Annotated in this window: 55 protein-coding genes and 1 pseudogene (2 of these 56 cut by a window edge); 36 read left to right on the forward strand and 20 right to left on the reverse strand. The window is 60.4% G+C overall.

Annotation, left to right across the window (positions count from 1 at the left end; translation table 11 throughout):
- A protein-coding gene (gene coxB, locus AWB77_RS21740; RefSeq protein ID WP_061136588.1) for a cytochrome c oxidase subunit II crosses the window boundary here: on the reverse strand, nt 1-456 show its 5' portion. Its footprint begins 600 nt before the window's first position; 456 of the gene's 1,056 nt are visible here — the first part of the coding sequence; it begins with the start codon at nt 454-456; its stop codon lies off the left edge, out of view.
- A 301-nt stretch (nt 457-757) separates the two neighbouring features.
- On the opposite strand from coxB, the gene AWB77_RS21745 reads away from it, so the two are divergent.
- The 8 genes from AWB77_RS21745 (at nt 758) to AWB77_RS21780 (ending at nt 10,254) form a co-directional block, all read left to right on the forward strand.
- Nucleotides 758-1,174 (forward strand): MarR family winged helix-turn-helix transcriptional regulator, encoded by a 417-nt coding sequence (locus AWB77_RS21745; RefSeq protein WP_061136494.1) that lies wholly within the window; start codon nt 758-760, stop codon nt 1,172-1,174.
- Between the two features lie 127 nt (nt 1,175-1,301).
- Nucleotides 1,302-3,098: a thiamine pyrophosphate-requiring protein gene (locus AWB77_RS21750; protein ID WP_061136495.1), complete on the forward strand. Its 1,797-nt coding sequence runs from the start codon at nt 1,302-1,304 to the stop codon at nt 3,096-3,098.
- 15 nt (nt 3,099-3,113) lie between these two features.
- Entirely contained in the window at nt 3,114-4,220 is a 1,107-nt protein-coding gene (locus AWB77_RS21755; protein ID WP_061136496.1) for an enolase C-terminal domain-like protein, read from the forward strand.
- Between the two features lie 36 nt (nt 4,221-4,256).
- Entirely contained in the window at nt 4,257-5,174 is a 918-nt protein-coding gene (locus AWB77_RS21760) for a hypothetical protein (protein WP_061136497.1), read from the forward strand.
- Nucleotides 5,171-5,818 carry a gluconate 2-dehydrogenase subunit 3 family protein gene (locus AWB77_RS21765; RefSeq protein ID WP_061136498.1) on the forward strand — a complete coding sequence of 216 codons (648 nt, stop codon included), beginning with the start codon at nt 5,171-5,173 and terminating at the stop codon, nt 5,816-5,818. The genes AWB77_RS21760 and AWB77_RS21765 overlap by 4 nt, the downstream gene beginning before the upstream one ends.
- Nucleotides 5,808-7,463 carry a GMC family oxidoreductase gene (locus AWB77_RS21770; protein ID WP_061136499.1) on the forward strand — a complete coding sequence of 552 codons (1,656 nt, stop codon included), beginning with the start codon at nt 5,808-5,810 and terminating at the stop codon, nt 7,461-7,463. Before AWB77_RS21765 ends, AWB77_RS21770 begins: the two co-directional genes overlap by 11 nt.
- A gap of 18 nt (nt 7,464-7,481) precedes the next feature.
- Nucleotides 7,482-8,477 carry an SDR family oxidoreductase gene (locus tag AWB77_RS21775; protein ID WP_061136500.1) on the forward strand — a complete coding sequence of 332 codons (996 nt, stop codon included), beginning with the start codon at nt 7,482-7,484 and terminating at the stop codon, nt 8,475-8,477.
- 1 nt (nt 8,478) lies between these two features.
- On the forward strand, nt 8,479-10,254 hold the full coding sequence (locus AWB77_RS21780) for a glycoside hydrolase family 15 protein (protein ID WP_061136501.1): 1,776 nt from the start codon (nt 8,479-8,481) through the stop codon (nt 10,252-10,254).
- 224 nt (nt 10,255-10,478) lie between these two features.
- On the opposite strand, the gene AWB77_RS21785 is transcribed toward AWB77_RS21780, so the two are convergent.
- Both AWB77_RS21785 and AWB77_RS21790 read right to left on the reverse strand, forming a co-directional pair.
- Nucleotides 10,479-10,853, reverse strand: a complete 375-nt coding sequence (locus AWB77_RS21785) for a sensory rhodopsin transducer (protein ID WP_061136502.1) — start codon at nt 10,851-10,853, stop codon at nt 10,479-10,481.
- 347 nt (nt 10,854-11,200) lie between these two features.
- Complete coding sequence (locus tag AWB77_RS21790; RefSeq protein WP_061136503.1) at nt 11,201-11,395, reverse strand: CsbD family protein; 195 nt, start codon at nt 11,393-11,395, stop codon at nt 11,201-11,203.
- Between the two features lie 467 nt (nt 11,396-11,862).
- Here AWB77_RS21790 and AWB77_RS34605 point away from each other — a divergent pair, with 467 nt between their 5' ends.
- From AWB77_RS34605 to ligD, 3 genes are all read left to right on the forward strand, one after another.
- Complete coding sequence (locus tag AWB77_RS34605; protein ID WP_074168927.1) at nt 11,863-12,060, forward strand: hypothetical protein; 198 nt, start codon at nt 11,863-11,865, stop codon at nt 12,058-12,060.
- 352 nt (nt 12,061-12,412) lie between these two features.
- Nucleotides 12,413-12,691, forward strand: a complete 279-nt coding sequence (locus AWB77_RS21795) for a hypothetical protein (RefSeq protein ID WP_167354164.1) — start codon at nt 12,413-12,415, stop codon at nt 12,689-12,691.
- Nucleotide 12,692: 1 nt separating this feature from the next.
- Nucleotides 12,693-14,648 carry a DNA ligase D gene (ligD, locus tag AWB77_RS21800; protein WP_074168928.1) on the forward strand — a complete coding sequence of 652 codons (1,956 nt, stop codon included), beginning with the start codon at nt 12,693-12,695 and terminating at the stop codon, nt 14,646-14,648.
- Nucleotides 14,649-14,682: 34 nt separating this feature from the next.
- Here ligD and AWB77_RS21805 read toward each other — a convergent pair whose 3' ends face one another.
- The 4 genes from AWB77_RS21805 to AWB77_RS21825 all read right to left on the reverse strand — a co-directional run bounded on the left by AWB77_RS21805 (nt 14,683) and on the right by AWB77_RS21825 (nt 17,715).
- Complete coding sequence (locus tag AWB77_RS21805) at nt 14,683-14,919, reverse strand: hypothetical protein (RefSeq protein WP_061136506.1); 237 nt, start codon at nt 14,917-14,919, stop codon at nt 14,683-14,685.
- A gap of 115 nt (nt 14,920-15,034) precedes the next feature.
- Nucleotides 15,035-16,006, reverse strand: a complete 972-nt coding sequence (locus tag AWB77_RS21810; protein WP_061136507.1) for an SOS response-associated peptidase family protein — start codon at nt 16,004-16,006, stop codon at nt 15,035-15,037.
- Nucleotides 16,007-16,063: 57 nt separating this feature from the next.
- Nucleotides 16,064-16,417, reverse strand: coding sequence for a hypothetical protein (locus tag AWB77_RS21815; RefSeq protein WP_061136508.1), 354 nt, complete (start codon nt 16,415-16,417; stop codon nt 16,064-16,066).
- Between the two features lie 1,085 nt (nt 16,418-17,502).
- Nucleotides 17,503-17,715 (reverse strand): hypothetical protein, encoded by a 213-nt coding sequence (locus AWB77_RS21825; RefSeq protein WP_061136510.1) that lies wholly within the window; start codon nt 17,713-17,715, stop codon nt 17,503-17,505.
- Between the two features lie 299 nt (nt 17,716-18,014).
- Here AWB77_RS21825 and imuA point away from each other — a divergent pair, with 299 nt between their 5' ends.
- The 5 genes from imuA (at nt 18,015) to ocd (ending at nt 24,729) form a co-directional block, all read left to right on the forward strand.
- The gene (gene imuA / locus AWB77_RS21830; protein ID WP_061136511.1) at nt 18,015-18,737 is read left to right on the forward strand and encodes a translesion DNA synthesis-associated protein ImuA; all 723 of its coding nucleotides are present in this window, start codon (nt 18,015-18,017) and stop codon (nt 18,735-18,737) included.
- Complete coding sequence (locus AWB77_RS21835) at nt 18,661-20,124, forward strand: Y-family DNA polymerase (RefSeq protein WP_074168929.1); 1,464 nt, start codon at nt 18,661-18,663, stop codon at nt 20,122-20,124. The genes imuA and AWB77_RS21835 overlap by 77 nt, the downstream gene beginning before the upstream one ends.
- Before the next feature lie 33 nt (nt 20,125-20,157).
- Nucleotides 20,158-20,637 (forward strand): PHP domain-containing protein, encoded by a 480-nt coding sequence (locus AWB77_RS37490; RefSeq protein ID WP_374728711.1) that lies wholly within the window; start codon nt 20,158-20,160, stop codon nt 20,635-20,637.
- A 12-nt stretch (nt 20,638-20,649) separates the two neighbouring features.
- Nucleotides 20,650-23,376: an error-prone DNA polymerase gene (locus tag AWB77_RS21840; RefSeq protein ID WP_374728707.1), complete on the forward strand. Its 2,727-nt coding sequence runs from the start codon at nt 20,650-20,652 to the stop codon at nt 23,374-23,376.
- A 285-nt stretch (nt 23,377-23,661) separates the two neighbouring features.
- Nucleotides 23,662-24,729 (forward strand): ornithine cyclodeaminase, encoded by a 1,068-nt coding sequence (gene ocd, locus AWB77_RS21845; RefSeq protein WP_061136512.1) that lies wholly within the window; start codon nt 23,662-23,664, stop codon nt 24,727-24,729.
- A gap of 2 nt (nt 24,730-24,731) precedes the next feature.
- Here ocd and AWB77_RS21850 read toward each other — a convergent pair whose 3' ends face one another.
- The 7 genes from AWB77_RS21850 to AWB77_RS35955 form a co-directional block, all read right to left on the reverse strand.
- The gene (locus tag AWB77_RS21850; protein ID WP_061136513.1) at nt 24,732-25,151 is read right to left on the reverse strand and encodes an Lrp/AsnC family transcriptional regulator; all 420 of its coding nucleotides are present in this window, start codon (nt 25,149-25,151) and stop codon (nt 24,732-24,734) included.
- A gap of 47 nt (nt 25,152-25,198) precedes the next feature.
- On the reverse strand, nt 25,199-26,371 hold the full coding sequence (locus AWB77_RS21855; RefSeq protein WP_061136514.1) for a M20 aminoacylase family protein: 1,173 nt from the start codon (nt 26,369-26,371) through the stop codon (nt 25,199-25,201).
- A 9-nt stretch (nt 26,372-26,380) separates the two neighbouring features.
- Nucleotides 26,381-27,808 (reverse strand): amidase family protein, encoded by a 1,428-nt coding sequence (locus AWB77_RS21860; protein ID WP_061136590.1) that lies wholly within the window; start codon nt 27,806-27,808, stop codon nt 26,381-26,383.
- Nucleotides 27,809-27,860: 52 nt separating this feature from the next.
- Nucleotides 27,861-28,940, reverse strand: coding sequence for a porin (locus AWB77_RS21865; RefSeq protein ID WP_063936535.1), 1,080 nt, complete (start codon nt 28,938-28,940; stop codon nt 27,861-27,863).
- A 125-nt stretch (nt 28,941-29,065) separates the two neighbouring features.
- The gene (locus AWB77_RS21870) at nt 29,066-30,445 is read right to left on the reverse strand and encodes an MFS transporter (RefSeq protein ID WP_082852710.1); all 1,380 of its coding nucleotides are present in this window, start codon (nt 30,443-30,445) and stop codon (nt 29,066-29,068) included.
- A gap of 103 nt (nt 30,446-30,548) precedes the next feature.
- The gene (locus AWB77_RS21875; protein WP_061136517.1) at nt 30,549-31,505 is read right to left on the reverse strand and encodes a LysR family transcriptional regulator; all 957 of its coding nucleotides are present in this window, start codon (nt 31,503-31,505) and stop codon (nt 30,549-30,551) included.
- 249 nt (nt 31,506-31,754) lie between these two features.
- Nucleotides 31,755-32,066: a hypothetical protein gene (locus AWB77_RS35955; protein WP_157694867.1), complete on the reverse strand. Its 312-nt coding sequence runs from the start codon at nt 32,064-32,066 to the stop codon at nt 31,755-31,757.
- A gap of 310 nt (nt 32,067-32,376) precedes the next feature.
- Here AWB77_RS35955 and AWB77_RS35160 point away from each other — a divergent pair.
- The 5 genes and pseudogenes from AWB77_RS35160 to AWB77_RS21900 form a co-directional block, all read left to right on the forward strand.
- Nucleotides 32,377-32,655, forward strand: a pseudogene (locus AWB77_RS35160) (cytochrome b); the annotation flags it as partial.
- A 47-nt stretch (nt 32,656-32,702) separates the two neighbouring features.
- A complete protein-coding gene (locus AWB77_RS21885; RefSeq protein ID WP_061136519.1) occupies nt 32,703-33,395 on the forward strand; it encodes a VIT1/CCC1 transporter family protein in 693 nt (230 codons plus the stop codon).
- A gap of 314 nt (nt 33,396-33,709) precedes the next feature.
- The gene (locus AWB77_RS21890; protein WP_061136591.1) at nt 33,710-35,221 is read left to right on the forward strand and encodes a sensor domain-containing diguanylate cyclase; all 1,512 of its coding nucleotides are present in this window, start codon (nt 33,710-33,712) and stop codon (nt 35,219-35,221) included.
- A 162-nt stretch (nt 35,222-35,383) separates the two neighbouring features.
- Nucleotides 35,384-35,641, forward strand: coding sequence for a hypothetical protein (locus tag AWB77_RS21895; protein ID WP_061136520.1), 258 nt, complete (start codon nt 35,384-35,386; stop codon nt 35,639-35,641).
- Nucleotides 35,642-35,855: 214 nt separating this feature from the next.
- Entirely contained in the window at nt 35,856-36,104 is a 249-nt protein-coding gene (locus tag AWB77_RS21900; protein ID WP_061136521.1) for a hypothetical protein, read from the forward strand.
- 361 nt (nt 36,105-36,465) lie between these two features.
- Here the strand turns inward: AWB77_RS21900 and AWB77_RS21905 are convergent, their stop codons facing one another.
- Complete coding sequence (locus tag AWB77_RS21905) at nt 36,466-38,349, reverse strand: MHYT domain-containing protein (RefSeq protein WP_167354165.1); 1,884 nt, start codon at nt 38,347-38,349, stop codon at nt 36,466-36,468.
- A gap of 82 nt (nt 38,350-38,431) precedes the next feature.
- Here AWB77_RS21905 and AWB77_RS35165 point away from each other — a divergent pair, with 82 nt between their 5' ends.
- Nucleotides 38,432-38,872 carry an ABC transporter permease subunit gene (locus tag AWB77_RS35165; protein ID WP_244158603.1) on the forward strand — a complete coding sequence of 147 codons (441 nt, stop codon included), beginning with the start codon at nt 38,432-38,434 and terminating at the stop codon, nt 38,870-38,872.
- Between the two features lie 551 nt (nt 38,873-39,423).
- The gene (locus AWB77_RS21915; protein ID WP_082852711.1) at nt 39,424-41,364 is read left to right on the forward strand and encodes a sensor histidine kinase; all 1,941 of its coding nucleotides are present in this window, start codon (nt 39,424-39,426) and stop codon (nt 41,362-41,364) included.
- Nucleotides 41,365-41,394: 30 nt separating this feature from the next.
- Here AWB77_RS21915 and AWB77_RS21920 read toward each other — a convergent pair whose 3' ends face one another.
- Nucleotides 41,395-43,356, reverse strand: a complete 1,962-nt coding sequence (locus tag AWB77_RS21920; RefSeq protein ID WP_061136525.1) for an alkyl/aryl-sulfatase — start codon at nt 43,354-43,356, stop codon at nt 41,395-41,397.
- 223 nt (nt 43,357-43,579) lie between these two features.
- Here AWB77_RS21920 and AWB77_RS21925 point away from each other — a divergent pair, with 223 nt between their 5' ends.
- The 4 genes from AWB77_RS21925 to AWB77_RS21940 all read left to right on the forward strand — a co-directional run bounded on the left by AWB77_RS21925 (nt 43,580) and on the right by AWB77_RS21940 (nt 46,818).
- Entirely contained in the window at nt 43,580-44,785 is a 1,206-nt protein-coding gene (locus tag AWB77_RS21925; RefSeq protein WP_061136526.1) for a hypothetical protein, read from the forward strand.
- A 34-nt stretch (nt 44,786-44,819) separates the two neighbouring features.
- Nucleotides 44,820-45,584 (forward strand): bestrophin-like domain, encoded by a 765-nt coding sequence (locus tag AWB77_RS21930; protein ID WP_082852712.1) that lies wholly within the window; start codon nt 44,820-44,822, stop codon nt 45,582-45,584.
- Between the two features lie 149 nt (nt 45,585-45,733).
- A complete protein-coding gene (locus AWB77_RS21935; protein WP_074168932.1) occupies nt 45,734-46,351 on the forward strand; it encodes a response regulator transcription factor in 618 nt (205 codons plus the stop codon).
- A gap of 101 nt (nt 46,352-46,452) precedes the next feature.
- Complete coding sequence (locus AWB77_RS21940; RefSeq protein ID WP_061136527.1) at nt 46,453-46,818, forward strand: response regulator transcription factor; 366 nt, start codon at nt 46,453-46,455, stop codon at nt 46,816-46,818.
- Between the two features lie 386 nt (nt 46,819-47,204).
- Here AWB77_RS21940 and AWB77_RS21945 read toward each other — a convergent pair whose 3' ends face one another.
- Nucleotides 47,205-47,609 carry a type II toxin-antitoxin system VapC family toxin gene (locus AWB77_RS21945; protein WP_061136528.1) on the reverse strand — a complete coding sequence of 135 codons (405 nt, stop codon included), beginning with the start codon at nt 47,607-47,609 and terminating at the stop codon, nt 47,205-47,207.
- Entirely contained in the window at nt 47,606-47,878 is a 273-nt protein-coding gene (locus AWB77_RS21950; RefSeq protein WP_061136529.1) for an AbrB/MazE/SpoVT family DNA-binding domain-containing protein, read from the reverse strand. Before AWB77_RS21950 ends, AWB77_RS21945 begins: the two co-directional genes overlap by 4 nt.
- Nucleotides 47,879-48,188: 310 nt before the next feature.
- On the opposite strand from AWB77_RS21950, the gene AWB77_RS21955 reads away from it, so the two are divergent.
- Nucleotides 48,189-48,647 (forward strand): response regulator, encoded by a 459-nt coding sequence (locus AWB77_RS21955; protein WP_061136530.1) that lies wholly within the window; start codon nt 48,189-48,191, stop codon nt 48,645-48,647.
- Nucleotides 48,648-48,839: 192 nt separating this feature from the next.
- A complete protein-coding gene (locus tag AWB77_RS21960) occupies nt 48,840-49,178 on the forward strand; it encodes a response regulator transcription factor (protein WP_061136531.1) in 339 nt (112 codons plus the stop codon).
- A 318-nt stretch (nt 49,179-49,496) separates the two neighbouring features.
- Here the strand turns inward: AWB77_RS21960 and AWB77_RS21965 are convergent, their stop codons facing one another.
- On the reverse strand, nt 49,497-49,877 hold the full coding sequence (locus AWB77_RS21965; protein ID WP_157694868.1) for a Fis family transcriptional regulator: 381 nt from the start codon (nt 49,875-49,877) through the stop codon (nt 49,497-49,499).
- Between the two features lie 286 nt (nt 49,878-50,163).
- Between AWB77_RS21965 and AWB77_RS35960 the strand changes: the two genes are divergently transcribed.
- The gene (locus AWB77_RS35960; RefSeq protein WP_157694869.1) at nt 50,164-50,340 is read left to right on the forward strand and encodes a hypothetical protein; all 177 of its coding nucleotides are present in this window, start codon (nt 50,164-50,166) and stop codon (nt 50,338-50,340) included.
- Between the two features lie 381 nt (nt 50,341-50,721).
- Entirely contained in the window at nt 50,722-52,242 is a 1,521-nt protein-coding gene (locus AWB77_RS21970; protein WP_244158604.1) for a sensor domain-containing diguanylate cyclase, read from the forward strand.
- Nucleotides 52,243-52,474: 232 nt separating this feature from the next.
- On the opposite strand, the gene AWB77_RS21975 is transcribed toward AWB77_RS21970, so the two are convergent.
- Nucleotides 52,475-52,771, reverse strand: a complete 297-nt coding sequence (locus tag AWB77_RS21975; RefSeq protein ID WP_061136533.1) for a DUF6723 family protein — start codon at nt 52,769-52,771, stop codon at nt 52,475-52,477.
- A 243-nt stretch (nt 52,772-53,014) separates the two neighbouring features.
- On the opposite strand from AWB77_RS21975, the gene AWB77_RS21980 reads away from it, so the two are divergent.
- The 5 genes from AWB77_RS21980 to AWB77_RS35965 all read left to right on the forward strand — a co-directional run.
- Nucleotides 53,015-54,238: a DUF2252 domain-containing protein gene (locus tag AWB77_RS21980; RefSeq protein ID WP_061136595.1), complete on the forward strand. Its 1,224-nt coding sequence runs from the start codon at nt 53,015-53,017 to the stop codon at nt 54,236-54,238.
- Nucleotides 54,239-54,645: 407 nt separating this feature from the next.
- Nucleotides 54,646-55,362 (forward strand): hypothetical protein, encoded by a 717-nt coding sequence (locus AWB77_RS21985; protein ID WP_061136534.1) that lies wholly within the window; start codon nt 54,646-54,648, stop codon nt 55,360-55,362.
- 59 nt (nt 55,363-55,421) lie between these two features.
- Nucleotides 55,422-55,871: a YsnF/AvaK domain-containing protein gene (locus tag AWB77_RS21990; protein ID WP_061136535.1), complete on the forward strand. Its 450-nt coding sequence runs from the start codon at nt 55,422-55,424 to the stop codon at nt 55,869-55,871.
- 78 nt (nt 55,872-55,949) lie between these two features.
- Nucleotides 55,950-56,816, forward strand: coding sequence for a YsnF/AvaK domain-containing protein (locus AWB77_RS21995; protein ID WP_061136536.1), 867 nt, complete (start codon nt 55,950-55,952; stop codon nt 56,814-56,816).
- A gap of 388 nt (nt 56,817-57,204) precedes the next feature.
- Nucleotides 57,205-57,671: the 5' portion of a hypothetical protein gene (locus AWB77_RS35965; protein WP_157694870.1), read on the forward strand. The gene runs 7 nt beyond the window's last position; only the first 467 of its 474 coding nucleotides appear in the window; its start codon is at nt 57,205-57,207; its stop codon lies beyond the right edge, outside the window.

Raw genomic sequence — 57,671 nt, forward strand, 5'->3', positions numbered from 1 at the left:
GACTTTCCACCACCAGTCGTAGGCCGTGACCGTCACGGTCAAACCCGGCGTTTTTGAAGGGTCGGCGACCTCCGCGAGCACAGAGAGCATGTACACGGCGATGCCGAAAAGCGCGATGGTCGAGAGGACCGAGCCGACGTAGACCAAGCGCAACCCTCCTTCCGAAACGAGCGCTCGCGCGTCCTGCGGCTTCCTACGTCGAAACATGCCGATGAGAAGCAATCCGGCAATGATGACGCACACGAGCACGCATATGATCGTCAGCGTCCATCCGAGATATATGACTGGCTGTGCGGCGGGCCCCTTGCTGTGCAGAAAATACGCGAGCGGCGTCGACGCAGCCGTCAGCGATTCAGCCTCACGCGGCGACGCTCCGGCGGCCGAGGCGCCTAGCTGAAAGAGTGCCGTGGCGAGCGAGGCTCCAACGTGAACAACCAACGCGATGACACGGCGCACTGACACCACGGTATCTCCTGGGAACGCACGGACTAAAAAAGCCGAAATGCGACTTGCTGCGCCCGGTTGATGCTTGAGTGAGGTTGCTTCGGCGCGCGCTGCCTACCGCAACGCTTATTCCAACCTCGATAAATGCAACAAACCACCGCACGCCTTCCCGACTTCATCCGCACAGATGTGTATCACAATGTGATATTTTTTCAAACGCTTGAAAAGTTTTCCATAGACTGCTTGAACTGATCGCCGGACTGAAACTGGCGGCGGTCTGGACAAATCCTGAACGAGCGAGATAGGACCGGTGATGAATCGACAGCTACGCATACGCCGAGTAATGCCCGCAAAAAAAGATGTGGAGCGTCTCTCGCAGTTTCGCTATGTCTTGAGAACGTTCCTGCGCTACTCGGAAGAGATAACGCAGTTAGCCGGGATTACCCCGCTTCAATATTCCCTACTCGTTCATGTACATGGCATGCCGGGACGCTCTTGGGCGACGGTCGGGGAACTCGCCGAGCGTCTTCAGGCCGCCTCTAATGGCGCCGGTGCATTGGTCTCTCGCTGCGAGCGGGCACAGCTCGTCGTGCGCAAGAAGTTGGGAGACAAAGATCGTCGGCTTGTGCAGGTGCATCTCACCCGCAAGGGCGAGCGGTGCCTGTACAAGCTCGCTGCCCTGCACTTGGACCAAATGAAAGAGTTGAGGCGAATACTTGCAGAAACCTAACGGGGATACTCCCCACGCGTATGAGCTGTTGGCCGCCTCGCAGCGCGGCACAGTCATTGCATCACGTTGTGATATATCGACCATAACAATATTCACCACCCTCCTCGCAGCAACCTGGGAGCAAACTATGACCACTACTGTCGGCGACTTTCTGGTCGACCGCTTGCACGCATGGGGCGTGCGCCGCATCTTTGGCTATCCGGGCGATGGCATCAACGGCATCCTTGGGGCGTTGAACCGCGCAGAAGGCAAGATCGAATTCATTCAGACGCGGCATGAGGAGATGGCCGCCTTCATGGCTTCGGCGCACGCGAAGTTCACTGGCGAACTTGGCGTGTGTCTGGCGACCTCGGGGCCGGGGGCAGCCCATCTCCTTGCAGGTCTTTACGACGCGCGACTGGATCACATGCCTGTGCTCGCTATCGCCGGGCAGCAAGCCCGCGCGTCCCTCGGTGGACATTATCAACAGGAAGTCGACCTTCAGTCGATGTTCAAGGACGTCGCGGGCGCTTTCATCCAACAAGCCAGTGTGCCCTCCCAGGTTCGACATCTTGTCGACCGGGCCATCCGAACTGCGCTAGGCGAGCGAAAAGTCGCGGCACTCGTGTTCCCGAACGATTTGCAGGAACTCAAATACGAGCCGCCGCCGCGCAAGCACGGAACCTTGCACTCGGGGGTCGGTTATCGCGCGCCCAAGACGGTCCCCTATCCTGATGATCTTCAACGAGCCGCCGAAGTCCTCAACGCGGGAAAGAAGGTGGCAATCCTGGTGGGCGCGGGCGCGTTGCAAGCGACCGATGAAGTGATCGCTTTGGCGGAGAAACTTGGCGCAGGCGTCGCAAAAGCGCTCCTGGGCAAAGCCGCACTGCCCGACGATCTGCCTTACGTGACCGGCTCGATTGGTCTGCTTGGCACGGAGCCGAGCTATAAGCTGATGACCGAATGCGACACGTTACTGATGATTGGCTCGGGCTTTCCTTACTCGGAGTTCCTCCCGAAAGAAGGCGCGGCGCGCGGGGTACAGATTGATATCAAGCCCGACATGCTGTCTATTCGGTATCCGATGGAAGTCAATCTCGTCGGCGACAGCGCGGAAACATTGCGTGCGCTTTTGCCACTGCTCGAACACAAAGCGGATCGCGCATGGCGGGAGGGTATCGAAGGCTGGATGACTGACTGGTGGAAAAAACTCGAAAAGCGTGCGCTCGTGTCGGGAACGACCGGCGTTAACCCGCAACGCACGGTATGGGAGTTATCGCCGCGCGTGCCGCCCAACGCCATCGTGACCAGTGACTCTGGATCATGCGCAAACTGGTACGCGCGCGATCTCAAGGTCAAGCGCGGCATGATGTGTTCACTCTCCGGGGGGCTCGCGTCCATGGGCGCGGCCGTGCCTTATGCGATCTCGGCGAAATTCGCGCATCCTGAGCGGCCGGTTATCGCACTGGTCGGTGACGGCGCGATGCAGATGAACAACATGGCGGAACTGATCACGGTCGCGAAGTATTGGAAGCAATGGTCCGATCCGCGCTGGATATGCATGGTGCTTCACAATGACGACCTGAATCAGGTTACGTGGGAACAACGCGTGATGAACGGCGACCCGAAGTTTGAGGCGTCGCAAGACATTCCGTCGGTGCCATACCACCGCTTTGCTGAATTGATTGGGCTGCGGGGTCTCTATGTCCATCAGGCCGAGCGCATGGGCGCAGCGTGGGACGAAGCGCTGGACTCAGACCGCCCCGTTGTGATCGAGGTGAAAGCCGATCCCAACATTCCACCGCTGCCGCCGCACATTACCCTGCAGCAGGCAAAAGCGTTCGCCACGACGCTCTTCGAAGGAGATCCGGACGAAGGCAACATCATCGTGGACACCGCGAAACAGGTGCTGGGTGCGGTGCTGCCCGGGCATAAGGACACGTAACCGGGGGTCTTCGCCATGCACCTTACAAAACGGGAGGCGCCGGTCGAAGCGATTCGGGCCCGCGCCTACACCATCCCGACAGACCGGCCGGAAGCCGATGGGACTTTCGCCTGGCAATCCACGACGCTTGTCGTTGTGGAAGTCACCGCGGCGGGCAAGACCGGCATCGGCTACACGTATAACGACGCGGCCACCGCCGCCTTGATCGAATCGACGCTCGCCTCAACGCTCGTCGGGGAAGACGCATGGAACGTCGACGCCGTCTGGATACGCATGCAGCAGCGCGTGCGCAACATCGGCCGCTCAGGTATTGCGGCATGCGCGATTTCGGCGCTCGACTGCGCACTGTGGGACGTGAAGGCCCGGCTGCTCGACATGCCACTCGCGCGCCTATTAGGCGCCGTTCGCACCGCAGTTCCACTTTACGGCAGCGGCGGCTTCACGACCTATACCGACGACCAGATTCGCGATCAGCTCGCTGCCTGGGTGCATGAGGACGGATGCCGCTGGGTCAAGATCAAGGTTGGCACGCAGCCATCGCGTGATCCGCACCGCGTGTCGGTCGCGCGCGACGCCATCGGGGAGGGCGCCGGACTCTTCGTCGACGCGAACGGGGCGTTGAATCGAAAGCAGGCGCTTTTCTATGCCGAGCGGTTCGCGCAATACGGCGCCGAGTGGTTCGAAGAACCGGTGTCATCGGACGATATTGGCGGGCTTGCATCATTGCGCGACGCGCTGCCTGCGCATATGGAGCTAGCCGCAGGCGAATACAGCTACACGCTCGACGACTCTTTCAGGCTGCTCGCCAATCAAGCCGTGGACGTCCTTCAAGCCGATGTCACGCGATGCGGCGGAATCACCGGCTTCCTGCGCGCGGCGACGCTTTGCGACGCATTCCATATGCCGCTCTCAGCGCACTGCGCGCCCGCGTTGCATTTGCACGTAGCGTGCGCCGCACCGCGTCTTCGCCATCAGGAATGGTTTCACGATCACGTGCGCATCGAATCGATGCTTTTCGATGGTGCACCGCGCGCGCGCGACGGCGCCATCTCGCCTGACTGGTCAAGGCCCGGTTGCGGGCTTGACTTCAAGCATGCGGACGCGCACCGGTATGCGGACTGAGAGCTACGGCAAACATCGAACAGAACCAATCGAGACATGACGCAAACCAGAAAAATCGATATCGCCATCGGCTGCGGGATCGCTGCGGCGGGACTTGCGCTCGTGCGGCTTGGCGGTCAAAAGGCGCAGCGCTCGCCGGCGCAGACGCACATCGATACGGCACGCACGTTCCACCGCGGCTCGGCGCTGCTCGCACTTTCCGTGCTGACGGACAGTGCGATGGAGCACTATCGCGGCTCCTTCGATAATCCCGCGATGTACACACCCCTCGTCGTCTCGACTCTGTCATTATTGGCCGGCCTGCACGGCAGCTCCGATCACGAGCCGGCACGTCATCCAGTGCGCAATGCGGTCTATATCAGCGCGGCGCTCGCGGGCTTCACCGGCACAGGGTTTCATCTGTACAACATCACGAAGCGCCCCGGTGGCTGGAGCTGGCACAACCTCTTCTATGCTGCGCCGATCGGCGCGCCGATGGCCTTACTCCTCTCCGGGGCGTTGGGGGCGGTCTCCGAACGGCTGCGCGATGAACCGGCCCACGAGCCGCGTCTTTTCGGCATGCCGGCGGGACAGGCGCTCGCGCTCGTCACGAGTGCCGGACTGCTCGGCACGCTCGGCGAAGTCGCGCTGCTGCATTTTCGCGGCTCGTTCCAGAACCCGGCGATGTACGCGCCGATCGTCGTTCCGCCCGTTGCATCGGCTCTGCTCATCAACACCGCCCTCAGCCGTCCGCGCGAGCACTGGTTCACGCGGCTGTGGCTGCGCCTGACGACGGCGCTCGGGTTCATCGGCGTCGGCTTTCATGCACGCGGCGTCGCGCGCGCGCGTGGCGGCTGGCGCAACTGGAGCCAGAATCTGTTCAACGGTCCGCCATTGCCCGCACCACCGAGCTTTTCGGCGCTCGCCCTCGCGGGACTCGCGGCGCTGCGTCTTCGGGAGACAGAGAAGAAATGAAACACCTGCCCCGCTATCCCGGCTATGACGTGATGACCAAACGCGACACGCCGTCATGGGACGAGGTCACGCGAAATGTTATCGACGAACGGCTCGCGACCCCGGAGGACCCGCAGTTCTTCGATGCAGTCGAGTGGCGCGCACTCTGCGCGCTGTGCGCGTGCATCGTGCCGCAGGATCAGCAACGGCCCGCCGTGCCCGTCGCCGCGCTCGTCGACGCACGCCTCGCGAAAAATACAGGCGACGGCTATCGCGACGCTCGCTTGCCGCCGATGCGCGAGGCGTGGCGGATCGGCCTTCGCGCGCTGGATGCCGAAAGCCGTGCGCGTTACGAACTGCCGTTCGCAAGCATCGACAATGACGCGCGCCATGCACTTCTGATCAACATGCAGCAAGGCAAGCTCGACCGCGCCGAATGGAAAGGCATGCCGAGCACCGTCTTCTTCGCGGAGCGCGTGCTGCACGACATCTGCGGAATGTACTACGCGCATCCACAGGTTTGGAGCGAGATCGGCTTCGGCGGCCCCGCTAATCCGCGCGGCTACGTGCGCATGGTCGCTAACCGGCGCGACCCGTGGGAAGCCGCCGAAGCGACACCCGGTCAAGAGGACGCTGCGCAGAAGGAGAACCGCCGTGCCCGCTGACTCGCCACACGACGCGCAGCAGGTCCCGCGCGGCAAGAATGGCCGCGCGCCCGACGTGTTCCATCCCGGCGCATGGATTCAGATGCGCGAGTATCCGCAGGACGAAGCGGTGGATTTTGCTATCGTCGGCACGGGCGCGGGCGGCGGCACACTCGCCTGCCGTCTCGCCGAAAAAGGCTTCAATGTTGTCGCGTTCGATGCCGGCGCTTGGTGGCGTCCGCTCGAAGAATTCGCATCGGATGAGACGCATCAGGGCAAGCTCTTCTGGACCGATGAGCGCGTCTGCGACGGTGAGAATCCGCTCAAGCTCGGCAACAACAACAGCGGCAAATCCGTGGGCGGCAGCACCGTTCACTTCGCGATGGTCTCCCTGCGCTTTCGGCCCGAATGGTTCAAATCTCGGTCGCTTCTTGGTTACGGCGCGGACTGGCCAATCGACTGGCGTGAGATGTGGCGCTATTACGGAGAAGTCGAAGAGGCACTGAAGATATCTGGGCCGGTGAACTATCCGTGGGGACCGAAGCGTCCGCGATACCCGTATCGCGCTCATGAGTTGAACGCGGCGGCGCTGGTGCTCGCGCGCGGCTGCGAAGCGCTCGGCATCGACTGGGCGCCGACACCACTCGCGACCGTCTCCGCGCCGCGCGGCGAAGCACATCCGTGCGTCTATCGTGGATTTTGCGTGTCAGGCTGCGCCACCAACGCCAAGCAAAGCGCGCTCGTCACCTGGATACCGCGCGCCGTTCGTGCCGGCGCCGAGGTCCGAGATCTGGCGATGGTGGGCCGGATCGTCATGGGCGACGGTGGACGCGCCACCGGCGTCGAGTATTTCCGCGAGGGACGCTGGCAGTTTCAGCGCGCACGCAACGTCGTGGTCGCGGGATACGCGATCGAAACGCCGCGCTTGTTGCTCAACTCCGCGACGGACCGCTTCCCCGATGGCCTCGCCAATAGCAGCGGTCTCGTAGGCAAGAATCTCATGGTGCAGATGAACCAGGCCGCGTGGGGCACGATGGACGAAGAGATTCGCTGGTACAAGGGTCCGCCGTCGCTGGCGCTCACCGAACACTGGAATTACGAGGACAAGGGCAAGGACTTCTTCGGCGGCTATTGCTACATGAGCCAGGGGCCGCTGCCCGTCGCATGGGCGTCGACGCAAACCGGGCGCGGTCTGTGGGGACAGCAACTTGTCAACGAGATGCAGAAGTACAACCATCAGGCGGGCCTCAAGATTGTGGGGGAAGCAATGCCGCAAGAGCGCAACCGCGTGACGCTCGCCGACGAAAAAGATCAATACGGACTGCCCGTTGCTCGCGTGACGTATTCACTGTGTGAAAACGACAAACGCCTTGTCGCTCATTCGCTCAACTTCATGAGTCTCGCACTGGAGGCGGCCGGCGCACGCGACGTCTGGCGGGAGATCGATGACACCTGCCATCTCAATGGCACTGCGCGCATGGGAGACGATCCCGCCACGAGCGTTGTGAATGCAGACTGTAGAAGCTGGGACATCGACAACCTATGGATATGCGACGGCTCTGTCTTTCCAACGGTCGGCGGGGTGAATCCGTCGCTGACCATACAGGCCATCGCGCTGCGCACCGCCGACAGAATCGAGGCGCTAGCCGCTCGCGGAGACCTCTAGTGGAAAAGGACCTGGACAATGCATAAGATAGCCGTCATCACTGGTGCTGGCGCCGGCGTCGGGCGCGCGGCCGCCGAGGAATTTGCCCGTCAAGGTTATGCGGTGGCACTGATTTCGCGCGACGAAGAGCGCCTCAACAGGGCGGCTGCTCAGCTCAAGGAGCGATTCGGCGTCCCGACACTCGCCATCCCGACCGATGTCGCCGACTCAAAAGCGGTCGATGCAGCGGCATCACGTGTGGAAGACACGCTGGGTCCAATTGATGTCTGGGTCAACGTCGCGATGGCAACAGCGTTTGCGCCCGTATCCGCGCTCACGGCCGAGGAAATCGAGCGCGGTACGCGTGTCACTTATCTGGGTCAGGTTCACGGGATGATGGCCGCCCTCTCACGCATGCGGACGCGAAATCGCGGCACCATTGTGAACGTCGGCTCGGCCTTAGCTTACCGGTCAGTGCCGCTGCAGTCAGTCTACTGCGGCGCGAAGTTCGCCATTCGCGGATTCACCGATTCGCTGCGCTCGGAAATTATCCACGACGGACTGAAGGTTCATCTGACGATGGTCGAACTTCCCGCCATCAACACACCGCAGTTCGACTGGGCGATGAACAAGATGGGCAAGCAAGCGCGCCCCGTGGCGCCGATTTTTCAGCCAGGGGTCGCCGCCCGTGCAATTTTCTTTGCGGCTACGCACCGCCGGCGGGAAGTATGGCTCGGGTTCTCGACTGTGAAGGCGATCCTCGCGAACCGGATCGCTCCCGCATTGATCGACCGCTATCTGGCGAAAGCCGGCTACTCAGGGCAACTCACCGACGAACCGCTACAACGCGATGCAACTGGGAACCTGTTTGATCCGGTGCCCGGTGACTACGGCGCGCACGGTCGCTTCGATGACCAGGCGCGCGAGCATAGCTGGGAGATGTTCACCGATCGTCATCGCGCCTTCTTTTGGAGTCTGGCCGGCATCGGCGCAATGGGGTTGATTCGGGCACTCACCAATCGGAGAGCTGACTGAGATGAGCTGCCCCATTGCTGATTACGCGCTTCTTTCGGACGGCGAAACTGCTGCCCTCGTGAGCCGTGACGGCTGCATTGACTGGCTCTGCTGGCCACGTTTCGACGACGATGCATGCTTTGCGGCGCTTCTGGGGCGATCCGAGAACGGATGCTGGACGATCTCCCCCGCCGAAGCGATTAAGCGCAACGTACGGCGCTATCAGGACGACACGCTCCTGATCGAGACTGATTTTGAAGTCGCCGACGGCGCGGTCCGCATCGTCGATTTCATGCCTGTTGGGATCAGTTCGCGCTCGGTGATACGGATCGTCACCGGTCTGCACGGCACCGTGAAGATGCGTTCTGAACTGCGCCTGCGCTTCAACTATGGCCAGCTCACGCCGTTGATCGAACGAGCCGACGGCGCCCTTCTGTCGTACATTGGCCCTGATCGGGTGACGCTGCGCAGCGATATAGAAATGCATATCAAGGACGGCGCGATACACGGCACTTTCGACGTCCAGCCCGGGGAGACCGTTACTTTCGTGATGGCTTACGGGCGGACACACGAGCCCGTCCCAGAATCGGTGGACGTCCAAGCCGCGCTGCGCACCACACAACGCTATTGGCGAGACTGGATCGCGAAGTTCGACGTTTCCCGCACCGCGTGGCCGCAGGCCGTCAAGCGGTCCCTGTTGACACTTAAGGCCCTCATCTATCGTCCCACCGGCGCCATCGTCGCTGCTCCGACGACCTCGCTGCCGGAGGCGCCCGACGGTCAGCTCAATTGGGACTACCGATACGCGTGGCTGCGGGATACCAGCTTTGCGATGGTCGCGCTGCTGAACGCCGGTTATCACGACGAGGCACAGGCTTGGCGCGACTGGCTCTTGCGCACTATCGCCACGGAGTCCGAGCACAGTCGGATCATGTACCGGGTGGACGGCGGGCGGCATCTCCCGGAGTGGACGGTCGACTGGCTTCAGGGTCATCGCTATGCAAAGCCCGTCCGTATCGGCAACGCCGCGGCCCATCAACATCAGCTAGATGTTCTCGGGGAGGTTGTCGATTGCCTGCACGTCGCCCGCCGCGGCGGTCTGGCTCCTGCTGGCGAAGAATACCTTGTGGAGCGACACATCGTCGAGCATATCGAGAAGGTCTGGCACCTGCCCGGCGCTGGTATCTGGGAGTCACGCTCAAGCCCGAAGCACTACACCTATTCGCGGGTGATGGCCTGGGTGGCGCTGGACCGTTTCGTCAACGGTCATGCGTGCGATGACGGCCGTGCGCCACTCGTCGAACGGCTTGAGTCACTTCGCGAGCGACTTCGTGAAGAAATCCTTCGCGAGGCCTGGAACGAGGGGGTCGGCAGTTTCACGCAGTACTACGGCGGAGAAGAAGTAGATGCCAGTCTTCTGTTAATGCCGCTCGTCGGTTTCATTCCCGCCGACGATCCGCGCATGTCCTCGACGATGGACCGGATCGCTCGCGATCTAAGTGAAAACGGACTCATCAGGCGCCACCCGAAAGATCCACGCGGTCCCGACGAAGGAACATTTCTCGCCTGCTCGTGTTGGATGGCGGATTGCCTGAACCTTCAAGGACGCAAGGAAGAAGCTCAGAGACAGTTCGAGCGCGTGCTGGCTGCCGCCAACGACGTCGGTCTGCTCTCCGAACAATACAACACACAGCGCGGCGAACTCGCAGGGAATTTTCCTCAAGCATTGAGCCATCTCGCCGTCATCAACACAGCCTTGGGACTGAGCGGACCGACGTTACAAAGAGGCGGCGGATAGACTTCTGGCTTCGGAAGACAAGCAGACGATTGCGCGTCGGTTGACAACCCTCATCGGGTTCGCGCGTTACACGCTATGACGCTTCCTGACATCAAGCAGACCTGTTTTGCTCGCTTTTTCAAGGATGAACGACGCTGCTTCGCACCGTCGGCAACGGCAGCCCGATGCTCGGTAGCTGGCTGAAGCCGACGGTCGAGCAGGTACATGTTTCAGCAGCAACCTCCTTAATCGGCGCCGTAGGCGACTGTGGTCAGTATCGCCAGCTCCGACTGCCGCGAGTCCAGGCGCGTATGCTGGATGACGACCGGTACGTCCGATGCAAACAAACTGGCATACTCGGTGCCCGTGGGAATTTGCTCTGGATCGGTAAGGTCGTTGAAGCGCATGTGCAAAGTTCGCAACGCTGGGACCGTGATTTGATAAGGACCGGCCGGCGCACGATCCTTGAAGAAAACTGTCAATTCTATATGCGCGTCTTGCTCGCCGGCGTTGAGGATGCAAGCCGCTTCATGACTGACAAGATCCGGTGTATCGCCAGTGCTTGAAGGCGGCAGATATCCCTCAGCGATAGCCCATCGTTTCTTTCCGATCGCATCCATGAAAACCTCCCGTCTAAGGTAATGGAGACACAATGCAGCAGCAAAAAGCTTACCTTATCGGGAAGTTAGGAGTATTGCTAAATTTCTTCATGTAAACTCATTGCTTGAAGTGACTTGTTCCCGCGAGCGTCCGACCCAGCGATTGTGATACGAATAAGTCGCACAAACCGCACCATTATTGGAGTAATGGTGCGAAGTTGAGAATATTGGCTATTCGACTTTTGGGTTGCCAGGTTCGCCAGAGGCCGAATTTGAATTCGATGAAGGACAGGCGCGAAAAAGCTCGCTCAAGGCGGGCGCTGAATCCGTTGCAAGCAAGCCGCGCATGCGGCTCGGCGACGATCAGGTTACGGCTTCGCCGTATCGTCAGTCGCGTCCTTCAAGTCTTCTTTGGCGTCACCGACGTCCTTGCGCACTTCGCCTTCGGCCTGCTGCGCGTCGCCCTTCGCTTCCTGCGCGGGCTCGTTCGTCGCCTTGCCGACGCCCTCGTTGATCTTGCCTTTGACCTTTTCCCCGACGCCCTTCACCTGGTCTTCATTCATGGTCGCTCTCCGGTTTGCCTGCGGCATGCAGGTACACCTGAGTCAGCGCAAGGAGGATGCCGCGTCGTAAAGGTCACTGGGCTTCTCCCACAAAACCCGTCGCGATTTTCAGCAGTGAAAATCCCCCTAACCACCCTGTTCCAAAAACCGCACCGTTGATAACGAGAAGTAATCACGGGTATTTTTTGCGCGGGTTCGAATAAGTACCTGCCTCGCATTTTGCTGTCAGCGATTATTTAATACGAACGGCCGGATTATTCTTCTGCCGTATTGTAAACCCTGATTAACATGGCAGTTGAATGCATGTTTTAATCCCTGCCCTGTCGACAAAAAATACACCGCGACAGAATGTTTCCCCGCGGAGTCAAGCGTTTCCTCAGATCACTATGAGGTCGTTGGCCCCTGCGGCGGGGCTACCAAATCGTTTCGCAAAAATAGAAATATCAGCATCTATCTGGGAGAGAGACATGCTAAGTCCCCATGAATTTGCCACGCTAATGCTGGTGAGCGCTGCACCGGATCAGATTGACCTTGATCGCGAAGAACTCGACATCCTGATGGAACGCCAGCTGGTCGAACTCGAACAACTCGCCTCAGGCCTTCCGCGTCCTCGATTGACCGTTGATGGCCGTGCCGTCCTGCAAGCCGTAACTCGCGTGCATTGACGCCCGCAGCGGCTATAAGGCTGCGGCCTTAGCTCTTTTTGCGCGTGTCTGCCGCTCGACAGCCGCGTTCGACCCACGATCGTTGGCGAGTTCTCGCTGCCGAATTCCAGGAGCAGCTGTGTCCACCGATCATAACTTGCTGCGAAAATAAAAAACCCGCTCGATTGAGCGGGTTGAATCCATATCGGTGGACATGGAGGAGACGAACTTAGTATAAACCCTTACGGCTCAACTGCAAGTCTTTTCTTCGACCTGCAGCAGATAGTCAACGGTTCGCTTTTCCGGGTTCCCTACGGGCGCAACGCTTGCGTATTTGCGGGAGAGAGGTGCCGCCATGAAAGCGACCGCGTTCTTGAAACAAGCGAAACGAGAAGCGCAACTCGTCGATGCGCTTCTCGTTGCGCGCTATGCACTCGTCATCCATGACGGCATGATGCTCGTGGGGGATGACGAACCACCCACGCGGTGGCGCGTCAGTTTCAGGACCGAGCTCGAGCGTATCGACGCGGCGCTCCAGATGGCGGGCATCGACACGCAGCAACCGCTTCGTCCGCCGATGCTCGACCGGAGCGATGGCGACGGTGACCATCAGCACGATGGCGACGGCGTGCCGCCGGACGCGAGCGAATGACATGGGGCGCTGGAACGGTTCGCGCGCGACGCGCGTACGCGCGCCCGAGACTGCGCCCGGCGAAATGCCGGTTCTCATTGAGCCTCAATTGGCGACGCTGGTCGAGCGTCACCCAGTCGAAGGGAAATGGTCCTACGAAATCAAGTTCGACGGCTATCGAATGCTTGCTCGCATTGAGTCGGGCGACGTCAAGCTGATCACTCGAAACGGACACGATTGGACTGAGCGCATGCCGCGCCTACGAGACGCGTTGGCGGACCTGCCGGCCGATAGTGCGTGGATTGACGGGGAGGCAGTCGTACTGGACGCCAGCGGCAAGCCCGACTTCAATTCCCTACAGAATGCCTTCGACCGGCGCAGTACGGCAGACATCGTCCTGTATGTCTTCGATTTGTTGTGGCTTAACGGCACTGATCTTCGTGAGCAGCCGCTCCGGACGCGCCGCGCCCTGCTTCACGAACTAATGCAAAGCGTCGAAAGCCCCCTGCTTCGCTATTCCGACGACTTCGCCGAGGATCCGGTATTGCTCGTAGCCTCCGCCTGCAAGATGAAACTTGAAGGCATCATTGGCAAGCGCGCGGACGCGCCGTATCGGTCGGGTCGCTCAAACGACTGGCAAAAACTCAAATGCAATCTCAGGCAAGAGTTCGTGATCGGCGGCTTCTCGCGTGTGAAGGGCGCCAAGACGGGCGTGCGCTCGCTGTTGCTGGGCGTCTACGAGCAAGACGGAACGCTCAGGTACGCGGGCCACGTTGCGCCTCATCTGACGCCCTCACGCGGTGCCGCATTCAGCAAGCGCGCCCAACCCTTACTTCAGTCTCAGCCCGCCTTCTACAACGCACCTCAACCCGAGCGCGATCGCGAGTTTTACTGGCTCGTGCCCGACATCGTGGCGGAGGTGTCGTTCCTGGAGTGGACGCCCAACGGCGAAATCCGGCATCCTGTATTCCACGCCCTTCGTGAAGACAAGCCTGCACGGGCGGTCACCGAAGAAAAGGTCGTTGACGATCCACAAGCAGGACATGTCGGCTCGACGCGGGAACGATCCGGTCCCCGTGGCACGGTCATCGTGGGCGACATTAAGATCAGCAACCCACAACGCGTGATGGATCAGGCCTCAGGCCGCACCAAGCTCGACGTCGTGCGGTACTACGATGCGATTGCTGAGTGGGCGCTGCCCTACCTCCACGCCCGGCCGCTTGCGCTCGTGCGTGCGCCCGACGGTATTGCGGGCGAACTGTTCTTCCAGAAGCACTCCGAGCGCGCGCGCATTCGCGGCGTGGAAGAGCTGCCCGTAAGCGTGTATCCGGAACACAAGCCGCTGCTGGTTGCCAACACTGCAGACGCGCTGGTCGGGCTCGCTCAGATGAGCGTCGTCGAAATCCATTCATGGAACGGCGTCGCGCCCGATCTGGAACATCCCGATCGCGTCATCTTTGATCTCGATCCCGATCCCGCCTTGCCCTGGTCAGCAATGCTGGAAGCCGCCTCACTCGTCAAGGTGGTGCTGGATGAATTGGGCTTGCGCTCATTCGCGAAAACCAGCGGCGGCAAGGGATTTCACATCGTCGTGCCGCTCACGCGCCGTCAGGGGTGGGAAGAAGTCAAGCTTTTCTCACAAGCGGTCGCACAGCACATGACGCGCGTCGTGCCGCAGCGATTCTCGGCCGTGCTGGGCCCGAAAAATCGAGTCGGCAAGATCTTTATCGACTATCTGCGCAATGGTCGAAGCGCCAGTACGGTGGCCGCGTTTTCGGTGCGCGCCCGCCCAGGCATGGCGGTATCGATGCCGATCTCGTGGGATGAGTTGAAGGACGTAAAAAGCGGCGACCAGTGGACGATGGCGCAAGCCATCCACCGACAACGCACGCTTGCAGCGGACCCGTGGGAAGGCTACTGGCGCACGCGGCAAGGCATCACCGCCGCGATGCGCCGGGCGATCGGCATGAAGCGCTAGTCAGGTAGCACCTCATGCCGGTGGAACGGACAAATCAGACCTTATCATTTGACTCACGCGCCTCGGTGCCCTTCAGTTCACCGTGCTTGTGTGAGTGCGTCGCCCCATATTTGAGTTCGAAGTGGGCGCCCTTGCCGCTTCGCGTCGGAGGAAAATGTTCGCCCTCGACACACGTGACTTCGAACGTATCCTTGCCATCGTCATGAACGACGGAATAGATGCCGGACACCTTGACGATCTCACCGGGCTTATACGAGTTGTCGCCTGCCATCGTTGCACCTCATCAGTTGGAGAACAACAACAGTCCAGCAAAACGTGTTCCGAATGGTTTCCGGCGAGCGGCTTCCTACCTACGATTACCCGCGCTTATCTGCGACTAATCCCATTCACGCGGCAAGTCGATGCTCGTAGTAAGGCCGGTCTCGGTCCTCGAGAATTGCATCGAGTGCGGCGAGATCGGACGCCTGCGGATTCAGCCAGGCATCGACATTCTCTCGCTTGATCGGGACGATGCATCGGTCGTGTCCGGCTGCTTCTACCTCGGCAGGCGGCTCGTCCGTGATGGCGGCAAACGATAAGAGATCCGGCTGACCGGGCGCGGTCCACTTGGACCACAGACACGCGACCATCAACAGCTGACCATTGTTGGGGCGAAACTCCAGGACGACGTTTTCGCCAGGCGCCTGCGGTCCGTCGTGCGTTTCAAACAGCGTGTTCTCGCACTTTGCTCTCGCAACGTTCTCGTAGAAGACGTCGACCAACATCAGGCCATGCGTGTAGCCAAAACACGGTTTCCAGAATTTCTCCAGACTATCGCGCCGGGCATTATATGTTCCGGGGTACTTAACATCGTAGTTCGCAGGCTTCCCCGCAATGCGACACTGGTAGCGCATCGGCTTGACGACATACTGCCCGTCTTCGACCACCAGCACGGGCGCATAGTAGCCGGGAAAGATGCGGGAGTCCCGCGGCTCTGGTTCAATGCGACCGAAGTCGGCCAGGCGCCGTAACGCCGCCTCGATTTTGTCCGTCGCGATGCGCTTGCTTTCGGTCGCCGCCTTGGTTATCTTCGTCTGCAGCGTGCGTTCAGCATCGGCCAGTCGCGTGCGCTGCTTGAAAAGCTCCTGCTCGACCTTGGTCGCCTGCTCCGCGTTGTATCGATCAATGAGGCTTTTGATCTGACGCTCATCATCGGTCTGAGGCTCTCGAAGGGCGTCTTCCATCGCCTTCGGGATTTTGGCCTTGCTGCCCTCGGCGCGCTCCCAGAACAGTCGCGCGAACTCGCGGATGTCCATCTGTGCGCCGAACATCTTCACGTAGCGGCGATAGTCGGCCTGGATCTGCGCTGAGTAACACATGCGTTAGGTTCCCCTCGTTTCGCGATGGCGGCGCTTCCAGGCACAGGGCGCGGAACGTCAGAGCGCCTCTTTGCACAGCGACAGCATCTTCTTGATGACGGTGCATGAATAGTTCAGTTGCATATCGTCCGTGAAGAGCGCCTGGACGTTCGACTGGCGCACCGCGATGCCGGCGCCCTTCAGATCCCGTTTGGCGATCTTGAGCGCCAGTTGGCCGAGCCGCACGCGCGCGAGCCAATCCATCCAGAGGCGATTGCGCCGAAGCCAGATGCGGCAACTTTCCACGACGTGATCGACTCGCCACTCGTACGTGAGTGAATGGGAGGCCGCCACGGTCGCGACCAGGAAGCACAGCAGTTCCGCGCGCGCGTCCGACGCATCCGCCACTTCGTTGATATCAGCTCCGGCCATGCTCGTTTTGTTTCGTCCTTTGCTTGGTTCCTATGCGGTTCGCTGCGTCGGGAACTTCACGTAGAACGCAACTACCTATCTTGCCCCAAAACCCCACAAACTGCTGGGGACGCACGCGAGAGCCCCACGGACAGCCCGTCGATATTGCTTCCAAGCGGGCGACCAGCGCGTGGAAGACTTCGCCGCCGGAACACTCAACGGCTCTGCTGGAATGCACATGCGGGCGCACACGCCGGATTCAACCAGTCTGCACAGCCGGCCGCTGCATGGCCCCGGGGAAGAAACCGATCCGCCCTGCCAGCGCGTAGCCATTTTTTGCAGGCAAGTCCCCAACAGCATAGTCGCTCCCCCACCGACGGTGACAGTGACGGTGACTGATACGGGAAACCGGGACGATGGACTGACGCCCGCGTTAGATGCCCCCGTGGCTGAACTCGCTTGACCTGCCGATGATCAGGCAGCACATCAGAGTTCCTGCGATGGTACGCGACGCTACTCCGGTCTGGAGGGGGAACTCGGTGAGCGAAAGAACGTATTGACTACGGCATTTTTGAGACGTCCAAGGCCCTCTGGTGGCGGTGCAAAGCCATCAAAGATCGCACCATGACAAGATCGTGCGCAAGAGTATCGTCCCTCTCCAGAAGCTCCGTTGCTGCGATCAATTCATTGAGTCGACCGAGTGACTGGTAATCGGTCAGTAGCGAATTTTCGATTTGTGCTTGCAGGAGCGGGATAGCGATGAGAATTTCATTCCGAGTCATAGACCATCCGGGAAGCAGCGATGGTTAGCTTCCCCGGACTGTCAGCAAGCAAAATGCCGTGTTCCGACCGCCTCTTCGGTCTATTCATTTGTTGATTCAGGGCCTTCGGAGGGTATTTCTACCCGCACATGATCGGGTTGGAAACCTTCGTCCCTTACTGCCTGTTCAACCGCTTGGGGACTAATACACCCGCTAATCCTTCCCACCTCGGCTCCCGCGGCGAAAAGGATCCCGGTCCATTGGCCACTAGAAGCACGGTAGATCTTCAGCGTGAGGGGGGCGAACTGGCGCATGGCGTTTTTCACGGCGATGGAAGGGCTGAGATCAGATGGTTTTCGGGCCTTGCAGTCGCTTTTCAATCGCCTTCCATCGTTCCAACTCCTGCCCCAGCATCAGAAGCGCATTAGACGCTGCTAAGTAGCCTTCGAAGGAAAGGCGAGTGTGGGCAATCCAGAGCTCGAGCAGGACCAGCTCCGCCTCCCGTTGGACGATTTCTAGCTCGACGGCTTCCAGGCAGACTGAACGATGGCTTTCCATATGGACAATTTTAGTTGTCGCGACAAGAAAAGAAATTAGGGGTTTCTGAACGCAGACCGAACGGCGCCGCAGCGGCGTGGCTATGCCCTAGTCATCTGGTCCTGCAGCAGGCTGTGCGCAGGCGCCCAAGGGAACATAGAAGAGCGTTTCACGCGCTTTCCCGGCGTTCCCGCTCGGTGGTTTGAGTCTAGCCGCCCTGCGCTAATCGACGATTTCCGTTTGCCTGCCAAAAAAAGGGCGCATACCGCGTTGCGAATTCCAAGTTAGAGTACTGTACATATATACAGTACTTATGCAAAATGGCGGCCCTGCCCAAACATGTCGAGTCCATTCACCCAGATCTCTGGCTCGGAGCGCAGTTGGCGCGTGCCCACGGTAAGACCGTCGACACCGGCTACGCGGCGTTGTCAGCGGAACTGCCCGGCGGTGGCTGGCCGCTTGGTGCGCTCGTGGAGTTGCTCGTTCAGCAGCCGGGAATTGGCGAAATGCGTCTGATGCGTCCGGCGCTCGCCCGCGTGGCTCAAGACACTCGGCGGCCCGTCGTGCTGCTGCAGGCGCCGCATGTCCCGAATGCGCTGGCGTTTTCGTACCTCGGCGTACCGCTGGACAAGCTGATGTGGCTGCGGGCGTCGAAAACGGCGGACGCCTTATGGTCCGCGGAGCGCGTGCTGCAGGCCGGAAGTTGCGGTGCGCTGCTGTTCTGGCAACAGCACATCCGCTCCGAGGCGTTGCGACGCTTGCATCTGGCCGCTCAGGCGACCGAGACGTTACTGATTTTGGTGCGGCCGCTTGCCAGCGCCCAGGATGCGTCGCCGGCGACCCTACGGCTTGGCGTGAGACCGGCAGAGGGCGGGATCGCGGTCGACGTGATTAAACGACGCGGCCCCAACCGCACGGAGCCATTGACCGTCACCCTACAACCGTCGCCGATCTTGCTGAGTCCCTATGGCCGTGTTCGTCGCCATTCACTTGCCCCGGCTTTCGCTGGAGGTGTTCAGACCGAGGTGGTCACCTCCGTCTGAGCACGGGTGCGTGGTGCTCGAGCGCGACAAAGTCATCGTGCTCGATGCGGCGGCGACAGACGCGGGCGTGCGAGTGGGGATGAAGCGCGGCGGAGTCACGACGCTCGCGCCGGAGGCGCTGATGTTCGACCGGAGCGCTGCGCGCGAACACGAGATGCAGCGCGAAGTAGCGATCGCGCTGCTGCGTTTCTCGCCACAGGTGGCGGTGTGCGAAGAAGAAACCATCGTTGTGGACGTCACCGCGAGCTTGCGACTCTTCGGCGGCATCCTGCGCGTATGCCGGGCAATCAAGGACGTCGTCAAGGCCATTGGCGTTACCGCGCGCATGAGCGTCGCGCCCACCGGGCGCGGCGCCTGGCTGCTTTCCAAGGCCGGCCGCCGGCGGGTGCTCAAGATGCGTTCGCTTGAACAGCATCTCGGCGCGTTGCCCTTCATGGCCGTACCTGAACTGCGCTCCTTCGCCGACTGGTTCAACGGGCTGGGCTGCCGCGTGCTGAGTGATATCCAACGCCTGCCCCGCGCAGGTTTGAAGAAGAGATGTGGCGTGGACCTACTCGATTCCCTGGACCGGGCCTATGGCCTGGCGCCTGAACTGCACGAATGGCTCGAACTGCCGCCGACTTTCAGCGCACGCGTCGAGCTGCCTGATCGCGTCGAGCATGCGCAAGCCATCCTCTTTTCCGCGCGGCGACTCGTCGTACAGCTCTGCGGGTGGCTCACGGCCCAGCAACTCGCGCTCACGCATGCGACGATCACGCTCGAACATGAACGCGGACGCCAGGCCATCGAACCGACGCTCATCGAGATCGCACTCGCTGAGCCGACCTGGCATGAAGAGCACCTGGTGCGTCTCTTGAAGGAGCGACTCGGGCGCATCGAGCTCGAAGCCGCGGTCATCGCCGTACGGCTGACGGCCTCGGAAGTGCGCGCGGCTGAGCCGCCCAGCGATTCGCTATTCCCCGAGCCCGGTGGGTCGGCACAAGACCATAACCGGCTGCTGGAACTGCTGGCAGCACGCCTGGGCGCCGAAAATGTTCTACGGCCAGCGCCCGCGCCCGATCATCGCCCGGAACACGCCAATCAGTGGGTGCCCGTGCAAAGCAACCCGAAGACGCCCCCCGCGCCTGATGATCTTCCGCGACCGACCTGGCTACTGCATGCGCCCTTGCGCTTGATGATCAAGAATCATCGTCCGTTCTACGGTTCGCCGTTGAAACTCGTGTCGACCGGCGAACGGATCGAAGCCGGATGGCATGACGGCGCGCTGGTAACGCGAGATTATTTTGTCGCGGAAGCGGACGATAAAAGCTGCTACTGGATCTATCGCGAACGGCCGAGCGTCAAGACCGAGGAAACGCGTTGGTTCCTCCACGGACTGTTCGGTTAAGCAGGTGTTGCCGTGGACTTTCCCTCATCGGGCCTGCCCGCTCTACCTGATTACGCGGAGCTTTTCGCATTCAGCAACTTTTCGTTCCTGCACGGTGCGTCGCATGGTGAAGAGCTTGTGCTGCGCGCGTCGCAACTCGGTTACGCGGGCCTGGCCATCACCGACGAGTGTTCGGTCGCGGGCGTCGTGCGCGCGCATGTTCAGGCCAAGGAAGAAAAGCTGCCGCTGATCATCGGCTCGTACTTTCGTCTGGTCCATGCGCGTCACGGTGCAGATAACGGTCCCAAAAACCGCCCCGCTGCTGGTCCTGCTTCTGGTCCCACTCTTGGTCCCACTTCTGGCCCCGCGTTTGGCCTGATCTTGCTCGCCCAAAACCGTGAAGGTTACGGCAACCTGTGCGAGCTCATCACGCTTGCGCGCATGCGGGCGACCAAGGGCAGCTACCTGCTGACACCCGACGATCTCGCGCGGCCGGAACCGAAGCACGCGCATTTGAAGGGCGTTCAAAACTGACTTGCGATCCTGGTGCCGGACTTTCCGGCGAATGAACAGACGCTGACTGCGCAGGTCGACTGGCTGCGCCAGGCCTTCCCGGCGCGTGCGTGGGTCGGGCTCACGCTGCATCAGCGCGCGATGGACGACATTCATCGGGGCATCGTCGAAGAGGTGGCGTTGAAAGCGGCAATACCGGTCGTGGCCATCGGCAACGTCGTCATGCACGTGCGCTCGCGCAAGCCCCTGCAAGACACGATGACCGCGATTCGCGTTGGCAAACCCGTGGCCGAATGCGGGTATGAGCTTGCGCCCAATGCCGAGCAGCATTTGCGTTCTCGCTTACGGCTCGCCAACCTGTATCCGCCGCACGCGATTGCAGAGACGTTGAGGATTCTCGCGCGCTGCAGCTTCTCGCTGGATGAACTGCGCTACGAGTATCCCGACGAACTGGTCCCCGAAGGCTACACGCATGAAGCCTATCTCCGGCAAGAGACCTATATTGGCGCCCACCGGCGCTTTCCTGCCGGCGTGCCACACAACGTGCAGCAACAAGTCGAGCATGAGCTGCAGCTTATTCGCGAGCTGCGCTACGAAGCCTATTTCCTCACCGTCTATGACATCGTGCGCTTCGCGCGCAGTCAGCACATCCTCTGTCAGGGTCGGGGGTCGGCGGCGAACAGCGCGGTATGTTATTGCCTGGGCGTCACCGAAGTCGATCCTTCCCGCGGCAACATGCTGTTCGAGCGCTTTATCAGCAAGGAGCGCGGTGAGCCGCCCGACATTGATGTCGACTTCGAACATCAACGGCGCGAAGAGGTCATCCAGTACATCTATCGGAAGTACGGGCGCGATCGCGCGGCCATCGCCGCGGCCGTATCGACCTACCGACCGCGCGGCGCGCTTCGGGAAACCGGCAAGGCGCTCGGCATCGATCCGCAGATCGTCGACAAGGTCGCCAAGAGCCATCAGTGGTTCGATCACTCGCAGGATCTGCTGCGTCGATTCGAGGAGTCGGGGCTGGATCCCGCCAATCCGCTGATCGCCATGTGGGCGAATCTGGCGGCGCAGATCCTCAATTTTCCGCGGCATCTGTCGCAGCACTCCGGCGGCTTTGTCATCAGTCGTGGCAAGCTCACGCGACTCGTGCCGGTCGAGAACGCGGCAATGCCGGACCGCAGCGCCATCCAGTGGGATAAGGACGACCTCGAAGCGCTCGGTTTGCTGAAAATCGACGTGCTCGCGCTCGGCATGCTGTCCGCGATTCGACGCACGCTCGATATCGTCTCTGAGCAACGCGGTGAGCGCTTCGAAATGCAGGACATCCCGGTGGAGGATGCGGCCACCTACGAGATGATCTCTCGCGCGGACACGGTCGGTGTCTTTCAGATCGAGTCGCGCGCCCAGATGAGCATGCTGCCGCGCATGCAGCCCAGAGAGTTCTACGATCTCGTAATCGAAGTGGCGATCGTGCGGCCGGGGCCGATTCAGGGCGGCGCCGTCCACCCCTACTTGCGACGGCGCCAGAAGCTTGAACCGGTCACCTATCCCAGCAAGGAACTGGAAATCGCGCTGGGCCGCACGCTCGGCGTGCCGAACTTTCAGGAGCAGGTCATGCAGGTGGCGATCCTTGCTGCAGGCTTTACGCCGGGCGAAGCTGATCAGCTGCGGCGAGCGATGGCCGCTTGGAAGCGCAAGGGCGGTCTGCAGCAATACTACGATCGCATCGTCGGTGGGATGCAGGCGCGCGGATACGACAAGGCTTTCGCAGAATCCATCTTTGAGCAGATCAAGGGATTCGGTGAGTATGGTTTTCCGGAGAGTCATGCCGCGAGCTTTGCCCTCCTCGTCTATGCAAGCAGTTGGCTCAAGTGCCATGAGCCCGCCGCCTTTCTGGCCGCGATGCTCAACTCTCAGCCGATGGGCTTTTACTCGCCCTCTCAGCTGGTGCAGGACGCGCAACGGCACGGGGTCGAGATGGCGCCGATCGACGTGACTATCAGTGGATGGGATTCCGTCCTCGAAAAGCGGCCCGGCAACGAGAAGCCCGACAAGCCGTTCGTTCGGCTCGGCCTTTCATTGCTCAAGGGCATGCGCGAGGGCGCCGCCGAGCGGATCGAAACCGCACGCGCCGTGAAGCCGTTCGCAAGCGTGAGCGATTTAGCACGCCGCGCGCAGCTCGATCGCCGCGACCTACAGGTGCTCGCGGCAGCGAACGCGCTCCGGTCACTGGCAGGCAACCGCCGTGAAGCGCTGTGGCAGTCTGCGGCCGCGGTGCCCGACCGCGGCATCCTGGCTGACACACGGATCGACGACGAAACGCCGACGCTCGGTGCGCCGTCGGAAGCGCAGGAGATCGTGAGCGACTACAACACCGCGGGACTGACACTTGGACGCCATCCACTATCGCTTTTGCGGCCGGCGCTGCTTGAGCAACGGCTCATGCCCGCTTCAACCTTGCGAACCTATCGGAACGGCCGTCTCGCGCGAGGCTGTGGGCTGGTGACCGTACGTCAGCGCCCGGGAACGGCCAAGGGCGTCATGTTCGTGACGCTCGAAGACGAGACGGGCAACGTCAACGTCATCGTATGGCCTTCGTTGTTGGAGAAACAGCGGCGTGAAGCGCTGGGCGCCGCGCTGCTCGCGGTGTACGGGACATGGCAATGCGAAGGGGAAGTCCGTCACCTGGTGGCGCAACGGCTCGTCGACATGACGCATCTACTTGGTGGCTTAACAACTGTCAGCAAGAATTTTTGCTGAGGCTTATGCGTTCACGTGACGCGACGAACGCTTGACCCTCGCTATCGCCACCGGTCTTGTTGCACGGCGGTTTTCAAGTTCCGAGCGGACGACTCCGTGATGGCAACCGCGGCTTAGCTTATCCACGCGATCGCGGTTTTCTATACGCGTGCCTACTTGAGCCTTATGGAAGAATCCACGGTACATGTTGCTCAGTCGACGTTCAAGACTGCGCACATTGTTGGCTATTGAGCGACGTGTCTTCTTGAGAAACTACTCTTGGTCAAACAGCCAGGAGTGTTCTCCATGCCATCTTCTCTTCCACCTATGCTTCACCTCGATGCTGACGACGTTGTGAACATCGTTCAGCGTGTCGGTCTCTCGCGCTGCATCGCGGGCATCGCCGATCGCATCGAGCGCGATTTCTGCCGCTGGCCGCAGTTCGACAAAAGCGCACGCGTCGCCTGCCATTCACGCGACGGCGTGATCGAATTGATGCCCATTGCCGATGATCGCGAGTTCGCCTTCAAGTACGTCAACGGCCATCCAAAAAACACGCAAGGGGGCCTGCCCACGGTGATGGCATTCGGCGTGCTCGCCGATGTCGATACGGGCGCGCCTCGCCTACTTTCCGAACTGACACTCACCACCGCGATTCGCACCGCCGCCATGTCCGCCCTCGCCGCGCGCGCGCTCGCACGGCCTGAATGCCGCGTGATGGCGCTAATCGGCAACGGCGCGCAGAGCGAGTTTCAGGCGATCGCGTTCCGCGACCTGCTTGGCATCCGCACAGTCCGCGTGTATGACGTCGATCCTGCTGCGACCGCGAAGCTCTTTGCGAATCTTGCAGAGCAACGCATCGAGGTGATCGTCTGCCAGAGTGCGAGGGAAGCGGCGCAAGGCGCAGATATCATCACGACCGTCACCGCCGACAAAGTCAACGCGACTATTCTCACGCCCGATATGGTCACCGCGGGCATGCATGTCAACGCGGTCGGCGGCGATTGCCCCGGCAAGACCGAACTTCATGCCGATGTGCTTGAACGCGCGGCCGTATTCGTCGAATACACGCCGCAGACGCGCATCGAGGGTGACATTCAGCAGATGGTGCCGGACTTTCCCGTGACGGAGCTGTGGGAAGTGCTGTCGAAGAAGGCACCGGGACGCACAAGCGATTCGCAAGTCACAGTGTTCGACTCGGTCGGCTTTGCGCTCGAAGACTATTCAGCACTGACCTTCATCCGGGACATGGCGATGGATCTCGGCATCGGCCGGAAGATTCAGCTAATACCCGCGCTGGATGATCCAAAGAATCTCTTCGGCTCCCTGGCAGCAGAATCTGCGCATGCGGCAACTGAAAGCGCGTTCGCGTAAGACTAGCGATAGCTCTTAAGCAGGATGCTCGTTTCCGTGTGGCGGATTCCCTTGATCAGTCGTACACGTTCGAGCACCTGCGATAATTCCGCGGGCGAACGCGCACGTAGCTCCGCCCAAAGATCCCAGCGCCCGTTGGTGTCGTGCAACGCAATCGCGGCTGGGTCACCCAACAGGCTTGCGATTACCTCGTGCGTGCGGTTGCCGTCGACCTGCACACCCATCCATGCCCGAATGTGGTCCGGCTCCGCTTCGGGCCGCAACTGGAGGGTGTAGCCCACAATCACTCGTTCGTCTTCCAGCTTGCGCAGCCGCGCCGTCACCGTCGCGCGCGCGATGCCGAGCTTTGCGGCAAGCGTGGCGACAGACGTGCGCGCATCGGCGCGTAGGAGCGCGATAAGCTTCTTGTCGATTTCGTCCATGATGCATGTACAAACGGGCAGCCTTGCCACCCGTTATTTGTGTCTTGTTAGTCTGTCAGATAGCGCTCGGCGAGCAGCGCCCAGTATGCGCCGCCGATGATCACATTGTCGTCGTCGAAGTCGTAGCCGGGGTTGTGCACCATGCAGCTTTCTTCGCCCGCGCCGTTCCCGATCAACAAATAGCTTCCCGGGCAATGTTCAAGCATCACGGCAAAGTCCTCGCTGCCCGTCAGCGCTTCTCCGTGCGGCGTGACGCGCGCGGCGCCAAGCAGCGCGACGCCGGTCTCGCACGCGAACGCAGTCTCGGTTGACGTGTTGACGAGCACCGGATAGTCGCGCTTATACTGCACTTGCGCCTGAACGCCGAAACTTCCCGCCTGCATCTCGACGAGCGAGCGGATCCGCGTCTCGAGCAGATCGCGCACGTCGCGGTCGAGCGCGCGCACGCTCAGCTCCATGCGCGCGCTGTCGGGGATGACGTTGTTCGCGCGCCCCGCGACGAGCGCGCCCACCGTGACGACGGCCGTCATGCGCGGGTCGACGTTGCGCGAGACGATGGTCTGCAAAGCCATGACGATGCTCGCGGCGGCCACGACCGGATCGGCCGCGCGATGCGGCATTGCGCCATGACCACCGCGTCCGGTGAGCGTGACCGTGACGTCGTCGCTCGACGCCATCATCGCCCCTTCGCGAAACACAAGGCGCCCCTGCTCGATGCCCGGCATGTTGTGCATTGCGAAGACGGCGTCGCAGGGAAACCGTTCAAAGAGCCCTTCCTCGATCATGATCTTCGCACCGCCCGGATGCTCCTCAGCCGGTTGAAAGATCAGATGCAGCGTGCCTGAGAACTTGCCCCGTTCCGCAAGATAGCGTGCGGCAGCGAGGAGCATCACGGTGTGGCCGTCGTGGCCGCATGCGTGCATGATGCCGTCGTGAATGCTTTGCCACGGACGGCCGGTCGCCTCACGGATCGGCAGTGCGTCGAGGTCAGCGCGCAGGCCCAGACGCCTGCGACCGCTGCCGCGCGTGAGCGTCGCGACGACGCCCGTTTTCGCGATGCCGCGATGCACGTCGTAGCCCCATTCACTCAGGCGCTCTGCGACCAGTGCCGAGGTACGTGTCTCTTCGAGACCGAGTTCCGGATGACGATGAATATCGCGCCGAAGCGCGATGAATTCATCCGCGTAGTCGCGCATCGATTTGAGGATCGGATGTGTCATCGCCTGCCCTCAAAACGCGAACGGCATGTGCGCACGTTGCTCGATCGCCTCGCCCGCCGCGAGGCACAGATCCTCCCGGTAGGCGCGCGACACGATCTGCACGCCCACTGGCACGCCGTCATGCAATCCGGTCGGCACACTCAGGCCCGGCAGGTTCAGCGCGGCGATCAGCTTGAGCGGCAATTGCGCATCGAGAATATGTGACATCGTCTCCGGTCCTTCCTGATCCATGCCCCACCTGAACGGCATTTCGAGCGAGGTCGGCATCAGCACGAGCGGATACGTTTCAAGGAACGCATTCCAGCGGCGGCGCAGGCGGTCGCGACGCGCAAAGCCCTGAATGTAGCGTTCGAGCGATGTTTCATTGCCGAAGCGCGCAAGCATCGAGCGCAGCGCATCGCGCGCGCCGTCGTCGCCGTCTTCGTCGACGGTCTGCGCAAAGCCTGTCGCAATCTCGGTCATCGCGATCGTCATCCAGATGTCGAAGCCTTCGCGCATGTCAGGCGGCGCAGCGCGCTCGACGATGTAGCCGGCGTCTTCGAGCCAGCGCGCCGCACGCTGCACTGCGTCGCGAACTCCAGGCGCGATCGGCAAACCCTCGATCTCGTCGACCAGCGCGACGCGCACCGGGCCGTCGATGGCTGGACCTGTCAACGGCGCGGGCACCCAGTTAGGGTCGCGCGTATCGCGCGCCGACATCGCTCCGAGACTTAGTTGCAGATCGCGCACCGAGCGCGCGAGCGGTCCCTGCACTGCGTAGAACTGCGCGGCGAACGTGCGCAACTCGCCTGAGCTTGGCGTGAACGAAGGAACGCGCCCCGCCGTGGGACGCAGGCCAGCAATGCCACATGCATACGCCGGATAGCGCACCGAACCCGCCAGATCGTTGCCGTGAGCGACCGGACACATGCCCGCCGCCACGGCCGCCGACGCACCGCCCGACGATCCGCCCGGCGTGACGTCGTCGCGCCACGGATTGAGCGTGCGGCCGTGCAGCGCGTTCTCTGTGAACCAGCGCATCGAGAACGCCGGGGTGTTGGTGCGCCCGACGATCACCGCGCCTGCATCGAGCAGGTTCGCCGTAACGGGGCTATGCGTCTGCGCGATCAGATCGCGCTTCGCGACGACGCCGTGCGTGGTCGGCTCGCCCATCACGTCGACATTACATTTGATCGTCACCGGCACGCCGTGAAGCGGACCGAGCGGCGCGCCCGCGGCGCGGCGCGCATCGGCTTCGTCCGCTGCGCGCAATGCCGCTTCGCGATTCACCTGCGTCAATGCATTAATGCGCGGATTGGCCGCGTCGATGCGTTGCAGGCAACTCGTCACTGCATCCCGGCTCGATACCACGCCGTTGGCAATCGCATTCGCGATCTGCCACGCATGCCAGCGCCAGATGTCAGTCGACAACGTCGCATCCTCAAAACCCTTTTGCATGTTTCCCATCGTTGAAGTCCTCAATGAAACAGAAGCCCGCGTCGGCCGCGCATCAGAAGAGATGCCGAACGCCGATTCGCGACACGAATTGCCGGCTAGTCGACGAAGGCGCGGTCAGCGCGATCGACGCCACCGTGCCCGGGCTGCTCGCCTTTTGCGCGTCGAGGTCGATGTAGACGTCGGTGCGCTTGGAGAGCAGATAGTCGAGGCCTGCCGTCGCCGTGTACCAGCGCGAGTCCTCGAAACGGTCGAAGGAGAGCTTTGCCGCGAGCACGAGATCGGGACGAACGTGCCAGTCGCCGCCGATATGCAGCACCTGATCTGTCGATGAGCGTCCCGCCAGTTCAAGACGCGTGTTGGTGTAGAGCGCGAGCGCAGTCACGCTGGCGAACGCATAGGACGCGCCGATGCCGAGGATGCGCTGCTTGTCGACGACAAACAGTGCGGTAGGCGCCACGCGCTGTCCCAGCACCGTCGGTGTTCCGAGCAGGCCGGCGAAAGTCGGCGCCTGGTTGATGTCGGTGAGCACGACGGCCGCCGAAAACGGCCCGTACGTGTACTGCACGTTCGCGCTGATCGCGCGGCCGAGATTCGTCGACGACGCGCCCGCGTTCTGCCCGAACGCGTACATCGCGCCCGCCTTGAATCCCGCGACGACGGGCGTCGAATACTGCACCGCATTATTCAGGCGCTCGCCCGACACGCGATCGAAGTCCGCGTTCTGCACGCCGTACAGTCCGCAGTTCAGGCACGGCAGATAGCGTTCGAGCAGCACCGTAAAGTCGTACTGCCGGCCCAGCGTGATCTCGCCGAAAGTTCGATGTCCGAGGCCTACATAGGCCTGCTTGCCGAACATTAAGCCGCCCTGTCCTAAGGCACCCGTGTTCGCATTGAAGCCGTTTTCGAGCTTGAAGAACGCGCGCATGCCGCCGCCGAGATCTTCCGAGCCCAGGAAGCCGAGGGCATTGGCCTTGTTGACTCCGTCCTGCATCTTCACGACCGAATGGCCGCCGTAGTTGTTAACGTACGTGATCCCGTTGTCGATGCTGCCGAACAACGTCACCGTCGATTGCGCATAAACCTGATGCGTGATGCCAGCCAATAAAAGCAGCGCTGCGATAGGACGTCTCACAGAAACGGTCTCCGTGGTTTTGATTGAAGGCGTTCAGAAACGCGAGCGCAGGCGCGCCCGCATCGGACGGCCATGACGCCGCCGAAGTGTGTTCGGAAATAGATGGATGAGTCGGACCGCGATGTTCAGGCGTGCTGCTGCGCCTCGTGGAGTTCCGCGCGTCGCTGCGTCATGGCTAGCACGCCGAGCGTACCGAGCAACACGCTCGCGGCGATATACCAGGCGGGTGCTAATCGGTCGCCGGTCATGCGGGTCAGCCATGCGTTGATGAGTGGCGCCAGTCCGCCGAAACACATCGCGCCGACGTTGTAGACGATCGCCATGCCGGTCGAGCGGATTTGCACCGGAAAGGCCTCCGCGAGCGCTGCGGCGGACGGGCCCCAGAAAAAGGCCATGAGCATCGCGCTGACCAGTTCAAAGCGAATCAGGTTCATCGTGCTCGGCGCGTTGACGAGCGAGGACAGAAGCGGCCACGCCAGCACACCGTACGCAAGCATCGCCGGCACCATGACACGGCGACGGCCGTAACGATCCGCGAGCAGGCCAGTAATGGGACACATCACGAGCAGCACGAGCGCGCCGGCCAGCATGCCAAGCTGTCCCGCGCTCGGGTCAAGCCCGAGCTGACTGCCGGCGAAGAGTGGAATGTAGATGAGCCCGACATATGACGAAGTCGTGCACACGGCGACGATCCCGAGCGTGCCGAGCAGTTCGCGCGGAAAGCGCTGCACGATCTGCAGCAGGGAGAGACGCTCGGCCCGCACATGGCGGCGTTGTTCGATCAGTGCGGCGAATTCGGGCGACTCGTCGACGCGCGAGCGGATGTAGTAGCCGATCGGCCCGATCAGCGCGCCGAAGAGGAACGGCAGACGCCAACCCCAGCTATCGAGCGCGGCGGGCGTCAGATTGTGCAGCAGCAGATACGCCGCTGCGCCGCCGAGCGCGAACGAAAGCGCCTGAGAGCACGCCTGGAAGCTGCCGATCAGGTTGCGGTGTCCGCGCGGCGCGTACTCCAGCAGCATGGCAGTGGCGCTCGCGAACTCGCCGCCCGCCGAGAACCCCTGCAACATGCGCGCCCCGACAATGATCACCGATGCCGCGATACCAATGCTCGCGAACGACGGCGTGATCCCGATCAGCAAAGTGCCGACCGACATCATCATGATAATTGCCGAGAGCGCGGCCTTACGGCCGGCACGGTCGGCACAGATGCCCAGCAGGACGCCACCCACCGGCCGCACGATGAAGGCGAGCCCGAACGACGCGAATGCGACCAGCATCATTGCCGTGCCGCTTTGCGGCGGAAACATAAGCCGCGAGATGATGATTGAGAAACTGCTGTAGATGCCGAAATCGAACCACTCGAGGCCGTTTCCGATGACCGACGAGACAATTGCGCGGCGACGGGCGCGCGGATCGATAGATGGATCTGGAGTCGTGCCTGGTCTTGCCGCTTGTGATGCCATTTTCGCCCCGTGACAGGTAGTCGAGAGGGTTCGCGCCATGTGCGGCGTCAAACCGTTGTCACGATCGTAGTTCGGTGCTTCTCAAGCTCCTAGCCAACAAAACAATTTGGCGTCAAGTTTTGCTTTACACCCAGAGCTTCGACTAATCCTGCTCGACGAACTCGACCGAGCTCATCATGCGCCTGATGGACGGCTCTGCACTTTGCTGACAGGCTCGCGCGGCCTCAACAAAGCATTCGATCATCAATTGGGCCGCCGTGCTGGGCGTATCGCCGCGGCGCATGAGGAGGCTCGTCGTCATCTCGGGCAGTTCGTCCTGAATCGGCAGCGCGATCATGCGCGAACGCATCAGCGGCGACTCGACAAGCGGCCACGGACACACCGTAAGCATGTCGCTGCCTTCCATCATCGCGATGGAGACAAGCGTGGACCGCGCGTAGTGAACCTGATTTGCCGCCAGCTTCACGCCATATCGTTTGAGCATGTTGCTGTGGCGCTGCTCGTGCATATCCTCGCGCATCGTCATGACCCAGTTCTGCCCATCGAGTTCATGCAGCGAGGTTGCTCGCTCGAGCGGATGACCGATACGTGCGACAATGGCCAGGCCGCACTTGAACAGATCGCGCGACACAAAGCTGGCGCTGAGGGCCTTCGGTGCGGAAAGGCCGATGGTGAAGTCAAGAGAGCCGTCGCGTAGCCCTTCGTGCGATGTACCGATGGCTTCCGCCACGTCCAGTCGCACATCCGCGCGCATGCGCTGAAAATCGCCGAGCGCGCACGGCAATATAGTCTGCGATACCCAGGGCGTGACACCGATCGTCACTGCGCCACCGGTCAGACCCTGGATCTGCTCGATCTCTTCTTCAGCGCGTTCCACCTGGGCGAGAATTAGTCTGGCATGCGCGAGTAATCGCCGCCCTGCATAAGTTAGAAGCACGCCCTGTGGTTGACGCGAGAAGAGCGGCGCCCCCGTATGCCGCTCCAGTTCGCGCAACGCGAGGCTTACAGCTGTCGCTGAAAGGCCCAAGTGCTCGGACGCCGCACGCATGCTGCCTTTCTCGGCGACGTGGATGAAACAACGCAGATGTTGAAATTTCATTGATCAACCGGGGAAACGTCTCAAACAAGCGGTAATAGTATTACGAGCCGCTTATTCCCGACCGTGCTTGTTGCTTGGCATTTTTTTCGCCACGTGTCTGTGGAAGGTTCGAACCATTCGCCAGAGCCAGCAGCCGCGACTAGATGGCCTATCGTTCGAGCACTCTCTACGCGATTGCTACGGATTGTGGCGGCGTTCGGTAGTCGACAGCCGACGCAAGCAAGCGGCGATGGCCTGTACCGGTTTTCCTCAACCAATGTTGGGCAAGCCGAAGGCCTTCATCCGGGTTTCGGAACGACATGACGGCGTTATGGCAACGTCAAACGAGCCTGGAGGCGAGCCGGTTCGCTGTGGTGGGGGGCAGGTGTATGAGTCCTCTTCTATCTCTGCACGATCGGGGTAAAGGCCGGTATCCGCGGCGGCCTGCTCGACCGCCTTCGTGGACTGAAAAGCCCCTAACTCGCCAATGTCATCTTCCCCCGCCGAGAGCCGACCACCCCATAGGCCGCTCGGGAGGCGGTATATACGCAGGATCACCGGCTGGTCTTTTTCTTGTTCCATTATTCCTCCTCGTGCTCGACTTGGACGGCCTAATACACTTCCACGGTCCTGGTAAGTGCCCGTTTCCCGCGCGGCCTCCTCTAGAGCCTCAGGGCTCTCGTATCCGTCGAAAGAGCCAATATCCTCCCCGCCGACGTGCGCCGCCGCCGAGGCCTGTTCGTCAATCGCGGCGTCTTGCTGCGTGACTTTGTCCATCTGACTTACGGCCAGATTGAACTGTTCGATGCGGCGTGGGGCTGAACGCCCCGATGATTGTCCAAAACGTCCGCTAGCCGCCAGCCCACCGCTCGTCAATAACGCGGGCTATCCGCTCGGCACAACCACTCATTTTCTGCTTTATGCAGCGCTCGTGGCAGTCCCGCTGCTGGGATGGATCAATGCATTATCGCGTGGACTGTCAGATCGGCAGGGATAGATCGTCCCCTATCCGAGCCTTTCCGCAACTGGCTCGCCATTTGGTCACCGGATGGGAGACGTCCATGGCATCCTCGCATGGCTGCTGCCCGGGCTCATTTGCCTTCATGTTGCGGCAGCATTGTTCCACCACTTTGTTCTCCGCGATGGCGTGGTGCGTCGAATGTTACCCTGAGCACAGCATGTGAACCATGAGCCGACAACTAACACAGATCCGGAAACATGACGAGAGGACATCGGGAATCTCACAAGATAAAGTCAATCGGTTGGCTCCGAGCGGCGGTCCTTGGTGCGAATGACGGCATCATTTCGACGGCCAGCCTGATCATCGGAGTCGCATCGGCGCACGCTTCTCACGGAAATTTATTACTTACCGGCGTGGCAGGACTTATCGCTGGAGCAATGTCGATGGCGACCGGTGAATACGTTTCAGTATCGTCGCAAGCCGATACCGAAAAGGCGGCGTTGGCTGAGGAAAAGGCAGAGCTCGAAAACGATGGCCCCCACGAGCATCGTGAACTGGCGGCAATCTACGAGCGGCGGGGGCTCGAGCGGGAGCTTGCTGACGAGGTCGCCCACGCATTGATGGCGCACGACGCGCTTGGCGCGCATGCCCGCGACGAACTCGGCATAACTGAGATCACCACAGCTAAGCCTTTACAGGCGGCGCTTTCTTCCGCATCGAGTTTTGCGGTGCGCGCGTCCTTACCACTCGTTGTGACGACGATATCGCCGGATCGGTGGACCGTTCCGGCGATCGCGGGAACCTCGTTGCTTTTTCTCGCGACCCTGGGCGGCTTGGCAGCGCGGGCCGGCGGCGCACCGTTGATGCCGGGCATGCTCAGGGTCATGTTCTGGAGCGCGCTATCCATGGGCGTCGCATCGGGCATCGGCAACCTGTTTGGTGCGACCTGAGCGTGCCGCACCGGTTGAGTGACATGACCGGCAACGGCTGTCGGTAATATGTGCTAAGGCTTTGGTTCGTATCACGACGCACCCACGCTAGCGGGGTTAAGTCCGTTGTACCGAGGCCGATAAACGGAGAGAGGCCATCCGGTGGCGTCCCGTGCTTTACGCTTTTGGCTCGCAGCGGATGTCGAGTCGCCATTGCGGCGTCGGGTCGGCAGCATTTCGGTCGATGCCGCATTGGTAACCTGGGCAGTGCTCTGATGATCATGGGCGGAACTGGCGGGCAGCCGTCCGTACGTCGACCGATACATGGAGAATCGGTGAAGAAGGAAGACAGGAAACGTCTCTGGCGAGCGAGCAGATTCACACAATACGCGTTATCAGCGCCCCATGCCATCGTCCTTGGCGGGACCCTCATCGCGCTGCTGCTGGTTGGCCTGTGCGCGACGGTGCTGTACCAGAGTCGGCAGGATGCGCTTGACCGCGCCCGTGAAACCTCGCGCAATCTGGGTCTCATCGCCGAGCGCGACATCAAACGCAATTTTGAGTTGTATGACCTGTCGTTGCAGGCGGTGATTCAGGGTCTGCAACGCCCCGAGGTGATGGCCGCGTCTCCGGCCTTGCGGCGCGGCGTGCTGTTCGATCACGCGATGACAGCCCAGTTTCTTGGCTCGATGCTGGTGTTGGACGCGGACGGCAATGTCGTCCTGGATTCGGCGGGCGATGTGCCGCGTCAGGGGAACTTCGCCGATCGCGAATACTTCACGATCCACCGCGACCACCCGAACGTCGGGCTGTACGTGAGCGATCCGTACGCGTCACGCCTGCGCGGCAGCACTCCCAGCATCGCACTCACGCGCCGGATCTCGCGTCCGGACGGCTCCTTTGCCGGCATCGTGGTGATCGCCATTAACCTTGAGTATTTTCACGAGCTGTTCGCCGGTCTGAAGCTTGGGCCCCACGGCTCGATGTCGCTGATCGGCAAGGACGGCATCATGGTCATGCGCCAGCCGTTCGACGTGCGCATTATTGGCCGGGACATTAGCCAGGCTGCGACATTCCGGCGATTCCGCATCGCGCCGGAGGGTACGTTTTCCGAAACGGCGTCGATCGACGGCGTGCGCCGGCTCTACTATTTCAAGAACCTGCCCGATGTGCCGCTGATCATCATGGTCGCCGAGGCCGAACAGGATATTTATGCCGCGTGGCGGACGCGCGCGCTGATCATCGGCTCACTGACGGGCGCACTCGGTCTGGGATTCGTCTTGCTTTCAGTCCTGCTCGGAGCACAGTTGCGGCGCCGGATGCGCGCGGAGTCGCAACTGCAGATGCTCGCGAGAACGGACGGGCTGACCGGCCTCAATAATCGTCGCACCCTCGGTGAGATCCTTGAGCAGGAGTGGCGCCGGGCGCGCCGCACGCGCAGTACCCTCTCTCTGCTGTTTGTCGACATCGACCGGTTCAAGGCCTACAACGACACCTACGGCCACCAGGCCGGCGACGATGCGCTCGCCGCGGTCGCGCGGTGCATCAGCGGGACTCTCCGGCGGCCCGCCGACACGGCGGCCCGTTATGGCGGTGAGGAATTCGTGGTGGTGCTGCCCGACACCTCGCCGGACGGCGCCGTGCAGATCGCCGAGACGATCCGCACGGCCATTAGTGAACTGGCGATCGAACACGCAGCTAGCGAATACGGGCGCGTTACCGCCAGCATTGGAACCGCCAGCTGGGTACCGGAGCAGGAAGGCGATGTCAGCACCGTGATCCGAGCCGCCGATGAGGCGCTGTACAGCGCGAAGGCCGCCGGCCGCAACAAAGTCGCAGCGTCTTGAGACTGCGATGATTTTTCTGCTGCTGCACGGGCATCTCGTCTAAAGAGAGCCGGTCAACGACATCGACCCCTGCACCGTTTGAAGGCTTGGTGGGTCAGTTCTAACCGCCGGCAACAACAACGACGCACGACGCCAAATATTCGTCCTGTACGAGTAAGAGATATGAAAGAAGTGGACGACGTCTGGTTTATCAATGAAAGAACCGCAGGTGACTGGATTCTCTTCGGCTTTCGTTTCAATAACCACGTGGGCATCGGCACCCTCACCGACGCAGCCCTCTCCGAGCTGTTTTTGAAAGCCGGTGACGGCGCCTGTGAGAAGGTCATTAAGGAGCTGCTGTTGCGCGCCTTGCGCAATTACATGCGTCGACACGGCAATACGGCAGCGCCCGCTCTCGGATCTCCCCTCGACTTCTCGTGAAACGAAAAAACTAAAAATCGCCAACGAGGTTAAAAGCGCCGAGCAGAAAGGTTGCTCGGGGACGACTCATCATCGCATCGATGCACGGACGGCTTTCGTTATTGAGGCAGGGTTCGCTGAGCTTCTTTCATTCCGGCCCATCTTATGAACGCAAATTCCAGGTGGAATATTTTTTGCACCGCGGATTAACAAAAGAGACCGGCCGGGGAATCGCGTGGATGTTACAGCAAGGATCATTTTGCACGAAGCGGACCCTGAATTGACCGACGAGTTACATCGATTCGTATTCGAGCTCGTCGACGAAAACGGGGCGAGGATCAATTCGATCTCACTTCGGACAGCACGCGTGCTCGCCCGGGAACTCGCTCCTACGACTGCATTCATGGAAATGGTGGTCGCGATCGCCACTGCTGACGAAAGAACCTTCGATGAGCTCATTGGACGCGTCTTCACGCCTGGCTGACCCGGCTGACCCCTCGCGTTGCCTGTTTTGTGCCAAAAAAATCTCATGAAACGACCTTAGCTGGTCTGGGCGGAAAGCGGAGGTTACGCGGCAAACTTAATCGTTCCGACCGCCCACTGAGAGCTGCATCCTCCGAGACGCGGGGTACGTACTGCACTGAAGAAGAGGCACTCGACCGCGCGGTATTGCATTCGGGAAGCCTGCTTTTCCACTGCGCTGGTGACGCTCGCTGCAGCGTAATCGAGAGGTCTATTCTGTTCAGACGCGCCGTGATTCACAGGCCATCAACAGTCTCGTCCCGCTGATCGCAATCGAACGTTATCGACGACTGATTGGCAGCCGCGATGGCTAGCGTCGCTCCCTAAAAATAATCGGCGGAACGCTCGCTTTTGCCGACGTGGCTGTCCGCGGTGACGGGCAACGAAATTCTCACCGTTGTACCCATTCCCAACCCTTGGCTGAAAGCCTCGATTGTGCCACCGTGCGCCTCCACGAGGCGCTTGCTGATTGCCAGACCCAGTCCCACTCCGCTACGAAATCTGCCTGGGTCGGCCGTGTCTGCCTGTGCGAAGCGCTCAAAGATGTGAGGGAGCGCCGCGGCATCGACGCCCATCCCGTTGTCCTTTACCTCGATCGTGGCGTGTGTCGCGTGACATTCGACGCTCGCCGTCACAGCGTCGCCGTGATTCGAGAATTTCACCGCGTTTTGAAGCACGTTGGCCAAGACTTGCCGAAGACGCTGTTCATCGCCCGCCACCACGCAGGTGTGCGCAGTTTCAAGACGCACCGTGATGCCGTTCTTCGAGGCGAGGGTTGCCGCGTCCGCGACGCTCAATCGAACCAGTTCTGCCAGATTTATTGGCTGCGTCGCCAGATGCACTTTGCCTTGGGCCACCGCTGACGCGTCCAGCAGGTCGTTCACCAGACGGGCTTGCGCTCTGGTGCTGTCTTCGATTCTTCGGAGCGCATTGTCGATCGTCGAGGGCGAGCTCGCCGCTGTGCGCTTCAGCACTTCTACCCACGACAAAACGATATTGAGCGGATTCCGCAGTTCGTGGCTGACTGCCGCAATGAAGGCGTCTTTGGTCACATTTTCCTTCTCCGCAAGCTCACGGGCCCGACTTTGCTCATCCAGCATGATCGCGGTGAGCTTCTCAAACGCCTTTCGTTCCGTGATATCGGCAAACGTGATGGCAACACCGTCGAAAAGCCTGACGCAGGTGATGCGAAACCATCCTGAGATGCCGTCCCCGACATATTCCTGTTCAACCGTCGTCGGCACGCCGTCCGCCAGAACCCGCGCATAGACGGCAAAGAGACCATTTGCCAGTGCGCTCGGGAAGCGGCTCAAGAACCGCTGCCCGATAACGTCGCGCTCGGTGGCGCCCCAAAAGCGAAGTGCGGCGGGATTGGCATAATCGAATGAAAAATCTGCGACGGTGGTTCCCGCACGGACGGCCTTCAAAATCACAAAAGGATCAACCGCGACTTCCTGCGCTGCCTTGAAGCGCTGCTCGCTCGCCACCAACTGGTTCGACCTCAGCGACAGTTCGCGCGAGTGCTCGTTTTGACGAATACGCGCTTCCTTACGGGTCTGGACCAGCGCCGCCATCAACGCCAGACCAAGCACCGCAAGAATGGCGATGAAGATCTCAAACACAAAACTGCGTTCGTCGAAATCCGTTGCGGCTCGGCTAATGCAGTTGGGCGCGAATATCGCTGCGGCCATCGCGGTGTAGTGCAAACCGGACACCGCTAGTCCCATCACGCACGCAGCGCCAACTTGCTTCACGCGCTTGGCACGTGCGGTCGCCCGCAACTGCGTGACCATTCGAAGCGCCACATAGGAGGCGGCCATCCCGATGATCACGGACAATGCGGCGGGGACCGGTCTATAACGAATCGGCGGGCTCATTTGCATGGCCGACATGCCGGAATAATGCATGACTGCGATGCCGACGCCCATCAGCATTGCGCCGACCAACACCGAACCGCGCGAAGGATTGAGTGGCGTGACGAAAGTCAGTCCTAGCCAGCAGACGAGCACGGCCGCCGCCCACGAGGCCAAAGTCGTCGTGAAGCCAAAGCCCACGGGTACCGGCAACCGGAACGCCAGCATGCCGACAAAATGCATCGACCAGATCCCCGTGCCCAATACCAGCGCGATGACCGCGACCCAAACCGCGTTGGTCCCGTGAACCTGCGAGGACCGCGCGTCGACCATGCGCAAAGCGACGAAAGACATCGCAGTCGCCAGCAAGATCGATAGAAAGACTAAGGGAAGACTGTAAGATCCGGACATGAGGTCATGTGACTGGGCGAAGTGCTTGGATTCTACGGTTGACGTTTTGAAAGCTCCCCGGTTCTCTGTGGGAATTTTGCGACAATTGATTCCCGACCAAGTAAGACTAACCGATATTCATGCCGCCGCCCCGATCGACGATGTCCGTTTCGCAGCCCTCGACAACGGCACGTTCCTTGGTATCGCGACACCCATCTGGGTTCTCGTCGTGCTGCCGGTCGTCAACCATTTTGTCCTGGCGAAAACCGTGTTCGGCCGCAAGGCTTATTTTGCGGGCGGCAACCGTGAAGCCGCCCTGTATTCCGGCATCAACGTACGACGCCTGCGGATCGTCCCAGTCGAGATAATGGCCACGGAGCGCGGGCAGTCGCTCTGCACCGCTGCGGGGCTCAACGTACCTTCGTCGACACGGCAGCATTGGACGGTGAGGCCCGCTCCGGGCCGGCGGTATGGGTCCTCGTCATAGCTGAACGCGTTGCGGCACGGCAGCGGCATCTTCCGCAGGTTAAAGACCCGTTACCGCGTCCCCGCAGCGAACCGGCCTCTGAACGGCTCGAACGCTTCATTCGCAGTCAAAGCGCTTCTCCGCTGCCCGACGAACTTCGCGCCGAGGCACGCAAACCGGCAGCCCAGTTGTCAAGTGAGACGGAGCGGACGGCGGCTGGCAAGGACAGGTAATCTATAGCACTCCAAGAAATAACGCTACGACGGCGTTATATTAAGCCACTGACGCGAGGTACCCGCGCGACTTGAGTGGCTCTGACCCACCCTTCGAGGTTATCTAGCGCACGCAATAGTGGATGGCTTGTATGAAACGTAAAGCGGTCTTTGAAGGCACGGCGCACGCGCGCAGCGCTGAACGCCGACATGATCATGATCATAAAGCGCCGCCAGCAGCCAAGGTCAATGTAAGCTTCTCGCTATATTGGACATCGTACGATCATCGGACATGAAAAAACCGCAGGCTGCTCCGATTGTGCGTACGACCAAATCGGCTCGCCAACTTTCGGAGTTGATATGCCAGAGGGAACTGCGACACGGCGCGTTGCATCGCTTTGCCCCGCACAATTGCAGCGACGTTGGAGCTTATACTGCCTGGTACTACTTCTTGGCTTCTTCTCCACGGCCGTCCATGCCGGCGAGCGTTGGCGAGTCGTTATTCTTCCGGGCGCCGACCCTACGCAGCCAGCGGTAGCCATCCAAATTCGAGCGCTGCGTAGCGCGCTGACCGCAGCCGCACCGGATGGCGTCGAGTTTTATACCGACTCTCTTGACGAGTTGCGATTCGACAGGAACGACTTGACTCCGCAGTTTCTCGCGCTCCTTAAAAAGAAGTACGAGAACAAACGAATCGATCTGGTGATTGGCATCGCCGACTTCGCGCTCGAGTTCACCACGCGATATCACAAGGACATCTGGCCCAAGGCATCCATCCTGATCACAAGCATCGACGAAAGCCGTGTCGCTCGAATGCCTCCAGATTTCGCTTATATCGCCTGGCATTTTGACGCGGACAATACAATCGCACTCGCGGAAGCAATCCAGCCGCAAGCGACGCACCTGGTGATCGTGGCAGGAAGCAGCATTTTCGACGACTTCACCGCGCGGCTGGCCGAACAGGCGGCTCGCTCGCGCCGATCCCGAAAATGGGATGTCAACGTATGGAGCGGACTGACCCTAAGGGAATTGCAAACCCGGCTGAGTGACCTTGACCCGTCCGCCGCAGCGGTCATCTACACGACGATGTATCGCGACCGTGAAGGTCGAACCTTCTTCCCGTTCGAAGTTGTCGCTCCGATCGCACGTGCGTCGCGTGCTCCGATTTACGGGTGGTATCCGACTTACCTGAATCAAGGTCTGCTAGGCGGTGCGGTCATAAGCTACGAGGACAACGGACGTCGCGCCGGCGAGCTCGCCGCATCCATCTTGCTTGGCAAGGTCTCGCCCCACGGCGCGACTTTGCCGACGGAACGTTCTCATTGCATCGTGGACAGGGGCCAGGCCGACAGGTTGGCGGTTCGCCCTTCCCTAATTCCAGAGGACTGTGAACAACTCAATGTGCCTCGGTCTCTCTGGAATCAGTATCGAGGCACTGTTCTCTTCGTGGCTGCTGTGGTGGCGCTGCAAGCCTTAACAATTGCCGCCTTGCTCTGGCAGCATCGCAAGCGAAGAGTTGCCGAAGAAGCCGCAACGGTAAGTGCCAACGAACTCGCCAGAGCCGCACGCATCTCGTCTGCCGGTGAGTTGAGCGCCTCGATTGCGCACGAAGTCGGTCAACCGCTAGGTGCCATTCTGAGCAACGCCGACGCGGCTGGATTAATCCTGGAGCATCGCGAGCCCGAGGTGCCCGAACTGCAGCAGATTCTCGCAGATGTGCGCCGTGATGCCGTGCGCGCGAGTCAGGTTGTACAACGCTTGCGCGATTTGCTAAGAAAGCAGCCCGTCGAGTTCGCCGAATTGAACTTGAATCTGACAGTCGACGAAACCCTGACATTGTTGGCGCCTGAAGCTCGGCGCCGCCGCATCGCGATCCAATCGGAGCTTGGCACAGCGTGTCCTGGTATCGTCGGCGATCGGGTTCAGCTTCAGCAGGTGCTTCTGAATCTCTCAGTGAATGCGATGGACGCAATGCATGAAACGGAAAACTCGAAGCGCATTCTCACGGTAATGACGCAGTCTGCCGATCACGGCGTCAAACTGACGGTCGCAGATCGCGGTCACGGCATCCCCGAAGCAATGCGATCGAAGCTTTTCGACTCCTTTTTCACGACCAAAGCACATGGCATGGGGCTGGGGCTTTCGATCGCGCGGACGATCGTCGAGAGTCATGGGGGTACCATCACATCTCAATCCAGAGAGGGCGGCGGCAGCGCATTTCTCGTATGGCTGCCGTGTGCAAGACGAAGTGGTTCTCACGCGCGGCATCTGCATCTTCGTAATGCGGCGCGTGAAACGTGACCCACGAATGCGGAGTACACCACCCGCATATCAAGGCTCGGCGATCGTGAACCAGAAATCAAACTTGTCGAAGTTTCCGAGCATGTCCTTGAACATCGCCGAGTCGCCATCGATCTTAACCTGACCGCTCTCGGCGAGATTGCCAAGCTTGATTTTTCCGAGGGCAATGTCGTCAAGCGTTGTGCGATTCAACGTGACGGTGCCGTCCGTCTTGTCGAGTTGCTTGTTCTTTCGATAGTTCATCACCCCATTTTTCACTGTCAACACGTACTGCTCTTTCGTGTCAGGGAAGCTCAGATTGTAGACATATGACTTGTTGCCCGCTCGCGGTCCGTTGAGGTGAATGGCCAGGAAGTCGAGGAACATATCCGTCGTCATGCCGCGAATGATGTCGGGCGAACTCGTGTTGGGGGTCGCCGCCTTCTGTACACCGCCGCGCAACTCCTGCGCGCCCGATAGATAAAAGTTGCGCGCCGGTCCCGATTCCGCCTGATAGCCCAGTTGTTCCAGCGCGTCTGCTTCGACGCTGCGCGCCTCACGATTCTGCGGATCGGCGAAGACAACCTTGTTTGCAACGGTCGCAGCCCAGCGGTAATCTCCTTGCCTGTATGCGGCCTTCGCGGTGTCGATCATTTTGGCCGCGCCAACCATGGCGACGTACTTCTTGGCCTCTTCCGCCGGCGGATACGGGTTGAAGTTCGCCGGGTTGCCGTCCCAGAAACCGAGATACAGTTGGTATGTCGCGCGTACGTTGTGCTTGAGATCACCGTAATAGCCGCGGTTGTAGAACTCCTTGGCGAGGCTGTCGGGCAGCTTGAACTGCTCGGCGATCTCGTTCATCGTCAAGCCCTGGTTGGCCATGCGCAACACCTGGTCGTTGATGTACTTGTATAGGTCGCGCTGCTTCTCCAGATGTTCGACGACGCGCTGATTGCCCCACTGCGGCCAGTGGTGACTGCCGAAAGACACGACGGCGTCGCTGCCCCACATGTCGATGGTTTCGTCGAGCGTGCTCGTCCATTTCTGCGCGCTGCGCACTTTCGCGCCGCGCAGCGTCAGGAGGTTGTGCAGCGTGTGATTGGCATCCTCGGCCAGGTCGATTGCCTTGAACTGCGGGAAGTAGAACAGCATCTCGGCGGGTGCTTCGGTGCCGGGCGCCATCTGGAAGACGATGTCGATGCCGTCGATGGTCATCTTCTCGCCGGTCTTGTCGATGATCTTGTTCGGCGGGAACAGCGTGATGGTGCCCGCCGCGGTCGTGAGTCCGAGACCACCGCCGACTGTGCCTTCGGGATTCTTCGGCAGCAGATTGCCGTACATGTACGACGCGCGCCGACTCATCACGTTGCCGGCGAAGACGTTTTCGCTGACGGCTTCTTCCATGAAACCTTCCGGAGCGACGACCGGGATCTTGCCTGAGCGCGCGTCCGCTTCGTCGACGACCGCCCGGATACCCGCGAAGTGATCGACATGCGAATGCGTGAAGATCACGCCGGTCACGGGCAAGCGCTCGACCTTGTCGTTGACCAGATCGAGCGCGGCCTTCGCGGTCTCGGTCGACGTCAGCGGATCGATGACGACCCAGCCCGTCTTCCCGCGAATGAAGGTCATGTTCGCGAGGTCGATGTTGCGCACCTGATAGATACCATCGACCACCTTGAAGAGTCCGCGCGTCGACAGCAGCTCCGACTGCCGCCATAGGCTGGGATTCACCGTTGCGGGGGCCGGCCCATTCTGATGCAAAAAGTCGTACTGGGAGAGATCGATAACGGTATTGCCGGCGCTGCCTTTGATCACTGCACTCGGCAGATCCGCGATGAAGCCGCGACGCACGTCCTCGAAATCCTGGGTGTTCGAGAACGGCAGATAGTCGGCGACTGCCTGATTGGCCTTGCGCGTAGCGTCGGTCGCCGGGTTGGGCGCGGCGCTCGTCACGGTCATAGCCCCGTCGATCGCCATGACAGTAAGAGCGACCACCCAGCGAAGTTTCATGGACATGCTCCACCCCTATTGGTGAGACGACGTAAGAATCATTCACGCCAACGATGGGGAGCGCCATAGGGATATTGGGCAACGGCATTGCCCCTTGGGGCAACGGCTCCCCACCTACAATCGAATTGCCCCTGGGGGCAATTCGATTGCCCGTCGTCCCAATAGCATTGGTCGACCGTCTGATGCCATATTTCCACGACAAACCGTTCATCGAGAGTCGGAGATGCACGCATCAGACGAACAGCCGGATGGCGCTTCGAGTGCGGGATCTGAGCATCCCTCGTTGGCGTTCTCGATCGTCCGAGACGATGCAGCCTTTCGGTTGCAGCGACGAATCGGCCTGATACCGTCTGAAGGTTTAGGCGTCGTCCGGCGCGCGCTATTCCTGGCAGCCATTTGCTGGCTTCCCATCGCTCTGTGGGCAGTTGCTACCGGCCGTGCGTCGCTGACTCATGGCGAGGACTCGCTCGCCTCACACTTCGGCATCCACGTCCGCTGCCTTGTTGCAATCCCGCTGCTCATCATCGCCGAGCATGCGGCGCAACGATCGTTTCGGCCGTTCCTACGATACTTCCTGGAGACGGGCCTCGTTTTACCCGCCGACATGCCCAAATTCGACGAGGCCATTGCGCGCGTCGTTCGCCTCAAGCGTCGCGTCTTGCCGTGGGTCTTGATTCTAGGTTGTGTCGTCGCGTGGGCCAGTGCCGGCGTGCTCCTCTCCCCCAAAGAAGACGTTGGCTGGGTCAGCACGTCCGACCGAATTCCGTTCGCGGGTTGGTGGTTCATCCTCGTTGTCCGCCCGATCTTCACCGCAATTGTGTTGGCGTGGATCTGGCGGGCCTGCATCGTCTTCATCTTGATGCTGAATCTGGCGAGACTTCCACTCTCGCTCGTCCCGACCCATCCCGATCGAGCCGGAGGACTGGCCTTCGTCGAACGAATTGCCTTCATGTTTAGTCCTGTCGCCTTCGCGGTCTCCGCGGTCGTCGCTGCGGCGTTCGCCCACGACGTTGTCTACCATGGCGTCGATCCGATGACCATGAAGGGTTTGTTGTTTGGCGCCGCCGCCCTTGTCTCGATCGTCCTTTTGCTTCCGTTCGCGCCGCTTATGCTCACGCTCACCCGGCTCAAACGCCGCGCCACGCTCGAGTATGGGTCGTTGGTCGGACGGCATGGTCGGCTTGTACACCGGCGTTGGATCACTGGCGAGGATATTGGGTCGCCAGAGATCCTCGACGCGCCGGACCTCGGCCCCGTCGCCGACGTGCACAGCATCTATGAGGCGGTCCGTCGCATCAAGCCCTTTCCATTTACCAAGCTCGGGTTGCTGGCCATTGTGGCGCCTGCCTCGGCACCCATGCTCTTCATAGCCGTCATGCAGTTTCCCCTTCCCGCCGTGATCGGAAAAATTGTGAAGGCGCTTCTTTGAGCGCTACCTGCCACAGACCCGGAAGGAGCCGAACGTGCCAAAGCTGGTTAGCCATCCAATTACCTTTCTCGTGCTCACTTTGTTCCTGATGTCCGTAGCTGCCTACCTCGGCTCAGTATTACGCCGAGCGCGGCCGATGGCAGACGACATGCGTGAGGACTTCGGAGTCGTTCAGTCGGCGGCTCTAACCCTTCTTGCTCTGATCATCGGCTTCAGCCTTTCGATGGCGGTGGGACGCTACGATCAGCGCAAAAACCTTGAAGAAGAGGAAGCGAATGCGATCGGAACGGAGTTGCTGCGCGCTGAACTCCTTCCCGCAGCCCAGGCTTCGGAGATCCGTACTCTTCTGAGGCACTATATCGATCAGCGAATCAAGTTCTATCAAACCGGTGACGGCGACGAACTGCAGCAAGTCAGCACGACGACGGCTCAATTGCAATCGAACCTTTGGACGGCCGCGCGCTCCGGCGCGAACGCGCAACCAAGTCCGCTCACCGCACTTGCGACCGCCGGAATGAACGATGTCATCAATACGCAGGGCTATACACAAGCTGCCTGGTGGAACCATATCCCACCCTCGGCATGGGCGCTCATGGTCATCATCGGTTTCTTCTGCAACGTCCTGATCGGCTACGGCACGCGAAGTTCAAGACCGGGGAGACGCTTCCTCATCATCATGCCGTTGATTGTTTCGATTTCGTTCACACTCATCGCGGACATTGATAGCCCGCGAAACGGCCTCATCCAGGTGAAACCGCAAAACCTGATAGCGACGGCGGCTTCGATCCCGAGCCAGTAGCGGCATCGGGAGGCGCACAGCCTCGCCGAAACTTGTGGTATCTGTGTGAGTGCGGGAGGACGCAACGACACACGCGGTGCGCCGAATCGGTGAACTGCGAGCGTGATCTGACATGCTACGAAAATGACGACAAAGCGAGGAAACGAGAGTTGATCGATCATGCAGAAGCGGTCGTCCACATCGTGGATGACGACGAAGCCATGCGCACCGCCTTGTCACGGCTCTTGAAGAACGCCGGCTATGCGGTGCAAGCCTATGCGAGCGCCGGCGACTTCCTCGTGGCAGAACCCAATCCGCTTCCGGGCTGCTTACTCTTGGACTTGGAGCTCCCCGGTCCCAGCGGCTTGGAACTGCAGCACGCGCTGCAACGCAGGGAGCGCGCGATCCCGATCGTTTTCATCAGCGCCTATCAGGACATTCCAAAAACGGTCCTCGCTATAAAAGCTGGTGCCAGCGACTTTCTTTTGAAACCCATCGATTCGCAAGCGTTGCTCGCGGCTATCGAAAGCGCGCTCGCCGCAGCCGACGGCGCTACTGTGGAACATGAATCACCGTTGCCTAGTGATGCTGTGCTCAGCGAGCGCGAGCAAGTCGTGTTACGCGGCATCATCGCCGGCAAATTGAATAAACAGATTGCCGCGGAACTCGGCCTAAGCGAAAGAACAATCAAATCTTGTCGAGCCGAACTCATGCGCAAGTTTGACGCACACTCACTTGCAGATCTCATTCGACGCGCGGAACCGATTACCCGCGCGGCGGATGTGTAGATGAACTTGGCTTGCCCCCAAGGGCAACTTCGTTGCCCCTCATCCCGATAGTCAGGCAGCGCGCCCGGCACGACACTTGACGTATCTCCCCGTGGCCGGCCATGAGCGATACCAAACAGACGATCGTCATTGTCGAAGACGATGACGGCATGCGGCGTGCGCTACAACGCCTGCTAACGCTGGCGGGATACAACGCGCTTGCTTACGAGAGCGCTGAAGCACTCAACGCCGCAAGCGGCATCGAGCGCGCTTCTTGCCTTGTCCTGGACGTCCAGCTTCCCGGAGCTTCCGGGCCGTCTCTGTACGCACAACTCCGCGAACCGCGCCCTCCGGCCATCTTCATTACATCGCACGACAGCGAGACGACGCGCCGGGTGGTAGCGAACGCCGGCGGTGTGCACTTTCTGGTCAAGCCCTTCGCGGGCACAGACTTGCTAAAACTCATAGCGACGTTAGGGACGCGCTGACCGAAAAAACATTGCCCTGCAGCCGTCCATTGCATTGGATTCATACGCGGTTGGGCCGCAGGGTCGACCGGCTCATTGCGCATCCCTCAGCAGCCTCTCAAGAAGGAATGTGAACACGTGCCCGAAAGGCCGCACATGGGCGCAAACGATCGTTTGGCAAACGATCAAGTGCGACGTGGTTCGAGGCGTGGAGCTCGGGCGACCGAGATCGCGGCCCACAATCTTCGAGCGCCGTCGTGTGCCGCGTGCGAGGCTTTTTTTAAATGTCGAACACGACATTCTCACGTTGCTTCTGCAAACGCGGCAATCGACACGTCGGCGTTATGTCAGGCCCTTGACTCGCGCCCCCCCGGCGGGTGGTTGTGCTACGGAGACCCTGCAGTCAGCTATCGTTCCAGCCAGTTCTCAATCGTGAGTCCGCGAATACGGCTGAACTCTTTGGTATTGTCGGTCACGAGTATGAGCCGCAAGGCACGGGCGTGAGCGCCAATCAAGAGATCGTTACCGCCTATCGGTTGGCCTGCCGCCTCCAACTCGGCCCGGACGCCGCCATATTCTGCGTCGGCGGGGGCATCTAGCGGCAATACCGGAATTGTTGCGAGGACAGCGTCTACCTTGGCAAGCAACTTCGCGGAGCCTTTTTTAGCGCATCCATAGCGCAATTCCGCCGCAACGATGATGCTCGTGCATATCGTCTTTGGATCAATTTGTTCGATATGACTTGCAACTTTCCCGAAAGGATTTCGGATCATGTCGCTGATGATGTTCGTGTCCAGCAGATAGCCGCTCAAAATATATCCTCGGGGCGAGCAGGCATATCGTCGATTTCCGGAAAATGATCTTCGGGCCCAAGCGGTGGCTCCTGTCTCCACTCGGCCAATAGTTCCAGAATGTTCGCGGGCGTTTTCACCGGTTCGATGATGAGCTTGTCGCCCTCGCGATGAATCAAAACACGATCACCCGGCAACTCGAACTCGACGGGAATACGCACCGCTTGGCTGCGATTATTGCGGAACAGCTTGGCCTCTTTGGGCCGCATCGATCGCGTTGGAATCGGCATAGTTGGACCTCTCTATGTATATACAAATTGTATATGCCATCGTCCATAAGGTCAAGGTCGCGACGGCGCGCTCGGCTCTTGGAGGCGGCGTCGACTTCGATCGTTAGTTGCAGTGATGCCTGCTGCTTGCGTAGCCAGCTCACAATGGCGCACGCCCGGTGTCCGGACCGATGCTGGCCCTGATCATTCCCTCCTGGAACCCAGCCCGCCAAGTGCCAACTTGTGAGCGGCGAACCACTGAGGTCGAAAACAGAACGTCAGGAAATGAGGTAAACTCGATGCATGGTTTAGCAGTTTACTTAGGATCGCCGTGCCCTCGTTTCATCCCCTTGCGCGACGTTGGACGTCTCGGACGACGACCGTAATAGGCCGAGACCCCCGCGTCCTGATCGTTGACGACAACCGTAACGCAGCCGACGCACTAGCTGCATACCTTGCGCTCTGTGAGCTCGAAGTAAAACCCGTGTACGGCGGCGGCGCCGCGGTCGCGGCCGCAGGCGACTGGCAGCCAGACGTCGTGCTTCTCGATATCTCGATGCCGCAGATCGACGGTTTTCAGGTCGCGAGGATCCTCCGAAACGATTCTCGAACGGCTGAGACAATCATCGTTGCGTTGACGGCGCACGACGATGACTTTGTTCGGCGAAAAGCTTCCGAAACAGACTTCGACGCCTATTGCCAGAAGGGTCAGTTGCTCCAACCGTTGATGATGCTTCTTGCAAGGCTCACGCGTGATGTGCCCTCAGTGCACGCCGTAAAGGCCAGTTAGCCGTCGCCAGCGCTCAGACGGGACGACCGTCCGGGGGTTTCCCGTTCCCACGTCGCTGACAGATATCGAAGTCGAACTTGATTCCGCCTTTGAGCCGGCGGGAAAGGCACTACACTTATATCCGCGGGAACTCAACGCTCGCCCGACCGCACGCCATGCGTTGCGTCCGACAGCATGGTATTGAGGCACGGAGTGAAAAAGATTCTGTTTGTCGACGACTCAAAGGATACCGCCGATGCGCTGTGCGCTTTCGGGTCAGCACTTGGGCGCACATGCGCCGTCGCCTATAACGGTGAATCTGCAGTAAGTCAGGCCGCAGAAGACACCTACGATATAGTTTTTCTGGATCTTATGCTGCCGGATACAGATGGCATCGCTGTGTGCCTGGAGATCCGAAAAGGCCGTTCACAGTCGGCCCGCATCATCGCGCTTACCGGAAGTAATGAGCTCATCGACAAAGAGCGGCGATGCATTGATGCCTGGCTTCTAGAGCCCCCGCGTATGGACGAACTCGAGCAGTTGCTCTTGTAGACTTGCGACAGTTCGCTATACCATTCGCAACCGATAGGCCGAACGCCGGGAGCTGCCGAGATGCAGGTAGCGTCCGTCTGAGCCCAGACAGCTGGCTGCCGGGCGAAAGGGCAGCCCTCCCAGGTCCGTCACACCCGTCCCCGCCTCTCGGCAGGCGCCTCGCCTTGCTTCATCTTCGAGGAACTCATCGTCCGTCTCTGCGGCCTTATCTTATGACAGGTCGGTTCGGAAACAGGGCACGGTGGGCCGTCGACGGACTGGTGCTTCGGTGGCGTCGCCTGCGATCGTCCAACACTGCTAAGAAAGCTTTTTATTGCTTTAGGCAGCGGACAACTTGGACGACGAAGACGCGATACGCCTGTCGAGCTTTTGGACCGCCGCGATCACTATCCCCAGGCGGGTTTCGCGAAGCTGGCGGTCATGCTCGTTGATGATCTGCCTGAGCGATGTCAATAGCGCTTCGGAGAATTCCCACGTGGCATCCTTCTCGCCGCTGTGAAGGATCGACAAGACCTCGTCTTCGACTTGGCGAATGAAGCCCAGCTCGAGCAAACCATGCCCAGCTTCCGTGATAAATCCGGTCAATAGGGTGGCCTGCACCACTCCTAGCACATCGCGCCGCGAAGCTTTCCCGTGAAGCACTGCTTCGAACGCGAGGCGAGACTGAAGTCCCATCTCTTCCGCGTCCTTTTGAGGCATCGGTAACAGCATAACCTTTGAGCGCAGCTGCGAGTGTCCTGCACGGCTTCCCGGTTTTCGCTTTGACGACGACATTGCTCAAATTCCCAATCTGGTTTCCTAAACGGCAAACGCGAGGCGCGGATGAAGCGAGCAGGACAGGCTGCTACGTCCCCGTTGAGTTGAAAACAATCGCCAACGCCTCACGTCGTGGAGCAACACTTGCTACCATTATCGCAAGGTCTTACGCCATTTCACCCGCCGTTTTTGAAGAACGCTTTAAGGAAGACTTCGTAAGGGGTTGACGATGCTAGTGACGACCGCTCTTTTGCTGCTTCTTGGCATCTGGCTCGCGGCTTTTTTGCTCGATCGTGGCAGCGATAAAAAAATGTGGGAGATGTGGGAGCGCGAATTGAATGAGGCGCGAACAGATCCGCAGTCGCCCGAGATCTCGGCCGAAAAGAGCCAAACGAAGAATGGCTGATCGATGCGGCTCGACGGGGGCTCGCCGCAGACCGGCGCAACGGCCGGGACGTCTGTCAGGCAGTAAATAAGGAGCCGACGGTTGACGCCGCCGTCGCGTTGCAGCGTTCCGCGGAGCTCAAGTCTGTCTTGGTCTGGACGATAAACGGAGAAAGACCGTTTGCCGACACTGGTGCTTCCCCCGGTGACCTCGGACATCACGTTAACCAGTGCGGCGCAGCGTAAGAAGCCTACTTTCCGGCGCTGCATTACGGTCAGGGGACGAACTAGTGCGAATAGTGGGGAAACTGCTGGGATCCCGGATGTTCAATTTTTCTAAACCGTCCAGCCTCCCGCGCGGGGAGTCGGTCATATGCCGTTAATGGCCAACCCTGGAGGATCAGTGGAAAAGCAAGACAGAAACCTTCTGTGGCGGGCGGGCAGTTTTGCACAATATGCGTTATCAGCGCCGCATGCAATCGTCCTCGGTGGGACGATCATTGCGCTGCTGCTAGTTGGCCTGTGCGCAACTGTACTCTACGAAAGCCGTCAGGACGCGCTCGACCGAGCCCGCGAAACCTCGCGCAATCTTGGTCTCGTGGCCGAGCGTGATATCAAACGCAATTTCGAACTCTATGACCTCTCGTTGCAAGCGGTGATTCAGGGGCTGCAACGACCCGACGTGATGGCCGCACCTCCCGCGTTGCGGCGCGGTGTGCTGTTCGACCATGCGATGACGGCCCAATTCCTTGGCTCCATGCTTGTGATGGACGCAGCCGGCAATGTAATCCTGGATTCGATCAACGATCTGCCGCGCAAAGGGAATTTTGCCGATCGCGCCTACTTCACAGTGCATCGGGACCACCCGGACGTCGGGCTGTATGTCAGCGATCCGTTCGCGTCCCGGCTTCGCGGCGGCACACCCAGCATCGCGCTCACTCGTCGGATCTCAAACCCGGATGGCTCGTTTGGCGGCATCGTGGTAATCGCAATCAACCTCGACTATTTCCACCAGCTGTTCGCCGGTCTGAAGTTGGGTCCGCATGGCTCGATGTCCCTGATCAGCAAGGACGGCATTATGATCATGCGCCAGCCATTCGACATGCGTATTATTGGCCGCAACATTAGCCAGGCCGCAACTTTTCGACGGTTCCGTAGTGCGCCCGAGGGCTCGTTTTCTGAGACGGCGTCAATCGACGGCGTGCGACGGCTCTACTATTTCAAGAACCTTCCCGACGTGCCGCTGATCATCATGGTGGCCGAGGCGGAACAGGATATTTATGCCGCGTGGCGCACTCGCGCGCTGGTCATCGGTTCACTAACGGGGGCACTCGGCCTGGGCTTGGTCCTGCTATCAATTCTGCTCAGTTTGCAGCTGCGACGCCGGATGCGCGCGGAGTCGCAACTGCAGATGCTCGCAAGAACAGACGGTCTGACGGGTCTCAACAATCGCCGTACGCTCGGCGAGATCCTTGAGCAGGAGTGGCGCCGGGCGCGTCGAACGCGCAGCACATTTTCCCTGCTGTTCGTCGACATCGACCGGTTTAAGGCATACAACGACACCTATGGCCACCAGGCCGGCGACGATGCGCTCGCCGCCGTCGCCCAGTGCATCAGCGGCAACCTGCGACGGCCCACGGACACAGCTGCCCGTTACGGCGGCGAGGAATTCGTCGTCGTCCTGCCCGACACACCGCGGACCGGCGCCGTGCAGATCGCCGAGAGGATCCGCGTAGCCATCAGCGAACTTGCGATCGAGCACGCCGGCAGCGAATATGGGCGCGTCACCGCGAGCATCGGTACTGCGAGCTGGATTCCGGAGCAGGATAGCGACGTTAGTTCCGTCATCCAGGCTGCGGATGAGGCGCTGTACAACGCGAAAACCGCTGGTCGGAACACGGTCGCAGCGTTCGTGCTGTCTTGATAGCGCAATCGGAATGCGCGACTTGAGCGCTGGGACATGCTTCGACTACCGGCCAGCATGCACGCGCTGTTGGGGCACCGTTGTGAGCATCTCCGAGGCACCTTCTTGCGTCGTTCCGAACATCGAAACTCCGTGGAGAACGGCTAAAAACGTTAGGGACGGCACCGCGTAGGAAAGATTCTTAATTCCGCCCGAACTTGTTCGTCTATCTATCGCTCGGTAGTCGTAGGCATCAAAGTTCAGGCGAAAGCAGATCGCCATTTATGATCTCTTCGCCCCGCGCTCGTGCGGCAGCTACGGCTTGCGCTGTCGTCGCAAACGGCCCGATCGTGTCCGAGCCGTCGTAGGGATACAGCAGTCTGCCGTCGGTCTGCCGGACGACTTTCAATTTGCCAAAGAACCCACCTCCGGCCGAGCCGTAGTAAGACGCATAAATCTGGTAATCAGCTGGACTGGAACCGGGGATCGGCGACGCGTTGCGCGCTGGATAGAGAACGAGCTTCGGACGCCGACTGCTACCTTGCTTCATGCGTACGCTCCACGGTTTCCACGGTTTGAATACCTCGATATTCCACCGGCTTGTTACGGCCGGGCGTCACAATCAAGCTCGTCAGGGCGACTCTCAGTTCACGAGCCCGTCTGCGGCGTGACGAGACGATAGGTCGGCTCGTCTTCAGGGCATGGGCACATAGCATGCGTTGTAATGCCTACGACCACGAACGCTTACAAGCAGCGGTTGAAGTCGGTCTTGAACCAACTGCACATAGACTCCATGCGCAAGAAACGAAAGCTCAAGATCCCCGGAGTTGAAAGCCGCCAGGATCTACTGACAGCCAAACGTAATGCGAAAATGGCCCGCTCCACGCATGCTTACGTCCGGGGCAATACGATCCAATTTTATGATTGGCTCGAAAAAGCGGAAATACGTAGCTTGCCCCATGGACCCGCTACCTGGATTTGTGGCGACTGTCATACCGGAAATCTCGGCCCCATCGCCGACGCCAACGGCCGCATTGAAATCCAAATTCGCGATCTGGATCAGACCGTTATTGGCAACCCAGCGCACGACCTTATCCGGCTCGGACTATCGCTTGCGACCGCGGCTCGCGGCTCGGCTCTGCCTGGCGTCAAGACGATCAACATGATTGAGGCGCTGTTCGCCGGCTACGCGGAAGCATTTGATGATCAATCGGCACAGGAAGCGGACGCGGCGAAGAGACCCGAGGTCGCGCGTGTCGTGATGCGTGAGGCGGTACGGCGCTCCTGGAAGCACCTGGCGCGTGAACGGCTTGAGGACATCCAGCCCACCATTCCTTTGGGCGATCGCTTCTGGCCCATCAGCAGCGACGAGCGCGCGCAGATTGAAGCGCTGTTTGAAAAGGACACGATCGCGAGCCTGGCTACAAGCCTACGTGGTCGCCCGAACACGGGCAATGTCACCGTACTGGATGCGGCTTATTGGGTGAAGGGCTGCAGTTCCCTCGGACGACTCCGGTATGCGGTACTACTTGATGTTGATGGGGGCGTCATCGACGGCGATGATTTGTGCCTGATCGACATCAAGGAAGGCGTTAAGGCGGCAGCGCCACGTTATCCCGATGTCGTGATGCCGCGTGACAATGCGGAGCGCGTCGTGGAAGGCGCGCGCAACCTCTCCCCTCACCTGGGCGAGCGGATGAGATCGGCAACCCTGCAAGGCCGCCCCGTCATCCTGCGTGAGCTGTTGCCTCAGGACCTTAAGCTCGAGATCGAGCAAGTCGGGGAAACCGAGGCGATGAGCGTCGCCCGTTATCTTGCCCTCATTGTTGGACGGGCACATGCGCGGCAGATGGACAAGGAAACGCGCCGCAACTGGCTCTCGGAAATGAAACGCACCAGAACGAAATCGATGGATGCGCCTATGTGGCTTTGGAGCAGCATCCTTGAATTAGTCGGGAGTCACGAGGTCGGTTACCTCGAACACTGTCGTCGCTATGCATTGGCAGCAGCTGGCTAACAGACTGTCAGGGTCGCGCTTTCCTCCGAATGCTGCTTGATGACAGTCGGACGTCGCGTATAACGGACGCGACGTGTCACCGTCGGTTCGTCTTATCGCATGCACCCGCCTTGGACTTCGCGATCGGGCAGCACACCCGTTTCTCGCATCCGCTGAATCAGTAGGAAGACGCCTACGAGGGTTAAAGGAAAACGCGGGAAGAGGCCGCTCATCGGGTCGGATATGTATCAAGCATTCCAAACCAATTTGTCGGCAACAAAGTGATTTTCATTTGATAAGCGTCAAGCCGTAGCCGCCGATGACGTTCGGTCGTGTTCTTACCCGCTGCCAGATAGGCACAGAGGTTGCGCATTACGGGAAGCCGCCTGCCTACGCGCGCGCGTTCTCGTCTCTTTTAGGATGATTCCATGAAGCTGCTCACTACTCGCGATGGACTGCCCCGGCTTTCGTGGGGGGCGATCATCGCCGGCGTCATTCTTTCGATGATTGTCTACCTGATTATGAGCGTGCTTGGCACGGCCATTGGCGCATCGCTGCTATCACCGATGTCAAAGCCCGATCCATTGCACGGGTTCGGCTTCGGGTCCGGGGTTTGGGTCATCGTTACTACCGTCCTGGCGGTGTTTGTCGGCTCATCTTACGCAGGCCGCTGTGCGCCAGTGCTTGGATGGCTTCACGGTCTGTTGTCGTGGGCGGTGATGACGCTGCTCGTTGTGTACGGCATGACGTCCCTCATCACCGGCGCGGTCAGCACTGCGGGAAGCGTCGCCGCGACGACCGCACAGGTCAGCGCAACGGCCGCAAATCAATCTGGCACGACCCCGTCCATCGTGGACTCCGCCAAGCAGCAGGTCCAAGCGGCAGTTGCCTCCGCAGCGTCGGCCGCTTCAAGTCCGCAGTCCGAGCAGACGGCGCGCGAAGCGGCGGATAGTGCGGCACGAGGCGTCGCACGAGCGAGCTGGTTCTCTTTCGCCGCGCTCATTGTCGGAGGGATCATCGCCATCGTCTCGGGCGGTGCAGGCTTTCGCCACCAGCCGCCCTTTGAGGAAAGCGGCGGTACGGCAACAGGCGGCAGTTCCCCGCCGGTGCGCAGCCGGGCAGTGCCGGAACGTGGTCGTCTTTGATTGAGCCGCTTTCCGATACCCGGCCACCGTCCGAACGTGTCGCACTTTAGGGGAAACAGATGCCTGACCAAGAGCCGTTCAATGCCGCATCCACGACCGACGCGTCCGACGCAGTGCGCGTGTCGGCGGTCAAGGAAGAGATCGCGGTTGATGTCAAAACAGTTGAAACCGGCGCCGTGCGGGTGCGCAAAGTCGTCCATGAAGAAATGCACGCTGTCCCGCTGCGCGTGCGCAATCAGCAGGTCGAGGTTAAACGCTTTCCGGTGAACCGGCCGGTGGATGAGCGCGAGGAGCCGCGGCGCGCAGGCGACACGCTCATCATCCCGATCTACGAGTACGTTCCCGTCGTACGAATGCAATTGACCTTGAAGGAGGAAGTGCACGTGAAAACGACCGAGGTTCAAGAAGACGTGATCCATCAGGTGCTGACGAACTCTGAAGAGCTTGTAATCGAGCGCCGCGACGGCCGGGACGGTCCGTGGAAGCAGGAACTCGCTGACAAGCCCTGAAAGGAACCGGAACGCTCATTGCGTCGTGCGTTTGCGCAGACTCCCATAAATCGTTTATGCCCGTTTCGGAGAATTAAAATGGTACAGACAGTCATCGGTGTATTTAATTCGTTCGAGGATGCGCAGCGCGCTCAAAGCCGCTTGGAAACAGAAGGCATCGCCCGCGCAGATATGCAAGTACATAGCTCGAATAGCGGCGCCACGCCCGGCCTAAGCGACGATGCGACGACGCGGTCCGTTACGAGTGAGACAGCGGGAGACCGCCCTCACGAAGGAGTCGTTGGCGGCATCGAGCACTTCTTTAAAAGGTTGTTCGGCAGCAGCGACGAGCCTGAAGAAGTCGGTCACTATCATGAAGCAGTTCGACGCGGCGGCGCATTGCTTTCCGTGGACGTCAATGACGAGACAGCCGTCGAGCGCGTGAGGGACGCACTCTATGCCGCGGGCGCGGTTAACATTGACTCGCGTGTCGCGCAGTGGCGCAGCACCGGTTACACCGGCTATGACCGAAACGCACCGGCCTACACTGCCGACGAAATAGCGGCGGAGCGCAAGGCGTTTCCAGTGGTTCAGGAGTCGCTAGAAGTCGGCAAGCGCGAAGTGCAGACAGGCGGCGTCCGTATCTACTCGCGCGTGACGGAGACACCGGTCAGCGAAACCGTCAATCTACGGGAAGAACACGCGACCATCGAGCGCAAGGCCGTGGACCGCCCGGCAACCGCCGCCGATCTCACGGAAGGCTCTGTGGAAATCCGCGAGACACAAGAGCAACCCGTGGTTGCCAAAACTGCGCGGGTGGTCGAAGAGGTCGTGGTGGGTAAGGAAGCCTCGACCAGAACGGAAACCATCAACGATACGGTGCGTGGGACTGAGGTTGACGTGGAAAGAACGGCGGGTTCGGAGGACGGTTCCGTCGTCCCACCGGCCAAGCAGCCTCCTCTTTGAAATAGCTTCGCGATGCGGGAACTTTGGCGCAGTTCCCGCCGTCCGGTTTTCGGCAAAGAATGGGCGCGCTCGCATTGGCTTCGACGAGCGCGGTCCTCAATCCTCACAGGACCAGTTCGACGCAACGTCGCTCTAGTTCTGCTTCATTTTTCCGGTCGCCTTTCCATTCACGCCACTCTTCCCGTCTGGCGCCATTCCTTTCTCTCGTTCTTGCATCAGCGTGGGCCCGCTCGGGCTGCTTGCCCCCGCGGAAGCGCCTCGGCTTGGCTGGTCAGCGGCAGACGCGCCCTGCTGGGCCGCAGGTGTCGGCGCGGTCTGAGTGTTCTGCGCGGCCGCGGTCGCACCTACCGTGAGAAGGAGAGCGCCTAAAAAGTACGAGATCTGATTCATGGCTGTCTCTTTTTTTCAGATGACACTTTCACTGAGCATCTCCCATGCCGTGCCAATACGTGCCGCCGTACCGCAGACGAAGGCGGGGTCGGAATTATTCCGCCCATTCGGCATATTTCCAGACAAGTCCGTGCCCGATATCGCGATAGAAGCGCTGCCGCATCGTGATGGTGCCGGCGCTCTGCATGTTTTGATTCACGCCCGCCTGCAACCCAGCGGTTCGACAGCAGAAGCGATCTCTTGCATCAGGCTCGTCTATTCTGTAGATAGGAGGTGCGAGATGTCGCAATTGTTCGAAATCGCACTGGAACGCCAACCGGGCGGCTGGGTCTGGGCCGCGCTTTTGCATACGGAGGGTTCAACGCTCGTGGTCGGACAGTCTGCCCGAGCGTTTCCCACGGAAGCAGCCGCACGGCACGACGCAGCACGGGCGTTACCCGTCCACTACATTAAATCCCTCGTGCA

This window comes from Caballeronia fortuita (assembly GCF_001544835.2).
In the GTDB taxonomy this organism is placed as follows: Bacteria; Pseudomonadota; Gammaproteobacteria; order Burkholderiales; family Burkholderiaceae; genus Caballeronia; species Caballeronia fortuita.

Excerpts from the sequence above, each read along its gene's own strand:
- AWB77_RS21745 (WP_061136494.1), top strand. The coding sequence starts at position 758 with ATGAATCGACAGCTACGCATACGCCGAGTAATGCCCGCAAAAAAAGAT.
- AWB77_RS21750 (WP_061136495.1), top strand. The coding sequence starts at position 1,302 with ATGACCACTACTGTCGGCGACTTTCTGGTCGACCGCTTGCACGCATGG.
- AWB77_RS21755 (WP_061136496.1), top strand. The coding sequence starts at position 3,114 with ATGCACCTTACAAAACGGGAGGCGCCGGTCGAAGCGATTCGGGCCCGC.
- AWB77_RS21760 (WP_061136497.1), top strand. The coding sequence starts at position 4,257 with ATGACGCAAACCAGAAAAATCGATATCGCCATCGGCTGCGGGATCGCT.
- AWB77_RS21765 (WP_061136498.1), top strand. The coding sequence starts at position 5,171 with ATGAAACACCTGCCCCGCTATCCCGGCTATGACGTGATGACCAAACGC.
- AWB77_RS21775 (WP_061136500.1), top strand. The coding sequence starts at position 7,482 with ATGCATAAGATAGCCGTCATCACTGGTGCTGGCGCCGGCGTCGGGCGC.
- AWB77_RS21780 (WP_061136501.1), top strand. The coding sequence starts at position 8,479 with ATGAGCTGCCCCATTGCTGATTACGCGCTTCTTTCGGACGGCGAAACT.
- AWB77_RS21785 (WP_061136502.1), bottom strand. The coding sequence starts at position 10,853 with ATGGATGCGATCGGAAAGAAACGATGGGCTATCGCTGAGGGATATCTG.
- AWB77_RS21790 (WP_061136503.1), bottom strand. The coding sequence starts at position 11,395 with ATGAATGAAGACCAGGTGAAGGGCGTCGGGGAAAAGGTCAAAGGCAAG.
- AWB77_RS34605 (WP_074168927.1), top strand. The coding sequence starts at position 11,863 with ATGCTAAGTCCCCATGAATTTGCCACGCTAATGCTGGTGAGCGCTGCA.
- ligD (WP_074168928.1), top strand. The coding sequence starts at position 12,693 with ATGGGGCGCTGGAACGGTTCGCGCGCGACGCGCGTACGCGCGCCCGAG.
- AWB77_RS21805 (WP_061136506.1), bottom strand. The coding sequence starts at position 14,919 with ATGGCAGGCGACAACTCGTATAAGCCCGGTGAGATCGTCAAGGTGTCC.
- AWB77_RS21810 (WP_061136507.1), bottom strand. The coding sequence starts at position 16,006 with ATGTGTTACTCAGCGCAGATCCAGGCCGACTATCGCCGCTACGTGAAG.
- AWB77_RS21815 (WP_061136508.1), bottom strand. The coding sequence starts at position 16,417 with ATGGCCGGAGCTGATATCAACGAAGTGGCGGATGCGTCGGACGCGCGC.
- AWB77_RS21825 (WP_061136510.1), bottom strand. The coding sequence starts at position 17,715 with ATGGAAAGCCATCGTTCAGTCTGCCTGGAAGCCGTCGAGCTAGAAATC.
- imuA (WP_061136511.1), top strand. The coding sequence starts at position 18,015 with ATGGCGGCCCTGCCCAAACATGTCGAGTCCATTCACCCAGATCTCTGG.
- AWB77_RS21835 (WP_074168929.1), top strand. The coding sequence starts at position 18,661 with ATGGCCGTGTTCGTCGCCATTCACTTGCCCCGGCTTTCGCTGGAGGTG.
- ocd (WP_061136512.1), top strand. The coding sequence starts at position 23,662 with ATGCCATCTTCTCTTCCACCTATGCTTCACCTCGATGCTGACGACGTT.
- AWB77_RS21850 (WP_061136513.1), bottom strand. The coding sequence starts at position 25,151 with ATGGACGAAATCGACAAGAAGCTTATCGCGCTCCTACGCGCCGATGCG.
- AWB77_RS21855 (WP_061136514.1), bottom strand. The coding sequence starts at position 26,371 with ATGACACATCCGATCCTCAAATCGATGCGCGACTACGCGGATGAATTC.
- AWB77_RS21860 (WP_061136590.1), bottom strand. The coding sequence starts at position 27,808 with ATGCAAAAGGGTTTTGAGGATGCGACGTTGTCGACTGACATCTGGCGC.
- AWB77_RS21870 (WP_082852710.1), bottom strand. The coding sequence starts at position 30,445 with ATGGCGCGAACCCTCTCGACTACCTGTCACGGGGCGAAAATGGCATCA.
- AWB77_RS21875 (WP_061136517.1), bottom strand. The coding sequence starts at position 31,505 with ATGAAATTTCAACATCTGCGTTGTTTCATCCACGTCGCCGAGAAAGGC.
- AWB77_RS35955 (WP_157694867.1), bottom strand. The coding sequence starts at position 32,066 with ATGGAACAAGAAAAAGACCAGCCGGTGATCCTGCGTATATACCGCCTC.
- AWB77_RS21885 (WP_061136519.1), top strand. The coding sequence starts at position 32,703 with ATGACGAGAGGACATCGGGAATCTCACAAGATAAAGTCAATCGGTTGG.
- AWB77_RS21895 (WP_061136520.1), top strand. The coding sequence starts at position 35,384 with ATGAAAGAAGTGGACGACGTCTGGTTTATCAATGAAAGAACCGCAGGT.
- AWB77_RS21905 (WP_167354165.1), bottom strand. The coding sequence starts at position 38,349 with ATGTCTTTCGTCGCTTTGCGCATGGTCGACGCGCGGTCCTCGCAGGTT.
- AWB77_RS21915 (WP_082852711.1), top strand. The coding sequence starts at position 39,424 with ATGCCAGAGGGAACTGCGACACGGCGCGTTGCATCGCTTTGCCCCGCA.
- AWB77_RS21920 (WP_061136525.1), bottom strand. The coding sequence starts at position 43,356 with ATGAAACTTCGCTGGGTGGTCGCTCTTACTGTCATGGCGATCGACGGG.
- AWB77_RS21925 (WP_061136526.1), top strand. The coding sequence starts at position 43,580 with ATGCACGCATCAGACGAACAGCCGGATGGCGCTTCGAGTGCGGGATCT.
- AWB77_RS21940 (WP_061136527.1), top strand. The coding sequence starts at position 46,453 with ATGAGCGATACCAAACAGACGATCGTCATTGTCGAAGACGATGACGGC.
- AWB77_RS21950 (WP_061136529.1), bottom strand. The coding sequence starts at position 47,878 with ATGCCGATTCCAACGCGATCGATGCGGCCCAAAGAGGCCAAGCTGTTC.
- AWB77_RS21965 (WP_157694868.1), bottom strand. The coding sequence starts at position 49,877 with ATGCCTCAAAAGGACGCGGAAGAGATGGGACTTCAGTCTCGCCTCGCG.
- AWB77_RS35960 (WP_157694869.1), top strand. The coding sequence starts at position 50,164 with ATGCTAGTGACGACCGCTCTTTTGCTGCTTCTTGGCATCTGGCTCGCG.
- AWB77_RS21975 (WP_061136533.1), bottom strand. The coding sequence starts at position 52,771 with ATGAAGCAAGGTAGCAGTCGGCGTCCGAAGCTCGTTCTCTATCCAGCG.
- AWB77_RS21980 (WP_061136595.1), top strand. The coding sequence starts at position 53,015 with ATGCGCAAGAAACGAAAGCTCAAGATCCCCGGAGTTGAAAGCCGCCAG.
- AWB77_RS21985 (WP_061136534.1), top strand. The coding sequence starts at position 54,646 with ATGAAGCTGCTCACTACTCGCGATGGACTGCCCCGGCTTTCGTGGGGG.
- AWB77_RS21990 (WP_061136535.1), top strand. The coding sequence starts at position 55,422 with ATGCCTGACCAAGAGCCGTTCAATGCCGCATCCACGACCGACGCGTCC.
- AWB77_RS21995 (WP_061136536.1), top strand. The coding sequence starts at position 55,950 with ATGGTACAGACAGTCATCGGTGTATTTAATTCGTTCGAGGATGCGCAG.